Genomic DNA, 57,550 nt, shown 5'->3' with positions numbered 1-57,550 from the left:
CACGTTCACGCAGACCCCCGACATGCTCGAGGGTGCAACCGAGTGGATCGACGCCTACACCGAGAAGTTCGGCGCAGCGCCGGGACCCTACTCGACGCAGAGCTACGACGCCGTCCGCGTCGTCTCCCAGGCGATCGAGGACGCCGGCACCACCGAGGGCCCCGCGGTCATCGAGGCGCTCGGTGCCCTGGACGGCTTCGACATCTTCTCCGGCCCCCTCACCTTCACGGATGAGGGAACGCTGAGCGAGGGCGGCTTCGCCATCGTCACCGTCGGACCCGACGGCACCTTCATCCTCGAGGATGACCTGAAGAGCTAGTCAGCCACGGCGGGCGGGGAGGGAACTCCCCGCCCGCTTCTGCAGTCAGGAACCACTGTGATTCAACTCATCATCGACGGGCTCTTCGTCGGATCCTTCTACGCGCTCGTCGCACTCGGCTACAGCATGGTGTACGGCATCATCAAGCTGCTCAACTTCGCGCACGGCGACGTCTACATGGTCGGGGCGTTCGCCGGCCTCACCATCTTCTCGGCGTTCTCGGGCCTCGCGGGTGGCGGCATCCTGTCGATCCTGCTGGTCATGCTCCTCGCGATGATCTTCACGGGCATCCTCGGCGTGACCATCGAGCGGGTCGCCTACCGGCCGCTGCGTTCGAGCCCCAGGCTCGCGGTGCTCATCACCGCGGTCGGCATGTCCTTCATCCTCGAGTACGGAGTGCGCCAGATCTTCGGCCCGGACCCCAAGGTCTACCCGACGCGTCTCGAAGGGGAGACGCTCGACCTGCTCGGCGGCCGTATCACGATGCCGCAGATCGTCATGATGCTCGTCGCGGCGGCGCTCATGTTCGCGCTCAACACGTACATCATGCGCTCCCGAGACGGCCGCGCCATGCGGGCCATCGCGCTCGACCCCACGGCAGCGCAGCTCATGGGCGTCAACGTCAACAAGGTCATCTCGCGCACCTTCTTCATCGGCTCGGCCCTCGCGGGTGCGGCGGGCGTCATGGCTGGCGCCTACTACGGCACCATCGACTTCCTCGCCGGCTTCGTCATCGGGTTGAAGGCGTTCACGGCGGCCGTCATCGGCGGCATCGGCAGCCTCTACGGCGCCATGCTCGGCGGCCTCGTGCTCGGTCTGCTCGAGGCGTTCGGCACCCATTGGCTCGGCGGGGAGTGGCGTGACGTCTTCTCGTTCGCGTGCCTGATCCTCTTCCTGTCCTTCAGACCGACCGGCATCCTCGGTGCACGCGTCGTGGAACGGATGTGAACCCATGACCGACATCAGACTCCAGGCGCCTGCGCCCACCGTCGAGCGGCCCACGCCACGCAAGGGCATCCTGAACCCGAAGACGTTCATGAACCTGGTCGGCCTCGTGCTGTTCCTCTTCGCGTTCCTGCTGCCCTTCATCAACGCGACGCCGTACGTCATCTCCATCGGCACCTCCGCGATGATCTACATCATGCTCGCGATGGGCCTCAACATCGTCGTCGGCTACGCCGGTCTCCTCGACCTCGGCTACTACGCCTTCTTCGCCGTCGGTGCGTACACGGCCGGCGTCCTCAACACGCTGCTCGACATGCCGCTCATCGCGACGGTCCCGTTCGTGATCGTCGCGTGCATCCTCGCCGGTCTCATCATCGGCGGGCCGACGCTGCGACTGCGCAGCGACTATCTCGCGATCGTGACCCTCGGGTTCGGTGAGATCATCCGTCTCACCGCCAACAATCTCGAGGTCACGGGTGGCCCGTCCGGCATCTCCGGCATCGACACGTTCGAGTTCTTCGGCTGGTCGTTCGCGGATGGTCTCACGATCGGCGGCATCGAGTTCAACGGCAAGATCCTGCTCTACTTCCTCTGCGTCATCATCGCCGGTGGTGCCGCGATCATCGCCGCCTCGAGACTGGGCAAGGGCAAGATGGGTCGCGCCTGGCGCGCCATCAAGGATGACGAGGATGCGGCCGAGGCCATGGGTGTCAACACGTACACCACGAAGCTCGGCGCGTACGTGCTCGGCGCCGTCTTCGGCGGACTCGCGGGTGTGCTGATGGCAGCGCACCAGACGGCGATCAGTCCGACCTCGTTCGTGTTCCTCAACTCGGCCCTGCTGCTCATGGCGGTCGTGCTCGGCGGCATGGGCTCCATCCCGGGTGTCATCGTCGGCGCGCTGCTCGTGTCGCTGCTGCCCGAGATCCTGCGCGAGTTCTCCGACTGGCGCTTCCTGGTGTTCGGCGTGCTGCTGGTGATCATGATGATCTTCCGGCCGCAGGGCATCTGGCCGGCGACGGCGATCCTGCCGTTCCTCAAGTCGCGAGCCAAGGGCGAGGCGCCGTCTCCGAAGGACGGCTTCTCGGCCCATGAGGCGCCCGACGCCAACATCGACCTCTCGAAGGAGCAGGCATGAGCCAGGTTTCAGGCACGGGTGACGTGTACGGCACGGCGCCCATCGACGTGCCGAAGACGGAGTCGGTGACCGCGGTCGCCGAGGAGTTCAGGCGGGCGCATCAGGGTGAGCCGTTGCTCTCGGTCCGTGATTTGCGGCTGCAGTTCGGCGGTGTGAAGGCGGTCGACGGGACGTCGTTCGATGCGTACGCGGGTGAGATCATCTCGGTGATCGGGCCGAACGGGGCGGGCAAGACGAGTGCGTTCAACTGCATCACCGGCTTCTATCGGCCGACGTCGGGCTCGATCACCTTCGACGGCGAGAGCATCATGCGCAAGCAGCCGTCGACGATCACGCGCCTCGGGTTGAGCCGCACCTTCCAGAACGTCCGCATGTTCCGGGACATGTCGGTCATCGACAACGTGAAGACGGCCATGCACGCGCGCATCCGTCAGAACGTGTTCCAGACGATGCTGCACACGTTCGGCTACAAGAAGGTCGAGGCCCAGGCGCTCGAGGATGCGCGCGGCTGGCTCGACTTCGTCGGCTACTCGCTCGACGATGAGCTGCTCGCGTCGCAGCTGCCGTATGGCGAGCAGCGCCGCGTGGAGATCGCGCGGGCGCTCGCCACGCAGCCCAAGCTGCTGCTGCTCGATGAGCCTGCTGCTGGCCTCAACCACAACGAGAAGCAGGAGCTCATCGCGCTGATCCGCAAGATCAGGGATCTCGGCGTCGGAATCGTGCTCATCGAGCACGACATGGGTCTCGTGATGGAGATCTCGGAGCGCGTGATCGTGCTCAACTTCGGCCGAGAGATCGCCGATGGTCTGCCCGCGGACGTCAAGAACGACCCTCGGGTCATCGAGGCGTACCTCGGTGTCGAGGATCCCGAGGAGGATCCCGAGGACGAGCACGAGGGCGAGCCGGACGGCGGGCCCGAGAACCAGCGAGTGGACGAGGGGGACCGGTCATGAGCGTCGAGCTCGAGATCAAGGATGTGGATCTCTTCTACGGGCGCGTGCAAGCGCTTCGTGGTCTGTCGATCGAGGTCAACGAGGGCGAGGTCGTCTCGCTGCTCGGCAACAACGGTGCGGGCAAGACGAGCACGCTCACGATGCTCTCTGGACTGGCCAGGGCGAAGCGCGGAACGATCATGTGGCGCGGCAAGGACATCGCGAATGCGAAGCCGTGGGACCTCGTGCGCGACGGGCTCATCCACGTGCCTGAGGGCAGGCGCATCTTCTCGACGATGTCGGTGCACGAGAACCTCCTGCTCGGTGGCTACCAGGTGAAGGACCAGAAGGTCGTCGCTGAGCGTGTCGAGGAGTGCTACGAGCTCATGCCGCGGCTCCTCGAGCGACGCACTCAGCAGGGCGGCACCCTGTCGGGCGGTGAGCAGCAGATGGTGGCGATCGCGCGAGCGTATGTCGGCGGCCCGAAGCTGATGCTGCTCGACGAGCCGTCGATGGGGCTCGCCCCGCTGGTCGTGAAGCAGGTCATGGAGCTCATCGGGCGCATCAATGAGCGCGGTGCGACGGTGCTGCTCGTCGAGCAGAACGCCCGTGCCGCGCTCAAGGTGGCGCATCGTGCCTATGTCATCGAGCATGGCCGCGTGACGCTCTCGGGCCTCGCTGCCGACTTGGCGAAGGACAAGGCGGTCATCGAGGCGTACCTGGGCTGAGCGCGCTCGCGGGGCGGGTCGGCCCCGCTGGCCGGTCGTGGTTCTGCTGGCCGGTCGCGGATGGACGCCCCGCTGGCCCGTCCCGATTGCGGGGCGGGCCAGGCTTGCACCAGTTGATGGTGTGTGACATATTACTGACAGGAGGTGCGAGATGGGCAGGTACGACGTCGTGATCATCGGCGGTGGCATCATCGGAGCGGCCTGCGCTGCCGAGCTCGCCGGCCGTGGTCGGCGAGTCGCGCTCGTCGAACGCGGTCGCGTCGCGAGCGGCACAAGCGCTCACTGCGAAGGCAACCTGCTCGTCTCCGACAAGGGGCCAGGCGCCGAGCTCGAGCTCTCGAAGCTCGCCAACGCAGCCTGGTCGACGCTCGCCGGAACCTTCCGCGACGAGCTCGGCCACGATTTTCCCGACATCGAGTTCGAAGCCAAGGGCGGCCTCGTCGTCGCGACGACCGACGGGGGAGCGGCTGCCCTTCTGGACTTCGCGTCCACGCAGCGCGACGCGCAGGTCGCGGCGGAGCCCCTCACGCACGCCGAGGCTCGAGAGCTCGAGCCGTGGATCACCGAGCGGATGACCGCAGCCGTCTGGTATCCGGGCGACAGTCAGGTGCAGCCGACGATCGCGACCGAAGCGCTCGTCGCCCTCGCGAGGGCGCGCGGGGCGAGCATCCTCGAGCATCACGATGTGGTGGGCGCGATCCGTGAGAGGGACCGCCTCGTCGGCGTCCGCACCTCGGCCGGCGACGTCCGCGGCGCTGAGATCGTCGTGGCCGCCGGCCCGTGGTCCGGCGAGGTCTCCGCGACCCTCGGCGTGCCACTCCCCGTTCGTCCGCGCCGCGGAGTCGTCCTCGTCACGGCGAAGATGCCCCAGCGCGTCTTCCACAAGGTGTACGACGCGGACTACGTCGGTGCCGTCGGGTCCGGCGACGCGGGGCTCATGACCTCGAGCGTCGTCGAGTCGACTCCCGGTGGCACGGTGCTCATCGGCTCGAGTCGCGAGCAGGTCGGCTTCGACGATGCGTTCCGCGCGAACGTGCTCGGCCAGCTCGCCGTGAAGGCGATCTCGATCTTCCCCTTCCTCGCCCAGACGGCCGTCATCCGCAGCTACTCGGGCTTCCGCCCCTTCATGCCGGACCACCTGCCGCTCATCGGCCAGGATGCGCGCCTGCCTGGCCTCTGGCACGCCACCGGCCACGAGGGGGCCGGCATCGGCCTCTCACTGCCCACGGCGTCGCTGATCGGGGATCTCATGGACGGCAGATCGACGCAGATCGATGCAGCCCTGTTCTCACCGACCCGCGCGACGCTCGCCGGAGAACTGGAGGCGGTCGCATGAGCGAGCGCGCCGACAAGCCCGTGCGCATCACCGTCGACGGTGAGACAGTGGAAGGTCTCGAGGGGCAGAGCATCGCCGGCGTCCTGCTCGGCTCCGGTCGGGTCTCCTGGCGCGAGACCGCCGTCGCGGGAAAGCCGCGCGGCCTGTTCTGCGGCATCGGCGTGTGCTTCGACTGCCTCGTCACGGTGGACGGCGTGCCGGACGTCCGAGCGTGCCAGAGGCGCGCCTGCGAGGGGGATGAGGTGAGTTCTCAATGAGCTCGAGGCAGCCCAAGGAGTCGACGGAGCGCCACGTCGCCGTCGTCGGCGGGGGTCCCGCAGGTCTCGCGGCCGCACTGGCCGCAGCGGAGGCCGGGGCCCGCGTGACGCTCATCGAGTCGAGTCGGGAGCTCGGCGGCCAGTACTGGCGTCACCTGCCGAAGGAGCGCGATGGCGAGGGGCAGGCTGCGATGCACCACGGCTGGACGGCGTTCCTGGATCTCGACCGACGTGTCCGCTCGCACGCCCGGATCACCCTGCTCAGCGAGACGAGCGTGTGGGCCGTCGGGCTGCCCGCGCTGGAGCTGCTCACCGGCACGTCCGATGCGGCCGACCGCGTGCGCTCGACCCTCGAGCCCGATGCGGTTGTGGTCGCGACAGGTGCCCACGACCGCACCCTCCCGTTTCCCGGCTGGGACCTCCCCGGCGTCTACACCGGGGGTGCCGCTCAGGCCTTCGCGAAGAGCGAGCGCATCGCGGTCGGCGACACCGTCGTGGTCGCCGGCGCGGGTCCGTTCCTTCTCCCCGTCGCGGCCTCACTCGCCCAGGTCGGCTCCAAGGTCGTGGAGGTCGTCGAGGCCAACCGCATCCCCCGTCTCGCTTCGGGCTGGCTGCCCAAGCCGTGGCAGCTCGCGGGTGCCCCTGGCAAGGTGCAGGAGCTCTTCGGCTACGTCGCCGGTCAGCTGCGGCACCGCATTCCGTACCGAGTCGGCGAAGCTGTCGTCGAGGCGCACGGGGAGGGGCGCGTCGAGCGCGTCACGATCATGAGCGTCGACGCTCAGTGGCGGCCCATCGCCGGCAGTGAGCGAGAGGTCGCGTGCGACGCCGTCTGCGTGACGCACGGCTTCACCCCGCGGCTCGAGGTGGCGATCGCGGCTGGCTGCGCGCTCGACGACAGCCGGTTCGTGATCATCGACGAGTCCTGCGCCACGAGCACCTCCGACGTGTACGCGGCGGGCGAGGTGACGGGCATCGGCGGTGTCGACCTCTCCCTCGCCGAGGGGCGCGTGGCCGGGCACTGCGCGGCGGGTGGTGCGTCCAGCGACCCTCAGATCAGCGCAGCCCAGCGCAAGCGCGCCATCTTCGGGTCGTTCGCGGCGCGCATCGAGGCGGCGCACGGCGTGCGGCCGGGCTGGCAGGAGTGGCTGCGCGAGGACACCATCGTGTGCCGCTGCGAAGAGGTGACCGCCGGTCAGCTGCGGCGGAAGGCCGCCGCCACGCACTCGCACAGTCTGCGCTCCCAGAAGCTCTCCACTCGAGCCGGTCTCGGCATCTGCCAGGCCCGCATCTGCGGCCGCAGTGCCGAGGAGCTCATCGAGACGGTGATCGGGCGTGGTCTCGACGAGGGCATCGTCGACCGTCGACCCATCCAGACCCCCATCCGGCTCGCTGAGCTGGCAGGAACCTCAGAAGAACAGCATCCCCTGACAGGAAGGCAACACCCATGACCCAAGCAGCCTCAACCCACCTCGACCTCGGCGGAGTCGTCGTCGCGACGGCCCTTCCCTACAAGGAGGACGCCTCTGCTCCCGCCGGCCTGGCCGTCGACTTCGAGGCATACGCCGAGCACTGCAACTGGCTCATCGAGAACGGCTGCCGGGGTGTCGGCCCCAACGGCTCGCTCGGCGAGTACTCGTCCCTCACCGACGAGGAGCGCCGCAAGGTCGTGCAGGTCGCCGTCGAGGCTGTGGGCGACCGCGGCATCGTCGTCGCGGGCGTGCACGGTCCAGGGTGGCACCAGGCCCAGCACTGGGCTCAGCTCGCCAAGGAAGACGGCGCCCACGGCGTGCTCTGCCTCCCACCCACCATGTACCGGTCTGCGGACGCGGATGTCATCGAGCACTTCGCGAAGGTCGCCGAAGTGGGACTGCCCGTCATGATCTACAACAACCCGCTCGACACGAAGGTCGACCTCCGCCCGGAGCTCGTCGCGGAGATCGCGAAGATCGACGGCATCGTCGCCGTCAAGGAGTTCTCCGGCGACGTGCGGCGCGCGTTCGAGATCCAGGAGGCCTGCGAGGCGGCCGGTTCGACGATCGACGTCATCGCGGGCAGCGATGACGTGCTCTTCGAGCTCATGATCGACGGTGCCACCGGCTGGTTCGCCGGCTACCCGAACGTCTTCCCCGCCGAGGCCGTGGCGATCTACGACCACATGGCCGCGGGCCGCTACGTCGAGGCACGTGAGATCTACAAGAGCCTCATCGCTGCGTTCCGCTGGGACTCCCGCGTCGAGTTCGTGCAGGCCATCAAGCTCGGCATGGACATGGTGGGCCGCAACGGCGGGCCGTGCCGCCCGCCGCGCGCTGCGCTGACGCCGGAGATGGAGGCGCGCGTGCGAGCCGACACGCAGCGCGCCCTCGACGCGCTCGCCACCCTCAAGTAGGGTCGCAGCAGACACGGGGGTCGCTTTCCTGGCCTCTCTGCCGTCTGCTTGCGGGGGCTCTTCCCGCACCAATGCGACGCAATCCGGCAATAGCGCTGGTTGCGTCTGGCCCGCGGGGCGATCCCCCCTCATCTCGCTGGGCCGGCCGCCCGGGGCGTCCCCCCGCCCTGGGCGGCCCCTCACTTCCGATCACGAGGTCTTTTCTCATGCGAGCATCACGAGTCATCTCCGCCGTCGATTCCCACACCGAGGGCATGCCGACCAGGGTCGTCACGGGTGGGGTCGGGGTCATCCCCGGTGCCACGATGAACGAGAAGCGGCTGTACGTGCAGGAGCATCGCGACGACCTGCGGACGTTCCTGATGCGGGAGCCGCGCGGGCACTCGGCGATGAGCGGCAGCATCCTCCAGCCGTCCACGCGCCCGGATGCCGACTTCGGCGTCCTGTACATCGAGGTCTCCGGACTGCTGCCCATGTGCGGCCACGGGACGATCGGCACGGCGACGGTGCTGGTCGAGACGGGCATGGTGGAGGTCCACGAGCCGGAGACCGTCATCCGGCTCGATACCCCGGCGGGTCTCGTGATCGCGCGCGTCGAAGTGAGCGAGGGACGCGCTGTTAGCGTTACCATCGAGAATGTGCCCAGCTTCTGCGAACGCCTCGACGCCGTCGTCCCGGTGCCGGAACTCGGCATCGACGCGCTCCGCTACTCGCTCGCGTTCGGCGGCAACTACTACGCCATGGTCGACCTCGACGACGTCGATCTGCCCTTCGACCGAGCCCGGAAAGACGACATCATGCGCGCCGGTCTCGCGATCATGGACGCCATCAACACCCACGACGCGCCCAAGCATCCGACCATCGAGGGGGTCGACCACGTGCACCACGTCGAGTTCATCGCACCAGGCTCTACCGCCGCCCACTCGCGTCACGCGATGGCGATCTACCCTGGCTGGTTCGACCGCTCACCCTGCGGCACCGGCACCTCCGCCCGCATGGCGGAGCTGCACGCAAGAGGCGAGCTGCCGCTGCACACCGACTTCGTCAACGAGTCGTTCATCGGCACGAGTTTCACCGGGCAGCTCATCGACGAGGCCCAGGTCGGTGACCGGCCGGCCGTGATCCCGACCATCACCGGCCGCGCGTGGATCACCGGCATGGGCCAGTACATGCTCGACCCGACAGACCCCTTCCCGGCAGGATTCGAATTCTAGATTGGACTCATCGATGAGCACACCCACCCCGCATACCAGCGACGTCGAGCTCGAGCAGATCCTCGCGGCAGCCGCCGTGGCCGCCCCCCTCTGGGCAGCGACCCCACCGACCCAGCGCGCCACCGCCCTCATCGCGGTCGCCGACGCGCTCGACGCCGCGGCGGGGGAGCTCATCCCCATCGGCATGCGCGAGACCGGCCTCGCTCAGGCCCGCCTCACGGGCGAGCTGAAGCGCACGACCGTGCAGCTCCGCCTCTTCGCCGACGTCATCCGCGACGGCTCGTACCTCGACGTCCGACTCGATGAGGCCGACCCGGACTTCGTGCTCGGCCCGCGGCCCGACGTGCGGCGGATGCTCGTGCCGGTGGGAGTCGCCGTCAACTTCTCCGCGTCGAACTTCCCCTTCGCCTTCTCCGTGGCCGGTGGCGACTCCGCCGCCGCGCTCGCCGCGGGATGCGCGCTCATCGTGAAGGGCCACTCGGGGCACCCGGAGCTGTCCGTGGCCACGGCCCGCGTCGTCGAGGGCGCCCTCCGCGAGTCCGGAGCCCCCGATGGCGTCTTCGCGCTCGTGATCGGCCAGCAGGCCGGGGTCACCGTGCTCGAGGACAACCGCGTCGACGTCGGGACCTTCACCGGGTCGATCCGCGTTGGCCGCCTGCTCGCCGACAAGGCCGCGGCCCGCCCCCGCCCCATCCAGTTCTACGGCGAGCTCGGCAGCGTCAACCCCGTCTTCGTGACCGGTGCTGCGCTCGCGGAGCGCGGCGAGGAGATCGCTGCGGGCTACGCGGCCTCAGTCGCCGGTTCGGCAGGTCAGCTGTGCACGAAGCCCGGCTTCCTCTGGGTCCCCGCGACGGATGCGGCGGCCGAGCTGCAGCTGCACGTCTCGCAGGCGGCCGAGCAGGCCCCCGAGCACCGGCTCCTCAACCCGAGCATCGGCCGCGCGTACCTCGAACGTCGGGCGGCCGTGCTCGACGCGGACGGTGTGCGGGTCGTCGCCGAGGGCGCTGTGCGCAGCGATGACGACGGCAACGTGTGGGCGACGCCGACGATCGTGGCAGTGCCGGCGAGCAAGCTCGCCGCGGGTGACGAGACGCTGCTCGACGAGGTGTTCGGGCCGTTCTCGGTCATCGTCGAGTACGACGACGAGACGTCGCTGGCGCCGAGCCTCGAGGAGCTATATGTCGGCAACCTCACGGGCACGGTGCACGCCGCCGCCGGTGAGCAGTCGCCAGCGCTCTCCGCGCTCGTCGCGGGGCTCGCGAGGAAGACGGGACGAGTGCTCTTCGGCGGCTGGCCGACCGGCGTCGCCGTCACGCCCGCCATGCAGCACGGCGGGCCGTACCCGGCGACGTCGAACGACACCTCCACGTCGGTCGGCACCGCATCCATCTCCCGCTTCCTGCGCGGTGTCGCCTATCAGGGTGCGCCGCAGGAGGCTCTCCCGGAGCCGCTGCAGGACGCCAACCCGTGGGGTGTGCCGCAGCAGCGGGCCGCCGCGGGGCAGTCGGCCAGCTGGGGTTCTCAGGGCTGAGCCCTCGGGGGTGGCTGAGCTCTCGGGGTGTCCTTGGCGGCCAGGCGCGAACGCAGCGTCGGCGCCGAGGGCGCTGCGGCAGGTTCGCTGAGGCGGCCGCGCCTGCGCAGCTCGGGAACCACGTGCTCGACGAAGTCCTCGAGCGAGCCGGGTAGGAGGGCCGGGGTCACGACGAAGCCGTCAGCCGCCCCGGCATCCTGCCACTCGCACAGTTCGTCGGCGATGTCGGCGCCGCTGCCGAGCGGGGACGGCGTGAGCTGGTCGAACGACTGGCGCAGGGCGAGATCGCGGACGGTGAGGCCCTCCCTGGCGGAGACGGCCGCGAGCATGTCCTCGAAGCCATCGCTTCCCGTCGCGCCCCGGTGAGCGGCAAGGAAGCCCTCGGCGTCCCCGTCGAGTCGCAGCGTCGCGGCGTCCGCGTGCATGAGCCGCGCGAGCGAGCGCACTGCAGAGCCCTCGTCGATGTGCGCGAGGAGCGAGCTGCGGACGCCGACTGCATCGATACGCGTCGATCCAGCGATCGGCTGGATCGCAGCGCACACACGGAGCTCGTCCGGATCGCGTCCCGCGAGTCTGGCCCGCTCGCGAAGCTCGGTGCGCACCGCACGGTTGCCATCGATGCCGTCGGCCGCGACGAAGACCAGCTCCGCCCACCTCGCGGCGAACTGCATGCCGCGCGGCGAGGCTCCCGCCTGCATGAGCACCGGATGTCCCTGGGGGCTCCTCGGGAGGCTCAGCGGGCCGGGTGCCGCCGCACGTTCTCGCGGCGCCGGAGTGCGCGACACGAGGCTCGGATCGGCGAACACGCCGCTCCGGGCGTCCTGCACGAGCGCAGCCGGATCCCACGTGCCCATGAGCTCGAGCACCTGCGCCACGACACGGTCGGCGCGGTCGTAGCGCTGCACCTTCGGGGGGATGCGGTCGAGGCCGAGGTTGCGCGCCTCGGCATCCGTCGTCGAGGTCACGATGTTCCAGGCCACGCGCCCCGCGGAGAGGTGGTCGAGGCTCGAGAGCGTCCGCGCTATGGCGTACGGCGGCAGGAACGTGGTCGACACGGTCGCCCCGAGTCCGATGCTCCGAGTCGCCCCGATGACGGCGCTCAGCACAGTGATGGGGTCGAGCGTCACGGCCCCCTTGCCGCCGCTGGCGAGGGTCGTCGCCACGTCGCCCAGGGCGTCTTCCGGGATCGCGAGCGCGTCTGGCAGGAACATTAGGTCGAAGCCGCCGCCTTCGAGGAGTCGCGCGATGTCGATGTACGAGCTGGCGCTCAGCCAGTCGCCGTTCGAGTCCGGGTGTTGCCAGGCGGCGGCGTAGCGCTGGGTCGGCGGGTTGACCATCCCGACGAGCGTGAGCCGACGCGTGCTTGTCTCAGACAAGCGATAGCCCCGTTCCCGCGGCGATGCCGAGCGTGGCCGCGAGTGCGAACGCGCAGAGCACGACGATGGCGAGTGCCGCGTCGCGGGCGTCGAGCGCGACCGGGCGCCAGACGGTGCGGGGACCCGCTCCGAGGCCTCGCGACTCGAGAGCCTGGGCTATGCGCTCACCGGAGCGGATCGAGACGACGAGCAGTGAGAACGCGGCAGCGCCGAACGCGGTGACCCCGGTGCGCGGCGTGCCGTCTCGTCCGAGCGGCGCCCGGACGGCCTGCGCGGCGCGGATGCTCTGCCACTCGCTCGGCAGCAGCTGCAGGAGGCGGAATCCGGCGAGCAGGGCGTACGCGAAGCGGGGGCTGAGCCTGGCGTGCTGCGTGAGGCTCGTCATGAGGTCACGGGGCGGAGTGCTGGCGATGAATGCGATCGACAGCATGCCGATGACCGTCGTGCGCAGCGCCAGCGCGAACCCGATGGCGAGGCCCTCGCCGGTCACCCGAACCGGCAGGCCTTCGAGGATCTCGCTTCCTGGACGGCTGAGCGCGTTGACCAGGACCAGGCCGATCCCGAACGCGACGAAGGGGACGGACGCGGCGAGCAGTCTTCCCGGGGTGAGTCTCGTCGTGGTCAGCACGGCGATGATCGCGAGCACGGTCAGCACGCCAAGGGTGAGCGGATTCAGGATGAACAGCGTCGCGAGCGAGCAGGCGAACAGCACCGCGAGCTTGACGGTGGGGTTGCGGCGCTCGAGGGAGGGGCTCATGCCGCGACCTGTGTCGGGGCGCCGTCGAGTTCGCGCAGGATCGCGCGCGCCAGCTCGGCGGGGAAGCGACGCGCCTGGAGCCAGCTCAGCAGCGGCGTTCGCTCGAGGCCCGCTGCGGCGAGGAGGCTCGCGTCCTGGAGGAGCTGGAACGGCGTCGTCTCGGCGATGAGCCCGCCCTCGGCGAGGACCAGCACGCGGTCGGCGTACGTGCAGACGGCGCGCAGCTCGTGGCTGGAGAAGAGCACGCCGCAGCCGCTGCGCGCGGTGCGCTCGAGGGCGTGCATCGCGGCGATGCTCGAACGGCGGTCCAGGCCGAAGCTGGGCTCGTCGGCGAGGAGGAACGGCCGGTCGTGCGCGAGCATGGCGGCGATGCTCACCCGCCGCTGCTGCCCGCCCGAGAGGCGGAATGGGCTGTGGTCGAGGTGCGCCGAGAGGTCGAAGCGGGTGATCAGCTCGGCGACGCGCTCGGCGTCATCCGCTCCGAGGCCGTGCTCGATCTCGCGCCGCACGGTCGGCTGGGAGAACTGGTGCTCCGGGTTCTGGAAGATGAGGCCGGGGCGGGGGCCGTGCACCTGGCCCGAGCGGGGCCGCGCGAGACCCGCGAGCGTTCGCAGCAGGCTCGACTTCCCGCATCCGTTGCGGCCGAGGAGCGCCACGACCTCACCCGCTCTGAGCTGGAAGTTCAGGCCTCGGAGGACCGCTTCCGAGGTGTTCTTCGTGCGAGGGCGCTTCGGTGCCCCGCCAGCGACGACGTCGAGGTTATCGACGCTCAGGGCTTCCGCCTCGCGGGTCGGCCTCACGGGCGTCGCTCCGGCTGCGCCGGCTGCGGCGCGGGCGCCGAGCGCGGCGACCCGGTCTGCGACCTCGTCGTTCGCGAGTCCGCCCTCGAGGCCGGTGAGTGCGGCGAGTTCCGCGTCGAGCGGCAGCCAGCACCCCGCCTCCTGCAATGCCGCTGCGTGCTCGACCAGCACGCGCGCCGTCGGGCCGTCGTGGGCGACGACACCACCGCGCGCGACCACGATTGTTCGTCCCGGGAGGCCCGCGATGCCGCGCGCTCCCGCGTACTCGTCGAGCCGGTGCTCGACGAGCACGATCGTGGATGCTCGTGCAGAGGCCGCGTCGACCGCCTGTCGGACCGACGCGATTCCCGCAGGGTCGAGCATCGATGTGGGCTCGTCGAGCACCAGGACACGGGGCTCCGTGACGATGGCCGCGGCGAGGGCCACGCGCTGGGTCTCGCCGCCCGAGAGCGTCGCCGTGCGACGGTCGGCGAGCTTCCCCGCGCCGACGAGGTCGAGGGCCGCGCGCACTGCTGGCCCCATCGCCTCTGGCACCCAGGCGTGGTTCTCGAGCGGGAACGCGACCTCGTCGGCGACGTCGGGGAGGCACACCGAGGAGCTCGGGTTCTGCGCGACGACGGAGAGGTGCCGGGAGAGGCGCGGCACGTCCGACTCCTGCGTATCCACCCCGCAGATGCGGATGCGCCCGCTGACCTGGGCGGGGACGGTGTGGGGGATGACCCCGCTGAGCGCCTGCAGCAGCGTCGACTTCCCCGCCCCTGACGGCCCGATGACAAGCACGTGCTCGCCAGGTGCCACGCGCAGATCCACTGGCCCGAGACCATCTCCAGACGAGTGGATCGCCTCGAATCCGACCGCCTCGATGTCGGCGCTTGAGATATCGGTGCTCGAGATGTCGGCGCTCGAGCTGTCAGGCCGCACGGCGAGCGGCGAGCGGCTTCGAGTCCTGCACGATCGCGAAGTTGTCGAGAACTCCGGTGCGCACAAGCGAATCGACGATGAGCTTCGCGAGGAGGCCGCCGAGGATGATGCCAGAGGCGAGCTGGATGCCGAAGCGCAGGAACAGGATCTCCTGGCCGTACCAGCCTGAGCGGAACGCCGAGTAGAAGAACACGAGGCCAGCGCCGAGCGCGCCGGAGATCGCGTACCGCAGCCAGCCGTACTTCCGGTACCGGCCGAGCGCGAACGGCAGCTCGCTGCCGATGCCCTGGATGGCGGCGGCGACGAAGAGCAGGGGGCCGACGGCGGAGCCGAGGAACACGACCTCGATGACGGAGGCGAGCACCTCCGCGATGACGCCGACGAACGGCCGGCGGATGATGGCGATCGCGATGGGGGCGACGAGCAGCCAGCCGCCGAAGAGGAAGTGCTGGGCGAGGTCGCCAGCTGGCCCCATCGCGATGGAGAGCGCAGTCCACGCCTGCACGAGAGCCCAGTACAGGAAGCCGAAGACCGTGCCGAGCACGACCATGAGCACGATGTCTCGCAGCTTGAGGCTCATGCGCGGGCCTCGGCTGCCGAGTCGATTGCCGCTTCTGCCTGGCCGCTTGCGTGGCTGGGGCTGTTCAGCGAGATCGTGAGGTGACTCGTCACATGCTGCACGTGCGCCCCGACCCCCGCCCAAGCGACCGCGACCGTCTCGAGCACGCGCCCGAGGTCGCCGCTGAGCTTCGTCACGAAATGCTCGGAGGCCACGAACGTGCCGCTCGCCTTCGCCGTCTCGATGGCCGCGTAGATCTCGCGCATGTGGTCGGGCGTCCGCTCTGCCGAGCCCGCATCCTCGAGGGGGTAGAGCGCCCACTCCGCGCTCGCGAAGCTGCCAGACCTCCGCCCGCGGGGCGCATCCACTCGCCTGGGGCCGGCGCCTCCCGGCAGATCGCACACGGCCTCGCCGGGGCAGCCGCGAGACAGCAGCACCTGGATGGAGGCGTGCAGCCCCGTCGCCGCGATGTGCTGCGAGAGGTCGGTGAGCCAGCGCAGCAGCGACTGCTCGTCGCCGCCCGCGTAGGTGCTCACGTCGCCCGTCTCGAGCACGAGGCCGGAAGAGTCGGCGGCGTCGAGTGCGGCGAGGATCACGTCGACGTATCGGTCGGACATGACCGAGACGGTGACTCGTGCGCCCACCCCGAATGCGAGCGGGTCCTGGGTGATGGTTTCCATGTGCGTGCCTTCCGTCGGAGCGTGACGGCACGGGTGAGTTGACTCCCTTCGCTGGCATTACCCAGATCAGGTTCAACGGTCGGAGTTCGAGTACTCCCTCTCAGCCCGACTCATCGGGCTCCCGTGCACGGGCACACTGTAGCCCCGGCGCTTTCCGCGCCTAGCTCCCTGCGCTCGTGAAGACCACGTGATTGCCTTCCGGGTCGAGCACCTGGAGGATCTGGAAGTGAGTGGCGTCTTCGATTCCGCCGTGCTCGATCTTGGCCGCTTCGAGCCGTTCGGCGACACCGGCGAGGTCGTCCTCGGTGAACACCACCGTGGATCTGCCCGAGCGGCTCGAGTCAGCCCAGAGCTGCAGGCCGGCCTCGCTTGTGAAGTGCCACTCCAGAAGGCCCGGCATCGGATTCTCGTCGGGTCCGCGTCCGAAGAGCCTGCCGTAATATTCCGTAGCCTGAGCCAGGTCGGACACGGTGATCTGCGCAAGTACGCCCTTGATAGCCATGCCACGATGATGCTCGACTCCGGTGCGAGGAGCCTCCACGAACATGTCCCCACGTTGCGACGCGTAACGGGGCGCGTCAGGCGCCGTGGCCCCGCCATGAGGCGCCACCTAGCGTCAGACCATGACGAACCCACACCGAATCCACCTCGGCGTCGCACTCGATGGCGCCGGCATCCACCCGGCCGCCTGGCGGGAGCCGAGCGCCCGTCCGGACGAGCTCTTCACGCCCGACTACTGGGTGGGGCTCGTCCAGCTCGCCGAGCAGGGGCTCCTCGACTTCGCGACCATCGAGGACTCGTTGGCGCTGCAGTCGTCCGAGCGGCTGCACGACGACGACCGCACCGACGAGGTTTGGGGTCGACTGGATGCGCTGCTCATCGCCTCGCGGGTAGCTCCCGTGACCCACAGCATCGGTCTCATCCCGACGGTCACGACCACGCACACCGAGCCCTTCCACGTCTCCAAGGCTGTCGCGACGCTCGACTACACGAGCGAGGGCCGCGCCGGCTGGCAGGCTCGCCTCTCGATCGGGTCGGACCACACGCACTTCGGTCGCCGCGACCCGGCGGAGTTCCTCGAGACCCTCGAGCGTGCTTCGACCGCGGACATCGGGGACCTCTTCGCCGAGGCCAACGACTTCGTCGAGGTCGTGCGCAGGCTCTGGGACAGCTGGGAGGACGACGCGGAGATCCGCGACGCCTCCACGGACCGCTTCCTCGACGCAGCGAAGGTGCACCGCGTCGAGTTCGAGGGCAGATGGTTCAGCGTGCGAGGCCCGTCGATCACGCCGCGGCCGCCGCAGGGGCAGCCAGTGGTCGCCTCGCTCGGGCACGCCCAGGTGCCGTACGAGTTCGCCGCCGCGAGCTCCGATCTGCTCTTCGTCACCCCGTCGGATGTCGCCTCGGCCGTGAGCATCCTGTCGGAGGTGCGGGCCGCCGAGCAGAAGGTGGGACGTGCCGGCGAGCCGCTCTCCGTCTACGTCGACGTGGCGGTGTTCCTCGACGGGCCCGAGGAGACCGGGGCCGCTCGTCTCGCTCGCCTCGACGCGAAGGGCCGCACGCTCGGGCAGCCGCCCGCGGTGTTCGCCGGTTCGGCCTCCGAGCTCGTCGAGCACTTCGAGACGCTCTCGGCGCTCGGCTACGACGGCTTCCGCCTGCACCCGGGAGTCGTGACGGACGACCTGCCTCGCATCGTCGCCGACGTCGTTCCCCTCCTCCAGCAGAAGGGGCTCTTCCGGGAGCGCTACGAAGCGCGTTCCCTGCGCGGCCTCCTCGGCCTGCCGACCACCGTCCCGAACCGCTACGCCGCCGTCTAGGCCCGACTCGATCAGGAGATCATCGTGACCAAGAAGCAGATCATCCTCGCCGCCTACGTCGGCGGAGTCAACGAGCACACCCTCTGGGAGCACCCTGACGCCGGGAGCCAGATCGAGTTCTCGACGTTCAAGCACGCCGCCCAGAAGGCGGAGGCCGGGAAGTTCGACTACTTCTTCCTCGCCGAGGGTCTCGCGCTGCGCTCGCGGCGCGGCGAGATCTTCGACCACGACATCGCGGGTCGCCCCGATACCATTCCCGTGCTTGCCGCCATCGCCGCGGTCACCGAGCACATCGGGCTCGTGGGCACGATCAACGCCACCTTCAACGAGCCGTTCGAGCTCGCGCGCCAGTTCGCCAGCCTCGATCATCTGTCCGGCGGGCGTGCCGGCTGGAACGTGGTCACATCGTTCGACGCGTTCACCGGTGCCAACTTCCGACGCGGTGGCTTCCTCCCGCACGCCGAGCGCTACGAGCGGGCAGAGCAGACGGTCAACACGGTCCGGGAGCTGTGGGACTCCTGGTCGGCGGATGCGATCGTCGCGGACAAGGAGTCTGGCCAGTTCCTGGACTCCGCAGACGAGGGACGCTTCGACGTCTCGACCAGCCAGTTCGACATCAGCGGTCGTTTCACGGTTCCTCGCAGTCCGCAGGGGAGGCCCATCATCGTGCAGGCGGGCATCTCGCCGCAGGGTCGCGACTTCGCGGCCGCCAACGCCGACGTCATCTTCTCCCCGTACTCGCGCCTCGAGGAGGCACGAGACTTCTACGCCGACATCAAGGGTCGGGTCGAGGGCTTCGGCCGCAACCGGGACGACCTCAAGATCCTCCCGCAGTCGAGCTTCGTGCTCGGCGAGACCCGCGAGGAAGCGCAGGAGAAGGCGCGCTGGGTGACGGAGCAGCAGCTCAGCCCGCGCACCATCCAGGTGCGACTCGAGCAGGTCTGGAACCGGGACTTCTCGGAGATCGACTTCGATGGTCCGCTGCCCGACTTCGACCCGGATGGCGAGAGCGCGCCGATCATCGAGGGGCGCGCCTTCACCTATGGCGACCGCCTCGCGACCGTGCGCAGGTGGCGCGAGAAGGCGAGGGAGAACGGCTGGAGCATCCGCGAGTTCGCGCGCCAAGAGCTCGGCGGTGTGCGGTACGTCGGGACGGCGTCCCAGGTTGCCGAGGAGATCGACGACTTCGTGCAGTACGAGGGCTCGGACGGCCTGGTCATCGGCTCGCACCTCACCCCGGGCGGCATCGACGAGTTCGTGGATCACGTCGTGCCGATCCTCCAGGAGCGTGGATCGCTTCGCGAGGAGTACACGGGGGCGACGCTGCGGGACAACCTCGGCATCCCCGTGCCCGAGCGAGGAACGCGCGCGCCTTCGGCCTTCGCTCACTGACCCGGAACCGGGCGACCCGGAACTGGGCCGAGGCGCTGCGTTCGACTACGAGTTCGGGTAGGTCTCCCGGAGGATGCGCCCGAGGAGGGCGGCGATCGCGCCCGGCCCGGATCCCTCGGCGACGCGCTCGACGTCGGCGTTGTAGTTGGTGTTCGTGTTGATGTCGTACACCACCTGACGGCCGTCCTCGGTCTCGATGAACTCGATGCCGGCGATCTCGAGGCCGATGTCCTTCGTGAACGCGACGAGGCGCTCGACGAGCTCGTCGTGGCCCCCCTGTCGGAGCGAGAAGATCGAGGTGCCGGGCTCCGGCGCGAGCTCGGCACCTGGGGGCACGACCGGGCGCCCAGTGTCCGGGTCGATCGCGCAGGCATCCGCCGGGCAGAGCTGGAAACCGCCGTGAATGGTGTCTGCCGCGATCGAGTAGATGTGCTCGCCGCCGACGATCTCGACGCGGGTGATGAACCCGCCTGCCGGTCGCAGGTACTCCTGCAGGAGGGTGATGCCGTCGAGCGGCTCCTCGAACTCGGGGGAGTCGAGGTAGCTCTCGAAGTCGGCGAAGGCGTCGAAGCGGCGCACGCCGAGGCCCTTGCCGCCCTGGTTGTGCTTCGTGATGAAGGGCGTCGGGAACTCCCTCGCCGCGTCCCGCAGCCCCTGCTTGCCGATGACGGCGACCGTGCGGGGCGTGTCGATGCCGGCGCGGCGCAGCAGCGTCAGCTGGTCGACCTTGCTGACCTCGAGCTCGATGGCCCGCCGGCCGTTGACGGTGCGTCGGCCGGCAGCCTCCACCCAGTTGAGGACGGAGCGTGCGTAGTCCTTGGAGAGTGCATGGTCGCGGGTGTGCGACGAGGCGCTGATGCGCGACCAGAAGATGCCATCTGGCGGGAGCGCGTCGATGTCGAGCACGCCCTCGACGAGCCGCCACTCGACGACCGGGACACCGGCCGCCTCGAAGGCGGCCTGGAACGGCGGCCACCATTCGGGGTTCTCGTGCAGGGCGTAGACGACGGGGCCCGCGGCTGTTGGCTGGGAGGAGGGAAATGCGCTCATGAGAAGAACCCTTCGACATCGAGTGCGCCGCCGGCCGCGTCGAAGTCGGCGCGTGCGGCGGTACGGAGGTTGGAGTCGGCGAGGAAATCGGCGGCCACGAGGGCGAGGCCGGCGCTCGCATCGGCGATGGCCGTGCTCGCGGCGTCGCTGGTCGCGTATTCGGCGAACTCGCGCGTGTGCAGGCTCACATCCGGTGGGCTGATGGCGATGACGGGGTGGATGCCCGGCACGCGAACGCTCACGTTGCCGAAGTCGGTGGATGCTGCGAGGTGCGATGGCACGGACGCCTTCGTGAGGACGCGCCGGCCCTGCGCCTCCTGGTGCACCGCCCACCGCTCGGAGAGGGGCGTGTTGTAGCGCAGGGGCATCGTGAACGGCTGGGGGTCCCACTCGACCTCGACGCCAGTGCCGGTCGCGAGGGCGATGCCGTTGGCGATGTCCTCGAGGCGCAGGCTCAGCTCCTTCAGGGTCTCTGCCGCGTTCGAGCGGACGTAGTACTCGAGCTCCGCGAACTCCGGTACCACGTTGGGGCGCTGCCCGCCGTCGAGGATGACGCCGTGGATGCGGTCACCGGGGTAGAGATGCTGTCGGACCAGGCCCGTGGCCTGGTAGTTGAGGTTGGCGGCATCGAGCGCGTTCCGGCCCTGGAACGGCGAGGCTGAGGCGTGCGCCGGGACGCCGTAGTAGCGCACGCGCAGGATGCGTCGCCCGATGAATGGCTGGTCGGTGACGTCGTAGCCGAACGGGTGGATCATGATGGCGGCGTCGACGTCGTCGAATGCGCCGGCCCGCGCCATGATCTCCTTCCCGTTGCCGCCTTCTTCCGCGGGCGTGCCGTAGAGCACGATCCGGCCGGCGGGGAGCTCGCGGCGGCGGTTCGCCTCGACGAGCGAGAGGAAGGCGCCGACTGCGGAGGCGGCGATGATGTTGTGCCCGCAGCCATGCCCGACTCCTGGCAGGGCGTCGTACTCGGCGAGGATCGCGACCGTCGGCACATCCGACGAATCTGGCTTCGCTTCGCCCACAATGAGTTCCGCGACAAGCGCCGTGTCGAGCCCGAAGGCTCCGAGCTGTGCCGAGATGCCGTGCTCGGCGAGCAGCTCGGCGATGTCGGCGACGCTCCGCGTCTCCTCGAAGCCCTCCTCGGCGTACTCGAAGATGCGGTGGGAGAGCTCGACCAGCTCGGGCTGCAGGGAATCAGCGGCCGTGCGGATGGCCGACGCGTCCTCGGCGGCGGCTCCGTCGTGCGATGAGGTGATGCGCGGCGCGGCGGCCGCGGCGATGGCGGTCTCTGCGGCCACGAGGTCGAGGTAGGTGCTGCTGGGCGTCGTGGGGGATGCGCCCACCCGGATTCCGCGGGTTGCCCCTGTTGCTCGGGGTGCGCTGGTCGGGTCTGCTGCTTCGCTCACGTGGTGTGCTCCTTGCCGCCGGCGACCCCGGGTGGGCCGTCCGCTTCCATCGTGCCTCGATTCTCCGGGAGCGGGGTTGGCCGTGTCGGGGTCGCCGTCGTGGGCCGTAACGTGAATCTGGATTACAGTGGCAGTGTGATGTTCATCCTCGGTGCCGTGCTGCTCGGGCTCAGCCTCGCGCTCACGACCTGGGCGCACTTCCTCGTCGGCCGGGCGGGTGCCGGGCGCAGGCTGCCGATCTTCAAGGACCCGCCGGGGACGCCGAAGTTCGCGAGCTGGCTGCGCATGGGCGGGGCCCTCCTGGCCGTCGTCGCCGCCGGTCAGCTGTGGCACGTCATCGGGCTCTTCGCGATGCTTCCCGTCATTCTCGTTCTGTTCGTCCCGGGGCTCGTCATGCACACGCGGCACGAGCGCGCGCTTCGCCGCTGAGGTCCACGATCATCTTGCCCGTGTTGGCGCCGCGCATCATGTCGAGGAACGCCTGCACGGTGTTGCCCAGGCCGTCGACGACCGTCTCGTCGTAGGCGATCTCGCCCGCGCGGATCCACTCGACCATCCGCGGCTGGAACTCCCCGGCGAGGTGGCCGTGGCCTCCCACGGTGAAGCCCTCGAGTCGCAGGGCTCGCTTGATGAGGTTGGCCATGTTGTCCGGGCCCGCTGGCTTCTCGCGCTCGTTGTAGCTCGAGATGGCGCCGCAAAGCGCGGCGCGGCCGCCCCGGTTGAAGACGTCGAGGGCCGCCTCCAGGTGGTCGCCCCCCACGTTGTCGAAGTACACGTCGATACCGTCTGGCGCGGCCTCCGCGAGCTGCTCGCGCACGGGCCGCTCCTTGTAGTTGAAGGCGGCGTCGAAGCCGTACTTCTCCGTGAGGAGGGCTACCTTCTCGGCTGAGCCCGCGGAGCCGATGATGCGGCCGGCACCGAGCTTGCGGGCGATCTGTCCGACGGCGGTGCCGACGGCTCCGGCCGCGCCCGACACGAAGACCGTCTCGCCCTCCTTGAGCCCTGCGATGGCGGTCAGGCCGACGTAGGCGGTGAGGCCGGTCATGCCGAGCATGGAGAGGTAGAGCGACAGCGGGACACCGGGAATCTCGTCGACGACGCGGAACGATGTCGCGTCCTCCTGGACGATGTCGCGCCACCCGAAGGCGTGCAGCACGTGGGCCCCGACCGGCGCGTCGTCGCTGGTCGACTCGACCACGACTCCGACCGCGCCACCGGTGAGGGTCTCGCCCAGGGCGTAGGGGGCGACGTAGCTCGGCGCGTCGGTCATGCGACCGCGCATGTACGGATCGACCGATAGGAAGAGGTTCTCGACGCGCACCTGACCCGGTTGCAGGTCGCCGTACTCGACGGTGACCGTGCGGAAGTCCGTTTCCCTTGGCCACCCCTCCGGGCGGGAGACGAGCTGGATCTGCGTGCTGATGGCGGTAGAGGTCATCACGCCAGACAATCACAGCCTCCTGACCATGGGAGCCGGTTACTACGCTCGTAGTGGATGCACTACGCCCGTAGTTTCTGTGTCGAGATCTCTGCGTCTAGAGTTCGGGGGTGCCCTCCACGCGTGACCGTTCGCTGACCGCCGCCCTCGAGCTCCTCGCATCGGGTGGCATGCGGGCGCTCACGCACGCGCGGGTCGACGCGAAGGCGGGGCTCCCGCGGGGGTCGACCTCGAACCACTTCAGGACCCGTCAGGCGCTCATCGAGGGCGTCATCGGTCGCTTGGAGCGCAGTGACTACGCCGAGTGGCTGCTGAGCTACGAGTGGGGCGAGCCGAGCGTGGAGCGCTTCTGCGCGGCGATCGGCGCGGGGGTCGACGACATGACCGGCGCCGGCCGCACGCAGGCGCTCGCCAGGTACGCCCTGGTGCTCGAGGGGACGCACAACGCGGTGGTCGCCGAGGCGATCCGGGTGGGCCGCGATCGCCTACGGGGCTGGGCGGCGGGTGCCATCGCGGGCCTCGGCGTCGACGATGCCGAGGCCCGTGCGTCTGCGCTGTTCGCGTTCATCGATGGGGTCGTCCTGCATCGGCTCTCCCTGCCAGGGGAGGACCTCCCCGACGCGTCCGTCGACGTGCAGCCGACCGTGCGACGGATGCTCACTCAGCTTGACGTGGTGCCTTCCGCCTAGGGCTGGAGCTCTGCCGCCCAGGCTGAGGTCGCCGCGGCGATCTGCTGGCGCCCGTCCTCGTCGGGGATCGTCGCTGTTCCGTCGCCGGACTGCGGGCCGTAGTTGCCGAACATCGCGTGATTCGCACCCTCGATCTCCAGGGTCTCGGCGTCGGCGGGGAGCAGGCCGCGTGCGTCCGCTGCCTTCTGCGGGGTGCTGAGCCCGTCGGCGCTACCTGTGATGCTGAGGACGTCGAGCGACTCGTCGGCCGAGAGATCGTTGGCGCAGTAGCTGCCGAACAGCAGCAGGCCGGCGACCTCCGGAGATTCGGCGAGCTGGCAGGCGCGGACCCCGCCGAGGGAGTGCCCGCCGACGGACCAGGTGGTGACCTCGGGGGCGGCGGTCGCGTAGTCGTCGAGCGTGCGGGTGTCGAAGAAGGCGAGGTTGAGGAGCGGCTGCGGTATGACGACGGTCATGTTTTCGGCGGTGACCAGGCTCGAGAGCTTCGCGGCGTAGGCCGACGGCTCGACCTTGGCTCCGGGGATGAACACGAGTCCAGTGTCGCTTGGCTCCTCGCTCGGGGTCAGCACGAGGGAACCATCGACCTCGGTGACCGAGATGGCTGGGTCGTCGGTGACGGATGCGAGGGGTTCCGGTTCGGCTGCCATGACCCCGACGTTCGCCCAGATCAGGAATGCCGCGATGGCGATGACGAAGACCGCGGCGATGATGGAGAACGTCCAGATCAGCGCGCGTCGCAGCCGGCTGCGTCTGCGTCGCGGGGGCTGCTGGTTCGGGGGAGTTGCTGGCACCCGCCGAGGATATCGCTCAGCTGTGGGAGGGGTGCCCGATGAGGGCGGTGCGGCCGACGGGTTTCTCGAACGCGAAGACGGGGAGGTCGAACTCCGGGATGCGCCGTTCGCCACCTTCGAAGCCCGACGCCCGGTACAGGGCGACTGCTTCGGGCTGCCGGGAGCCGGTGGTGAGGAAGATGCGGGTGTAGCCGAGGTCGCCGGCTGCTGCGTCGAGTTCTCGCAGGACCTGCTGGGCGAGTCCGCGGCGTCGGTGCGTGTCGCGTGTCCACATGCGCTTGACCTCAGCGGTGGTGGAGTCGTATCGGCGGATGGCGCCGGCGGCGACGAGGAGGTCACCCTCGAGGATGCCGATGAAGGCGCCGTCGGGGGACGTGAAGTCGGTGACGGGGTACGCGGTGATGTCGTCTTTGTAGAACTCCCGGTACCTGGTTCGGTACTCCGCGTCGAGGATGTCGAGCACTTCCGAGACCTCGGCGGAGGCGATGTCGAGGTGGCGGACGGTGAGCGCGTTTGTCATGCGCACATGTTGCTCCGCCTCCGGGCGTCTCGCTCCTCGTCCGGCCCCCAGGTGACGCCGTGTTTCGCCCTGCGAAGCGAGGTGTCGCCTCGTGTGCCCGTCTTGCGCAGGTTGCTGTTCCTCCGGATCGGGGATTCCTACGCTGACGGGACGACCTATCCAACCGGTGCCGCACGAGAGGGCAGATCATGAGCATCACGCTCCGCATGACGCACGGCCGCTTGACCGACAAGCGCACGACGGGCGGACGCACGACCGACGTGCATGCGACCGATGGAGATGCGGCCGGCGGTGCCTTGTTCGTTGTTCGTCTGCAAGAGGTGCTCTCGCGGGTCTTCCTCTCGGAGCGCGCAGGGGTTGGGGAGCAGAGGCTTCTGCTCCGCGGCGTCGGTATCGAAGAGGTCTAGCTCGGGCGGCGAAGAGGTCTAGCTCGGCGAGGCCTCAGAACGGCGGAGGGTCGGTGCCCGCGTCGCGTTCTCGCCGGGCGCTGCTGCCCCGCTCGACGTCCGGCCCTGTGTCTGTGTCTGTGTCTGTGTCTGTGTCTGTGTCTGTGTCTGGTCCTGGTCCTGGTCCTGGTCCTGGTCCTGCCTCTGTCTCTGGCTCAGGCCCGGGCTCAGGTCCTGACCGTGCATCCGCCTCACTCGTTGCCTTCGGCGGGCTGGTGTTTCCGGCATCCGCCGACGGCACGAAGCGAACGCCTTGCTTGTCGGGTCTGTCTGTCAGGACTTTTCCGCTTGGTGTCGTCCACTGGAGGACCCCGCCTTCGAGCTGCAGAACCGACCACGGTGTTGCGTGCCTCATGACGTGGTGGAACACGCAGAGGTGCTCCAAGTTGTTCGTGCAGGTTGCACCGCCGTGCTGCCACTCATGGGTGTGGTCGATGTGGCACCCGCGTGCTGGGAGCCGGCAGCCTGGAAACCGGCAGTGCACGTCGCGCGCCGCGAGGAATCGCCGCATCGCCGCTGTTGGCTTGTAGGTGTCGACGGCCTGGACGGTGCCCGTGATCGGGTGGGTGAGAATTCTCGTGAACATGGGGGCGTTGGCCGCCAGGCGCTTGGCTTCGTCGAGTGGTACCGGTGTGAGGCCGTCGAGGAGGGCCGGAGGGTGTCCGGGGTCGCGTTCGTCGGCGAGCAGCGTGGTCGTGGGGATAACCAGATGCACCTTCGCCTGGACGCCGGATGCCAAGGGGGCGGAGGTCGGTTCGCTCGTGAGGAGCTGGTCGCAGATGAGGTCGGCGCTGACCTCGCCGAGGGTGCGATCGTCGCTGGCACCGTGCGGCAGTTCTTCCGTTGCTTGAGTCTTCTGTGCCCGTGATCGAGCTCGTAGGACAAGCGTCGCCTGCTTTCGGACTCTGTCCCGAACGGCGGTGAGGAGCAGGAGGGAACCGCCGACGTGGAGTACTCCGTGTCCGTCACCGGTGTCGGTCACGGACACGAAGCCCTTCATGCGTGTCACTCTGCGTCGCTCGGCGAGCGGAACCTGCGTGAGTTCCTCCGCGATGCGGGCGGTCAGCCGCTTCAGTGCCGCGTCCGTGAGGATCTGGGTGCTCACCTCGCGGAGTGCGAGGTCGACGTAGCGGGCACGCAGGGTGGTCTGCTCGGCTTCGACCTCGTGGGTGACGAGGAGCCCCGAGTTGACGATGGCATCGAGATGGCGACCGGAGATGCGCCCGTCGGCCACGGCGTCTACTGCGGCCGGAAATTCACGCACGGCGTTCCACGACCCGGCGAGCTGCCTCATGACGAAGCCATGCTTCGCCCGCACCTCGATCGAGATCTCTGCCGAGATCGACCGCACGTGCATGCCCATCTCGGGATGTCCTTCGGCGAGGTCGAGGAGGTAGCCGAAGTTGTACGCACGCGCTTCGAGCAGGATCTGCTCGGCGTCGATCGCACGTTTGGCGGATTCGATGCGGGAGGTCTCGGACAGGATGGCGGCGCGTTCAGCGGCGACCGAGGTCGGATCGTTGACATCGAAATGCCACCGCTCCTCGAACTCCGCTGCCACTAGGTACATGGCTCGATCGTAGCATTACTCGAATCTAGATTCGAGGAATTGTGGATAACATGCGAGACACGATCGCTGCGATCGACGCGTCCTCAGGCCTGCCTCAGGGCAGCTGCCTCGCGACGAAGCCGAGCGCGGCGGCCGTGTCGACGATCTCGGTGACGGATTCGCGGGGTACGACGACCAGCGGGTGGGCGTCGCTGTCCTCCTCGAGGAACACGAGTGCGAGCCCCGCGGGCGCGAGGAGCGCATCAGCCGTGGCGGCTGCCGTCGGCACGTCGCCGTCCACGTCGCCGACCTCGTCGGTGTCGAGGCCGAGGCGGACGATTCGCGGCACCCCGGCGAGGGCGTCTGCCAGCTCCATGCCCGTGTCCTCGGCGTGGAGGTAGGCCAGCGCTCCACAGTCGTCGAGCGCGTCGATGAGCGCGCCCCAGGCCTCATCTGCGCCGTCGTCCTCCTCGACGCCGCTCTCGTCTCGGTCGTCGCCGGACTGGTCCTTGCCCTTGTCGATGTCCTCGTCCTCGTCTCGAGAGTCACCCTCGAGAGCCTGCTGGACGCTCGGCCAGATCTCGGGGTCGTCGTCGATGAGCGTGCAGAGGCGTTCCCAGGCGGTGTAGTCAGTCACGGCCCCGAGGGTACCCGCCCGCCCAGGGCCGCGCGGCTGGCCTACGCTCCGGCGACTGCCGCGATGAGGGCATCCACGTCGTGCTCGGTGGTGTCCCAGGAGCAGAGGAAGCGGACGAGGCCGCGAGACGCGTCCCAGGTGTGGAATGCGTAGCTCTCGCTGACGCGCTCGGCGACCTCGCCGGGGAGGACGGCGAAGACGCCGTTCGCCTGGCGGGGCAGTGGCACGGAGCAGCCGTCGACGCCCTCGATGCCGGCGGCGAGGCGCGCGGCCATGGCGTTGGCGTGCTCCGCGTTCTCGCGCCACAGCTCGTCGCCGAACAGCGCGAGGAGCTGGGCGGAGATGAAGCGCATCTTCGACGACAGCTGCAGGTCGATCTTGCGGGCCTCTTCGGCGCCGTAGACGGCTTTCGGGTTGACGACGACAACCGCTTCGGCGGCAAGAGCGCCGTTCTTGGTGCCGCCCAGGCTGATGACGTCGGCCCCGGCCGCGCTGGAGACCTCGGCCAGCGTGCAGCCGAAGTGGGCGGCGGCGTTCGAGAGGCGTGCGCCGTCGACGTGCAGCCACATGCCGCTCGCGTGGGCGACGTCGGCGAGCGCCCTGACCTCATCTGGCGAGTAGGCGGTGCCGACCTCGGTCGCCTGGCTGATGCTCACGGCGAGGGGCGCGGCCCGGTGCACGTCGCGGCGCACGGCAGCGGCCCGCTCGATGTCCGCCGGAACGAGCTTGCCGTCCGCCGTCTCGACGGTGAGGAGCTTCACCCCGCCGACGCGTTCCGGGGCGGCATTCTCGTCGGTGTTGATGTGCGCGGACGCCGGGCACACGACGCCGCCCCAGCGCGGCACCATCGACTGCAGCGCGACGACGTTGGCACCTGAGCCGTTGAAGACCGGCAGGCCGATCGCCTCCGCGCCGAAGAGGTCCCTGCACAGCGCCTGGAACGCCGCCGAGTAGGGGTCGCCCCCGTAGGCGCCGACGTGCCCGCCGTTGGCGGTGACGAGTGCATCCAGCACCTGCGGGTGAGCGCCCGCGGCGTTGTCGCTCGTGAAGGTGCGGAGGTGGGGGTCGTGCAGCTGCGTGATCACCGATCCATTCTTCCGCACGCGCCACATCGATGAGAACTCATGGGTTCGCGTCTACGCTCTGAGCTATGAGCAACGCGGAGGCCAACCCCATCGAGGCACAGCTGCAGGCCGCCTACGAGACCGGGCAGGTGGTCGCCGGCATCGAGCTGCTCCTGCCGCGTGAGGTGCCGCTCGGAGGCCCGCGCGCGCTGCCTGTCCTGCGTTCGGTGCCCAACAAGTTTCGCCACTTCATCGGCGCCTGGTGCTTCATCGACCACTACGGCCCCGTGGACGTGCCGTCGGGTGTCGGCATGGATGTGCCCCCGCATCCGCACACCGGACTGCAGACCGTCAGCTGGCTGTTCTCCGGCGAGGTCGTGCACCGGGACTCCATCGGCAGTTTCCATGAGGTCGAGCCCGGCGGCGTCAACGTCATGACCGCCGGGAGTGGCATCGCCCACTCGGAGGTGTCCGCTGATCACCCTGATCGGGCCCCCGTGCTGCATGGCGTGCAGCTCTGGGTGGCCCTGCCGGCAGCGCAGCGGGACATCGCGCCCGCCTTCGTCGGCCTGGACCGGTGCCCATCGCTGCGACTGCCGTCTCCCACGACGGCAGGGGCTCCCGTCGAGGCGACCGTCTTCATGGGGGAGTTCGCGGGCCTCCGCTCGCCGGCCCCCAGCTTCTCGCCGCTTGTCGGCGTCGAGCTCGCCTTCTCCGGCTGCGCGGAGGCGCAGCTCGACCTCGAGCCGAGCTACGAGCACGGCATCCTCGCGTGCTCGCCCGGCATCACCGTCGACGACGTCGAGCTTCCCGTCGGGGCCGTCGGCTACCTGCCCGCCGGCACCGACCGTGCGATCGTGGGCGCGCGTGACGGCGGACGCGCGCTGCTGCTCGGTGGCACGCCATTCGAGGAGAAGATCGTCATGTTCTGGAACTTCGTCGGTTCCTCCCACGACGACGTCGCGGCAGCTCGCGACGAGTGGCAGCGGAGCAGGTCCAGCGCCGGCACCGATGCCCGCTTCGGCCGCGTCGACAGCCACGACGGCAGGACGCTCGCCGCCCCGGCGCTCCCGAACGTCCGGCTCAGTCCGCGCGGACGAACCCGCGAGGACTGAGCCGCCCCGGAGCGGCCCGCTACCGCTCGCGGTCCCCGGGGTCGATGATGGGGATGGCGTTCGTGAACACCGACGCCCGCTCCTGCGCCTGGACGCTGCCGGTGAAGAGCCCGGACCCACTGGCGCTGTCGTCGTCGCTCCTGGTGTCCTCCGCCTGCGAGGCGCGCGATGCGGCATCGCCCGGACCCTCCGACTCGGTGATGAGCACACGCTGCACGGGCAACGCCGACGGCATGGTGCGCTGCATCCACGTCACCATGGCCTCGCGCACGAAGCAGCGCAGGTCGAAGAGGGTGGGTGCATCCACGGCGGTGACGAGAATGCGGATGCGGACGAGCCCGCCGGTCGCCTCGGTCACCTGGAGGACCTGCGCCCGCCCATCCCAGAGGTCCGTCTGCGTGAGCACCTCGGCGAGGCGCTCTCGCATGAGCGCCGGGGAGACGCGCCAGTCGACGTCGAGCTCCACGGAGCCGAGGAGCTCGCTGCCCTGCCTGGTCCAGTTCTGGAAGGGCTGGGTCGTGAAGTAGGTGCACGGCAGCACGAGGCGGCGGTCGTCCCACAGGTCGACGACGACATAGCTCAGCGTGATCTCTCCGATGCGCCCCCACTCGTCTTCGACCACGACGACGTCGTCCACGCGCAGCGCCTCGCTGAACACGAGCTGGAGGCCCGCGAAGATGTTCGCGAGGACCGACTGGGCGGCGAGGCCGGCGACCACGGAGGCGATACCAGCTGAGGCGAGGAGGCTCGCCCCGACGGTCCGCACCGCAGGGAACGTGAGGAGTATCGCGCCCAGCGCGATGACGATGATCACCGCGACTGCGAGCCGCCGGAGGATGAGGGTCTGCGTGCGGATGCGCCGGGCCACGCGGTTGTCCGCCACGTCGATGCGGTTGCGTCCCAGCGTGATGTCCGTCGAGAAGGCGACGAGTCCCGCCATGAGCCAGGCGCCAGCGGCGATGATGAAGATCGTGAGCGCGTGGTAGATGAGGTCGCGCCAGGACCCGTCACCGTCGGACGGGAAGGCGACGGCGACTGCGGCCCAGAGCGCGATGATGAGCACGACGACGCGGAAGGGGCGCCGCGTGTGTCGCACGAGCGGCTCCGGCCAGCGAAGGCGCTTCGCGACGAGGCGGATGATGAGCGCGACGAGCGCGGTGAGCGTGACGGCCGCGACGACGGCGACGGCGATCGAGAGGGCGAAGTTCCACCAGGGATCGAGCACGTTCCTCCTCGGGAAGTGGAGGGCCCCTCCGTGCGGGAGCGGAGGGCTGGGGAAGCAACGCTAGTGAGCGAGCCTCCGTGCTGCCTGGCCTGCCCGCCAGTGCGCGCATCGCCGCACCGGGGTTCAGTCCCGCGATTTAGCCCCGTCGCTCGGCCTCCGAGCGCTCCCGCCACTGGATGAGGTACCGCCGGTCGAAGGAAGGCGCGCACCGGAGGCAGGAGACGAGCCTGCCGCGCGTCGGGCGGCGGAACCTCATGACCTCGTGACCATTCGGGCAGATCCCGACCCACTTCGCGAACTCGGTCGCCACCTCACCGTCGTGCGTGCGACCGCCGACGTAGCCGAGCTCGTCGGCGATGCGCTTCCATTCGGGGCCGTGCCCCGCCTTGTGCCCGGCAACGGCGTGGGCGACCTCGTGCAGCAGCGTCTGGTGCACCGTGTCGTCGTCGTAGCGGGCCGAGAGGTAGCGCGAGACGGTGATGCGCTTGTCTCGGAAGTTGCAGGCACCCGCGCGCTTCTTCGCGTGATCGAAGCCGAAGCTCCAGCTCTCGTCGAGGTGCATGCGGATGAGCGCTTCTGCCCAGACTCGCACCTTGGCCAGGTCGGCCACGGGCCCCGCCCCTAGGAGTCGATCGAGGTGATCGGCTCGCTCAGCTCCGAGGAGGGCTCCTCGTCGCCCTCGAGGATCGCGCGGGTGACGCGGATCGCGAACTTCGAGGACTGCAGCTGGTCGGCGGCGACGCCCCTGGCGAGGCGCAGCTCGTGCGCGCGCTCGAAGTCGACGAGCGCGTCGGTGTACTCGCGCTGCTCGAAGCGCACCTTGCCTCGATGCTGCAGGGCGAAGGCGGCGAGCTCGTCCCATTCATGGGTGAGGGCCTCGTCGACGCAGTTGTTCAGATCCTGCAGCGCGACGTCGTGCTTGCCCTGGAACTGCTGGACCTGCGCCTTGCGGATGCGAGCGGCGAGGGCGTCCTCGCGGGCGCCCGTGAACCGGGACTGCCGGTACGCGGTCTGCGCGGTGTCGAACGCCTCGTCGAGCCGGCCGAGCATGCGCAGCAGCGCGACCTTCTCGTTGAGCGCGGAGAGGGACCGAAGTACGGCGATCTCCGCCAGGCGAGCCTCCGCGGCGTCGATGTCGATGCGCTCGCGGAGGGTCTCCGGGTCGTAGCCGAGGATGATGGGAGCGTCTGACACCCCAGCAGGTTAGCCGCAGCCGCGACGGAATGGGTGCATCCCTCGCCGCGTTGTGGAGAGCCTGTCGGTCGGCTCCTGCTCTCGACTACCAGCCGCCCTGCCTGCGCTCGCGGAAGACGCTCTTCCCGGGCAGCGGAGACGCCGTCGCGGAGGCATCGCGCGCGGCTTCCGTGCCGCGCACGAATTCGCGAACCGCCTTCCCGCGCACCACGACGGCTGGCGGGAAGCCCGACGCGACGCGCCTCTCGAGGCCGGGCAGCGAGAGCGCTTCCGGCGAGCGGGAGGCGACCGCGGCGATGTTCCCGAAGCGGCGCCCCTTCAGCATGGCGGGGTCGCCGACGAGCGCGACCTCGCCGAATACCTCTATCAGGGTCGCGACCTCGGCCCGCGCGAAGGCGAGATCGTGGCCGTCGGCGATGTTGACGAGCACGATGCCGTCCGGGCGCAGGAACGGCTCGAGTTCGGCGAAGAACTCGACGCTCGTCACATGCGCCGGCGTCTGCGCGCCGGAGAAGATGTCGACGACGATCGCATCGACCGAGCCGAGGAGCCCTCGGGGGAGTCTGCCCAGCTGCTCTCGCGCATCCCCGTAGCGGATGCGGATGCTCGCGCCGGCGGGGAGCGGAACGACCTCGCGCACGAAGTCGACCAGGGACCGCTCGAGCTCGACGACCTGCTGCCTCGAGCGCGGCCGCGTGGCGTCGACGTAGCGCGGGATCGTGAGTGCTCCGGCACCGAGGTGGAGGGCGGTGATCGCCTCCGCTTCGGGGAAGGCGAGGTCGAGGACGTAGCCCATGTGCCTGATGTAGCCGAACGAGAGCTCCCTGGGGTCGAGCGGGTTGACCGCGGACTGCGGGGTGCCGTCGACGATGAGGGTCCACTCCTCCCCGTCACGCGAGAATCGGGCCTGAGCTCCGGAGTCGAGCGTCACGCTCGTCGCGGGGATTGCACTGCTTGGGGTCTTGCTGCTGGCTGGCGACACCTGGCAAGTCAAGCAGAGACACGCGGATTTCGAGCAAGGGTGACCTTGTTTGGAATCATTCAAAAGAACGGCCACGATGGTCTCATGACCACCAGCATCGAGCACGCGAGCAGAGAGCGACGGGACTCTGCGTTCTGGCAGTCCTCGCTGCGCCGGGCCGGTCTTCGCGTCACCCGTCAGCGGGTCGCGGTGCTCGAACTGCTCGACGCCAGCCCGCACTCGTCCGCGGAGCGGATCTTCGCCGCGGCGACTCCGCAGCGCGCCGAGCTCGGCTCGCTGACCCTGCAGGCCGTCTACGGAATCCTCGACGACCTCGGCCGCACCGGCCTCGTGCGCCGGTTCGACGCGCCGCGCACCGCGGCCCGGTTCGAGACCCGTATCGGCGACAACCACCATCACGCCGTCTGCGACGAGTGCGGCCGCATCGAGGACATCGACTGCGCCGTCGGCGAGGCGCCGTGCCTCGTTCCCGCTTCGCCGAGCGGCTTCGCGGTGCACACGGCGGAAGTCGTGTATCGGGGTGTCTGCGCCGACTGCGCGACGTCCTGACCTCAGATCCCCTTCCCAGTCCACAGCCCAGAGGAATCCGACAAGGAGCGTTTATGACTGAGTACATCGACCCGACAGTCCCATCGACCGAGACCAACGGCTCGCCCACCGAGAGCGACCGCAACTCCCTCAGCGCCGGGGCAGACGGCCCCCTGATGCTCCACGACGTGCGCCTCGTCGAGACGCTTGCGAGCTTCAACCGCGAGCGCACGCCGGAGCGCAACCCGCACGCCAAGGGCGCCGGCGCGTTCGGCACGTTCACGGCGACGGAGGACGTGTCGCAGTACACGCGCGCCGCCGTCTTCCAGCAGGGCGCCGAGAGCGAGACGCTCCTCCGCTTCTCGACCGTCGCCGGCGAGCAGGGCTCCCCTGACACGTGGCGAGACGTGCGTGGCTTCTCGCTTCGCTTCTACACGAGCGAGGGCAACCTCGACATCGTCGGTAACAACACGCCGGTCTTCTTCCTCCGCGACCCCATGAAGTTCCCGCACTTCATCCGCTCGCAGAAGCGCCTCCCAGATTCCGGACTGCGCGACAACAGCATGCAGTGGGACTTCTGGACCCTCAACCCGGAGACCGCCCACCAGGTGACCTACCTCATGGGCGACCGCGGACTCCCGCAGTCGTGGCGGCACATGAACGGCTACGGCTCGCACACCTACGCGTGGATCAACGCTGCAGGTGAGCGCTTCTGGGTGAAGTACCACTTCATCTCCGAGCAGGGCGTCGAGGTGCTGTCGAACGATGAGGCCGAGAAGCTCGCCGGCTCGGACGCCGAGTTCCACCGCCGTGACCTCTTCGACGCGATCGGCCGCAAGGACTTCCCACGCTGGAAGCTGAGCGTGCAGGTCATGCCCTTCGAGGACGCGAAGACGTACCGCATCAACCCGTTCGATCTCACGAAGGTGTGGCCGCACGCCGACTACCCGCTCATCCCGGTTGGAACGCTCGAGTTGAACCGCAACCCGGAGAACTTCTTCGCGCAGATCGAGCAGGCCGCGTTCTCCCCGTCGAACCAGGTGCCCGGAACCGGCATCTCGCCAGACAAGATGCTCCTCGGTCGCGTCTTCGCGTACCCGGACGCCCAGCGTGCGCGCATCGGCACCAACTACCAGCAGCTCGACGTCAACCGGCCGAAGAACTCGACGAATTCGTACACGTTCGACGGCAACATGACGGTGTCGCACTCCGGTGGGGCTCCCGTCTACGCGCCGAACTCGTTCGGGCGCCCCTACGCGGACCAGACGGGCCCGGTCGAGAACTCGTGGGAGACCGACGGCGACCTCGTCCGCAGCGCTTACACGCTCCGCCAGGACGACGACGATTTCTCGCAGGCCGGCACGCTCATCCGCGAGGTCTACTCGCCGGAGCAGCGCGACCGCCTCGTGGAGACCGTGGCAGGGGCCCTCGAGACGGTTGTCGAGCCCGTTCGCTCGAACGCCTTCCAGTACTGGACGAACATCGACGCGGAGACGGGTGCGCGCATCCGCGCCGCCGTCGAGGCGAACGCCGTGGACACCGACCCGGCACCCGTTGGCGTCGGCCACTAGGCGCCGACCTGCACCGAAAGGCGTGCCCCCTCGAGAGAGCATCTCGAGGGGGCACGCCTTTCTGGTGGGTCAGGGGCTCAGGAAGCTCGCCAGTATCCGCAGTTGCGGGACTCGAAGGTGCCGTCGGTCGCGGCGATCGTGACGACGATCTCGGTCTGCACCTTGTCGTAGGAGGACTCGATCCAGTCGCCCTTGTCGTCGTAGCGGAACCAGCGGCAGTTGTCGCTGGGCGACTCCGGCTTGTAGGTGCCCGGCTTGATCTCCTCGCCGACCTGCCAGACGCCGTCGTTGAAGCGCGTGCCGTCGTTGCCGGCAGTGACGTTGGCGTCGTAGGTGTTGAGCGAGGTCCTCGCGGCGTCGGCGTCTGGGTGCTCAGGGCAGAGGATGAGGGCGGATTCGAGCTGCGAGGCCTGCTCGTCGGTGGAGATGCCCGGTGAGATCGCGAAATAGAAGCCAGGGGTGGCGCACAGCGCGTACACGTCGGCGAGGCGCACGTCGTCTGGGGCGGCCTCCTTGTCGTCGTCCGTGGCCGCCTGCCCGAGGGCGTCGAGCGCCTTCTGCTCGGTCTCCGAGTAGGTGGTGCCGCCGTTCGACTTGCCGGTGCAGCGTGTGACATCGTCTCCGAGCGCCCAGATCTCGGAGAGGTCTGAGGGGGCCTCTGCGAAGTTGCGGGTGTCGGCCATGCGGCACGAGTAGGTGACGGCGAAGGCGCCGGTGTCGCCCGTTCCCGCCGGTTCTGTCTCCGTCGGCGCAGCCGTCGTAGTCCCGCTGGTGGCGCTCGAGGTCGTCTCGACTTCCGGAGCCTCGTCGCCGGACATCTGGTCGACGAGCGCGCATCCGGAGAGCAGGAACAGGACGGTGAGCGCGAGCGCCGACGAGCGCATGAGCTTCTTCACGGGGGTCTCCTTCGATGCGGGGCCTGGCATGTCCGAGCTCAGCCGGGGCGCTTCCTCGCGACCAGACGGAGTCGATCTGCTGGAAGACACGCTAACGGAACAGGGCCATGCGGCGTGCATGCGGGGGAGCACTCCCCGGATGCACGGCCGGTGTCTGCGCGTGTGCGTGCCTGGCGAGAAGCGCGGCGAGAGCACTTGGGGGCAGCGGCACGAATGCCTCTGCCCCCAGTGCGTCGAACGCGGTGCTCGCCGAACCGGTGCCGCTACGCGTCGCGGCGGCGGGCGAGCATCACGCCTCCGAGAGCGAGTGCTGCGATGGCGGTCAGCGTGATGACCACGAGGTGCTCTGCACCCGTCGTCGCGAGCGTCGTGCCCGTGCCGCCTGCCTCGCCGTCCGCGTCGCTTCCGCCGCTCGACGCGCCACCGGAGCCCGCGGTCGCGCCAGGCGCCGTCGTCGCGCTCGGGGCCGTCGTCGCGCTCGGAGCCTCCGTGCCGACAGGCGTCTCCGTGGATCCGGGCGTCTCCGTGGGGCCGGCAGTCTCGGTGGGGTCGGGCGTCGAGAGCGGGGCGCACGCGAGGGTGCCCTGCTTGAGGGCGTCCGACTTCACGCCGTCCTCGAGCCAGTACGCAGCGCGAGTGCCGTCGACGCAGGTCTCGTTCGCCGCGATCGCGAAGCCCTCGTTGTTGGCGTCCGGGAGGCCAGCAGGGCGTGCGACGTGCGTCACGGAGTAGCCGGCGGCGCCGTCTGCCGCGCCGAACTGGAAGAGCGCGCTCGTTCCGCCGCATCCGTTGTCGCACATGCCCCACAGGGTCTGCGTCGACTCGTCGTAGTCGAGGGCCATGACGCCGCCGAGGCCCGACTCCAGCGTCGCGATGCGCGCGGCGGTGCCGTCATCGGAGAGCGCGTAGGCGTACACGCCAGCGGTCTCCTCGACGGCGACGAAGAACAGTCCGTCGGCGCCCGGGGAGTTCGCGGAGTCGTACGGCGCCCCCGTCCGCTCATCGAGGAGGCGACCCTCGAGCTCGCTGTCCGCCACCCACTCGATGGCCTCGATGCCGGTGTTGGCTCCGACCTGGGGCAGGCTCGCGGTGAGGTCCCACTCGGCTGCCGCGACGATGGCGGGGCCGCTCGCGTCGCCGAGGTCGACCTTGAGGATCGTGTTCTTGTTCGTCGACTTGTCCGAGTTGTCGCGCTCCGAGCCGATGTAGACCGACTCGGGCTGCTCGGCCGAGACCGTCACGCCCTCGGCGTCCGGACCGGCAGCGGCCGGGTTGTCCGCATCCGCCTGGAAGCGAACCCGCTTGGGCTCATCCCAGCCGGCCGCCGGGGTGACGCTGCCGTCGAGCGCGACGTCGAAGCGGTACAGGCCGCCCGTGCCGTTGTCGACAGCCCAGAGCGTGCTGCCGTCTGCGGAGTACTGGTAGTCGAGGCCGGACATGTCCTCGCCGAGCGTGATGTCGCTCGCGATGGGGGTCACCTCGGGGGAGCCGGTCCAGGGCTCGGGCGCGGGAGCCGTGGGCCCGGGCGTCTCGACGGGCGCGTCGGAGCACGCGTTCAGCGCCCCCTTGGTCGAAGCCGTCGTCGCGCGGAAGTCGCCGTCGCCGTCGGCGCAGCGAGCCCAGCTCACCTCGGCGTGGTCGATCCAGGTGGTCGTGTCGACGATCGTTCCGGTGGGGTCGGCGAGCGTGGCGCTGTCCCCGCTGCCGAGCCCGAAGCCGAGGCGGCTCTCCTCGTAGACGTAGAACTCGCCGGGTGCGAGCACGGTGGATGCGGGAGCGGGCGAAGGCGTGTGGCCTGCGTTGTCGTCCACGATCGTCCAGCCGGAGATGTCCACCGTCTCCGTGCTGCGGTTGTAGACCTCGACCCAGTCTCCGGGGGTGCCGCCGTTCGACTCGACCTCGTTGATGACCACGGGGGAGGTGGGGGCGACGCCGGCGAAGAGGTTCTCGGCTCCCTTGGTGGGCTCCGAGGTCTCCGTGAAGGCGCCGGTGCCGTTCGGGGAGCGGCCGTAGCTGCTCGCCGCGTGCTGGGTCCAGGCGTGCTCGTCCACGAGCGTGGTCCCGTCCGGCGCGAAGAGCATGGCGCTGTCTCCGCCGCCCAGGCCGAAGGCGAAGTCGGCCTCCTCGATGACGAGGTAGTCGCCGGGCTGCAGGGTCGTGCCCTCCGCCAGCCCGTAGCGGTGCGTGGTGTCCTCCGGCGAGTTGTCGGTGAAGACGTAGCCGCTCAGATCGATGGCGCCGATGCCCGGGTTGAAGAGCTCGACCCAATCGCCCGGCTCACCGCCGGAGGATTCGACCTCGTTGATGACGACGCCGGTCGGGTGAGGTGCGGGGGAGGTGACCGCGTTCGCCGACATGGGAACTGCCAGGGCCGCACCTCCGCCGATGATGGCGGCGCCGAAGGCCGCCAGGGTGATTCGTTGTGCTTGCACGCACGCGCTCCTCTGCGCTCGGGAATGAGGCGAAGCGCGCTCGGGGCGAGCGCCTGCGCCTCGCCCATCGAAGCGGGAGCGGGTGCCGTAGCGGTAGCTGGTACCTGAACGGCAGGAGAACGCCGAAGCGCCGGCCTCCTTGCGGAGGTCGGCGCTTCGAGGCGGGGTGAGGCGCGGTCAGGCGGCTTCGTAGGTGAGGCAGTCAGCGGCATCGCTGCCCTGCGCGCCAACGCGGATCGCGGGAGCGGTGCACGTGAGGTCCTTGTTGAAGCGGCAGTCGGTTGACTGGCAGGCGCCGACGCCGGCGATGACCTTGTCGAGGCCGCCCTTGCGGTCGAGCGGGATGAACGTGGCGCAGCCCTCGTGGCCGTCGATGGTCACCGCGGGAGCGTGGCAGCCGTCGTGGTTGAACGAGCAGCCGGCAACTGAACAGGTGCTGACGTTGGGAAGATCGAGCAGTGTCATGGTGTGCCTCCGATGTTGGGTTGCTCCCACGGTAGGAGCCGGAGAGGCCGGTATTCAAGCCGACACTGGACTCCGTGGCACCTTTCTGATAAGGCCAGGGTCCCCTTGCTGAGCGGAGCCTTGCCTGCCTCGACCGGGTGAGTCGGGAGGCGAACGGACGTCGTCGAACAGCGCGTTATACCTGAGAATCCAGATTGAGGCAAGGTCGGGGTAGACATACCACCAAACGGCGCATACACTCGATGTTTGCGCTTCGTCTCACCATGCCTTCATATTGCGGTCGGCCTGGCAGTGCTTCTCTCACCGACTTCTTCGCGGGTCTTCCTCGACCGCGTCCGTTGGCGATGGGCACGCCTTGTACATCGTGAAACGTGGCGGAACCTCACCGACGACACTACTGGCATCTCGCGGAATCCGCGGGATCGTGGAGGGAACTTCCTTGGCTGCTGCGCGCAACGCATCTCCGACGCCTACGACCGGTCGGAATGCACGCCGACTCTCATTCGCGAAGATCAGCGACACACTCGATGTCCCAGATCTTCTCGCCCTGCAAACCGAATCCTTCGACTGGCTCGTCGGCAACGACGCCTGGAAGCAGCGCCTCGCTAAGGCGCAGGCTGAAGGCCGCACCGACGTCGCTCTCCGCTCAGGCCTCGACGAGATCTTCGAAGAGATCTCTCCCATCGAGGACCTCGGCGAGACGATGCAGCTGAGCTTCACCAACCCGTACCTCGAGCCCGAGAAGTACTCCCTCGAGGAGTGCAAGGAGCGCGGCAAGACGTACTCCGCGCCTCTCTACGTCGAGGCCGAGTTCATGAACCACCAGACGCTCGAGATCAAGACCCAGACGGTCTTCATGGGCGACTTCCCGCTCATGACGAGCAAGGGAACGTTCATCATCAACGGCACCGAGCGTGTCGTCGTCTCGCAGCTCGTCCGCAGCCCGGGCGTCTACTTCGAGCGCACCCCCGAGAAGACCAGCGACAAGGACGTCTTCTCGGCCCGCATCATCCCGAGCCGCGGAGCCTGGCTCGAGTTCGAGATCGACAAGCGCGACCAGGTCGCCGTTCGCATCGACCGCAAGCGCAAGCAGTCGGTCACCGTCTTCATGAAGGCCCTCGGCCTCACGACGGAAGAGATCCGCGAGCAGTTCGCCGGATACGAGTCCATCGAGCTCACGCTCGAGAAGGACGACATCCGCACCAAGGAAGATGCCCTCAAGGACATCTACCGCAAGCTGCGTCCGGGCGAGCAGGTCGCGACGGAAGCCGCGCGTGCGCTTCTCGACAACTTCTACTTCAACTCGAAGCGCTACGACCTCGCGAAGGTCGGTCGCTACAAGATCAACCGCAAGCTCGGCATCGAGTCCGCGATCAGCGAGTCGGTCCTGACCGTCGAGGACATCGTCTCGACGATCAAGTACCTCGTCGCGCTGCACGCCGGTGACGAGAAGTTCGATGGCAAGCGCGGCGGCGAGCCGGCAGACATCCGCCTCGACGTCGACGACATCGACCACTTCGGCAACCGTCGCATCCGCGCCGTCGGCGAGCTCATCCAGTCGCAGGTCCGCACGGGCCTCAGCCGCATGGAGCGCGTCGTCCGCGAGCGCATGACCACGCAGGAGATCGAGGCGATCACGCCGCAGACCCTGATCAACGTGCGCCCCGTCGTCGCCGCGATCAAGGAGTTCTTCGGAACGTCCCAGCTCTCGCAGTTCATGGACCAGAACAACCCGCTCGCGGGTCTCACGCACAAGCGTCGCCTCTCGGCCCTCGGGCCCGGCGGTCTGTCGCGTGAGCGTGCCGGTGTCGAGGTCCGTGACGTCCACCCGTCCCACTACGGACGCATGTGCCCCATCGAGACGCCTGAAGGCCCGAACATCGGCCTCATCGGCTCGCTCGCGACGTTCGCGCGCATCAACGCGTTCGGCTTCATCGAGACGCCGTACCGCCGTGTCGTCGAGACCAAGGTCACGGAGCAGGTCGACTACCTGACCGCATCCGAGGAAGACGAGTACGTCGTCGCGCAGGCCAACGCTCCCATCGGGGCAGACGGCCACTTCGTCGAGGACGAGGTCCTCGTCCGACGCAAGGGCGGAGAGGTCGAGCTCGTCCCAGCCGGCGAGGTCAACTACATGGACGTCTCGCCGCGCCAGATGGTGTCGGTCGCGACGAGCCTCATCCCGTTCCTCGAGCACGACGACGCGAACCGCGCGCTCATGGGCGCCAACATGCAGCGTCAGGCTGTCCCGCTCGTTCGCAGCGAGAGCCCTGTCGTCGGAACCGGTATGGAGGGCTTCGCGGCCATCGACGCCGGTGACGTCATCACGGCGAACCGCGCAGGTGTCGTGCAGTCGGTCTCGGCCGACCACGTCGTCCTGCAGCTCGACGAGGGTGGAACCGAGTCCTACTTCCTCCGCAAGTTCGACCGCTCGAACCACGGCACCTGCTACAACCACCGTGTTGTCGTCTCGGCCGGCGAGCGCGTCGAAGAGGGAATGGTCATCGCGGATGGACCCGCGACGGAGAACGGCGAGCTCGCGCTCGGCAAGAACCTCCTCGTCGGCTTCATGCCGTGGGAAGGCCACAACTTCGAAGACGCCATGATCCTCAGCCAGAACCTGGTGAAGAACGACACGCTCTCCTCGATCCACATCGAGGAGTACGAGGTCGACGCTCGCGACACCAAGCTCGGCAAGGAAGAGATCACCCGCGATCTGCCCAACGTCTCGCCCGAGCTCCTGAAGGACCTCGACGAGCGCGGCATCATCCGCATCGGTGCAGAGGTCCAGCCCGGTGACATCCTCGTCGGCAAGGTCACGCCGAAGGGCGAGACCGAGCTCAGCGCAGAAGAGCGACTCCTCCGCGCCATCTTCAACGAGAAGAGCCGCGAGGTGCGCGACACCTCGCTCAAGGTTCCTCACGGTGAGGCAGGCACGATCATCCAGGTGAAGGTCTTCGACTCCGAGGAGGGCGACGACGAGCTCGGCTCGGGCGTCAACCAGCGCGTTGTCGTGTACATCGCCCAGGAGCGCAAGATCACCGAGGGCGACAAGCTCGCTGGCCGCCACGGCAACAAGGGCGTCATCGCGAAGATCCTGCCGGAAGAGGACATGCCGTTCCTCGCCGATGGAACTCCGCTCGACATCGTGCTCAACCCGCTCGGCATCCCGAAGCGCATGAACTTCGGTCAGGTGCTCGAGACGCACCTCGGCTGGGTTGCGAAGACCGGCTGGAAGATCGAGGGCGAGCCCGAGTGGGCGAAGAACCTCGTCCCAGAGGCCTACGAGGGAACGCCGGGCGTCAAGCTCGCAACCCCCGTCTTCGACGGTGCGACCGAGGAAGAGCTCACGGGCCTCCTCGACTCGACGCTCAAGACGCGCGACGGCGACCGCCTGATCAACTCGACCGGAAAGACCGTCCTGTTCGACGGCCGCTCCGGAGAGCCCTTCCCAGACCCGATCTCCGTCGGCTACATGTACATCCTGAAGCTGCACCACCTCGTGGATGACAAGATCCACGCGCGTTCAACGGGTCCGTACTCGATGATCACGCAGCAGCCACTCGGTGGTAAGGCGCAGTTCGGTGGACAGCGCTTCGGTGAGATGGAGGTGTGGGCGCTCTACGCATACGGCGCCGCGTACACGCTCCAGGAGCTCCTCACCATCAAGTCCGACGACATCGTCGGACGCGTCAAGGCCTACGAGGCCATCGTCAAGGGCGAGAACATCCAGGAGCCGGGTATCCCCGAGTCCTTCAAGGTTCTCCTCAAGGAGATGCAGTCGCTGTGCCTGAACGTCGAGGTCCTCTCGGCCGACGGAACAGCACTGAGCCTCCGCGACAACGACGACGAGGCCTACCGGGCCGCCGAAGAACTCGGCATCAACATCTCCAGCCGCTTCGAGTCCTCGTCCGTCGACGAGATCTAAGCCTCCCCGACACGACGAAGACTCATTCTTCACAAGGAGACAACAGCATTGTTGGATGCAACCAAGTTTGATGAACTGCGCATCGGCCTAGCCACGGCAGATGACATTCGCAAGTGGTCGTACGGCGAGGTCAAGAAGCCCGAGACCATCAACTACCGCACGCTCAAGCCCGAGAAGGACGGCCTGTTCGGCGAGCAGATCTTCGGACCTTCCCGCGACTGGGAGTGCGCCTGCGGCAAGTACAAGCGCGTGCGCTTCAAGGGCATCGTCTGTGAGCGATGCGGCGTCGAGGTCACGAAGTCGGCTGTGCGCCGCGAGCGCATGGGCCACATCGAGCTCGCAGCGCCCGTCACGCACATCTGGTACTTCAAGGGCGTTCCGAGCCGTCTCGGATACCTCCTCGACATGGCGCCAAAGGACCTCGAGAAGGTCATCTACTTCGCCGCGTACATGGTCATCTCGGTCGACACCGAGGGTCGTCGCGACGACCTCAGCGGTCTCGAGAGCGAGATGCGTCTTGAGCTCAAGAGCCTCAACGACCAGAAGGATGCAGCCATCGCGGCTCGCATGCTTCGCCTCGAGGAGGAGCTCGGTGCTCTCGAGGCAGAGGGCGCCAAGGCGGACCAGCTTCGCAAGACGAAGGACGCCGGCGAGAAGGAGATGGGTCAGCTCCGCAAGGGGTTCGACGAGGACATCACCCGCGTCGAGCGCGTCTTCGAGTCGTTCAAGAACCTGAAGGTCGGTGAGCTCAAGCCCGAGGACACCGACTTCCATGAGCTCGTCGACCGCTACGGCGACTACTTCGAGGCCTTCATGGGCGCGGAGTCGATCCAGAAGCGCCTGCAGAACTTCGACCTCAAGGCCGAAGGCGAGCTCCTGCGCACGCAGATCGCAGAGGGCAAGGGTCAGAAGAAGATCCGCGCTATCAAGCGGCTCAAGGTCGTCTCGTCGTTCCTCGCGACGGGCAACAGCCCCGCCGCGATGGTGCTCGACGTCGTCCCGGTCATCCCGCCGGAGCTCCGCCCCATGGTGCAGCTCGACGGTGGTCGCTTCGCAACGAGCGACCTCAACGACCTCTACCGTCGTGTGATCAACCGCAACAACCGCCTCCGCCGCCTGCTCGACCTCGGTGCTCCCGAGATCATCGTGAACAACGAGAAGCGCATGCTCCAGGAGTCGGTCGACGCGCTGTTCGACAACGGCCGTCGTGGCCGCCCCGTCACAGGCACCGGCAACCGCGCTCTCAAGTCCCTCAGCGACATGCTGAAGGGCAAGCAGGGCCGCTTCCGTCAGAACCTCCTCGGCAAGCGAGTCGACTACTCGGGCCGTTCGGTCATCATCGTGGGCCCGCAGCTGCGCATGCACCAGTGCGGTCTCCCGAAGCAGATGGCGCTCGAGCTGTTCAAGCCGTACGTCATCAAGCGCCTGATCGACCTGCAGCACGCTTCCAACATCAAGGCAGCCAAGCGCGCCGTCGAGCGCGCGAAGCCCGAGGTGTGGGACGTCCTCGAAGAGGTCATCCGCGAGCGTCCCGTGCTGCTCAACCGCGCACCGACGCTGCACCGTCTGGGCATCCAGGCGTTCGAGCCGCTCCTCGTCGAGGGCAAGGCGATCCAGCTGCACCCGCTCGTCTGCGCGGCGTTCAACGCCGACTTCGACGGTGACCAGATGGCAGTCCACCTGCCCCTGTCGGTCGAGGCTCAGGCCGAAGCCCGCGTGCTCATGCTCGCGTCGAACAACATCCTCAAGCCGTCGGATGGCCGCCCCGTCACCCTGCCTTCGCAGGACATGGTCGCGGGTCTCTACCACCTGACGACGCTGCAGGACGATGTCGAGGGCGCTGGGCGAGTCTTCTCGTCCACGGCCGAGGCGATCATGGCGTTCGACCAGGGCTCGCTCGACCTCAACGCGCCCATCAGGCTGCGCCTCACGGGCATCACGTTCGAAGAGGGCAAGGCTCCAGAGGGCTACGTGCAGGGAGAGACCGCGCTCGTCGAGACGACGCTCGGCCGAGCTCGCTTCAACGAGCTGCTTCCTTCCGACTACCCCTACGTCGAGGACACGATGACCAAGGGACGTCTGTCCGGTGTCGTCAACTACCTCGCGGAGCGGTACTCGAAGGACGAGGTCGCAGAGACCCTCGACCGCATCAAGGACTCCGGCTTCTACTGGGCGACCCGCTCGGGCATCTCGATCGCGCTGAGCGACCTCGTGACGCCTGACTCGAAGCGCGAGATCGTCGAGCGCACCGAGGCCGAGGTCGCCGAGCTGCGCAACGAGTGGCAGGTCATGGGCGCGATCTCCGAGCAGGAGTACCGCGAAGAGGTCATCAAGAAGTGGGAAGCTGCAACCGCGCTCGTCGCCGACGAGATGCAGGCGGCCTTCCCGTCGACCAACTCCATCCACCGCATGGTCACGGCAGGTGCAAACGGAAACTGGCTGCAGGTTCGCCAGATCGCCGGTATGCGCGGCCTGGTCGCCAACCCGAAGGGTGAGACCATTCCTCGCCCGATCGTGCACTCGTACCGCGAGGGCCTGACGGTTGCCGAGTACTTCATCTCGACCCACGGTGCCCGCAAGGGTCTGGCCGACACGGCTCTCCGTACGGCCGACTCCGGCTACCTGACGCGTCGACTCGTCGACGTCTCGCAGGACGTCATCATCCGCGAGGACGACTGCGGCACCGCACGTGGTCTCGACATCCAGATCGCCCACATCACCGATGGCGGCGAGATCGTCGTCGACGACAACGTGGAGAACGCGGTCTACGCCCGCAGCATCTCGGTCGACGCAGTCGACGCCGACGGCAACGTCGTCGCAGCTGCGGGCACCGACATGGGCGACGTCGTCATCGACCAGCTCATGGATGCGGGCATCACCGAGGTCAAGATCCGCTCTGTCCTCACGTGCGAGTCCAGCGTCGGCGTCTGCGCGGCGTGCTACGGCCGCTCGCTCGCCACGGGCAACCTCGTCGACATCGGCGAGGCGGTCGGCATCATCGCGGCACAGTCCATCGGCGAGCCGGGCACCCAGCTCACGATGCGTACCTTCCACTCCGGTGGTGTGTCGAGCGCCGGTGACATCACGCAGGGTCTGCCGCGTGTCCAGGAGCTCTTCGAGGCCCGCACCCCGAAGGGCGCATCGCCGCTCGCCGAGGCCGCTGGTCGCATCGAGATCCAGGACACCGACAAGTCGCGCAAGATCGTCCTCATCCCGGACAACGGCGACGAGCCGCACATCTACCCGGTGCTGAAGCGCGCTGAGCTCCTCGTCGAGGATGGCCAGCACGTCGAGCACGGCCAGCAGCTGCACGAGGGTCCCATCGACCCGAAGGACGTGCTGCGCGTCAAGGGCGCTCGCGAGGTGCAGAAGTACCTCGTCAGCGGTGTGCAGGGCGTCTACCGTTCGCAGGGTGTGCCGATTCACGACAAGCACATCGAGGTCATCGTCCGTCAGATGCTCCGGAAGATCACGGTCATCGACCACGGCGAGACCGACATGCTGCCGGGTGAGCTGGCTGATGGACAGCGCTTCGCTTCCATCAACCGCGCAGCCGTCATGTCGGGCCGCAAGCCCGCGACCGGCCGTCAGGAAGTCATGGGAATCACGAAGGCGTCGCTTGCGACCGAGTCGTGGCTCTCGGCAGCTTCGTTCCAGGAGACGACACGCGTGCTCACGCAGGCCGCCATGGAAGCGACGACCGATCCGCTGGTGGGCCTGAAGGAGAACGTCATCATCGGACGCCTCATCCCGGCTGGTACTGGTCTCACCAAGTACCGCGAGATGTCGGTCGAGCCGACCGACGAGGCTCGCGCCGAGCGGTACCCGTTCGGTGCCGACGAGGGCAGCTTCGACGAGAACGACCTCACCTTCGTGGACTTCGAGGCCTTCTCGAGCGACGACTTCGGCGGATCCAACTTCAGCTAGTCACTCGCTCGCGTCCAACCGACGCAGCTCCAACACGAACGCCCCCACCCGTCTCGGGTGGGGGCGTTCGTGCGTCTGCGGCTTGTCACCGACCCGATGTGTGCGGACGGCCCTAACGTTGGCCTCATGAGTGACGACACGCGCGCGCCTCGCCAGCCCTTCGATGACGGCCCGCAGCCGGAGGCCGGCGGAGGGACGGGCGAGCTCCGAGAGCTTCCGGATGCCCAGGACCAGCTGGAGGCCGCGCTCGCGCGCAGTCGCGGCATCGGCGAGGACGGGGACGTGCGCTCTGGCGATGTGCTCGCGGGGGACGACCTCGCGTTCGATGGACGCGCTGAGGCACCGACCGATCCGGCGCTCGCCCCGCAGGACGACGTCGCGGTTGCATTCTCCGACCCGCTGGCAGCCGACGGCTCGCCGGCTGCCGAGGCGCCAGACCCCAACGCCACGGTCGGCCTGGACCGCGAGGAGCTCGCAGCTGTGCTCGGCCACCAGCCGGATCGTGATGCCACCGAGCCACCCGCTGCGGAGTTTCACGCCGTCCCCGAGCAGAGCGACCACGTCGACGTCGCCGTCCCGTCTCAGGATCTCGACCACGACATCTCTGAGTCGTCCGAGGCCGCCGATCCCGGCGAGGCCCGCCTCGACGGCAGCGAGGACCTCGTCGACTCCTACGACTCCGTTCCCGTCGTCGATCGAGTGGGCGCCGAAGAGGATGACGCGGCTGACTTCCCGGTCACGGAGCCCGTGCCCGCGCAGGAGCTCGCCGCCGACGCCATCGGCGCCGAATCCGTCGCCGCGATCACCGTCGACGCTGCCGGATCCGCAACCGCCCCCGACGACGAGCTCGACGCTCCTCGCAGGACCTTGGAGATCGACCGCACCGCAGCTCGTGTCGCAGCGGTGAGCGCCGCTGCGCCTGTCGCCGCGGCAGCGCTCGACGGCGAACGGGCAGTTGAGACGGATGCAGGCGATGCCGCGCAGGCGGAGGTCGTCGTCACGGAGACGGTGACCGAGCAGCTCGCCGATGACGGCGAGACGGTCGAAGCCGTCACCGTCACCGAGCGGGTCGACGTCCTCGAGGGACCCTCGGTCACGGACGCAGCTGTGCCCGCGGTGGCCGCAGAGAGTCCAGGAGGGCCCGCTGAGAGCGCTGGAGCCTCGGAGGCAGAGGTCTCCTCGGTCCACGCGGAGGACGACGCTACGCGCCCATCCGAGCACCTGCCCGACGACGAGCGCGACGACCAGGACGACGAGCGCCCCGCTGGAGCCGTCGCAACGTCGTCCTCGACCGACGATGCGACCTTCGCCCCGCTGCGTCTCTCCGCCCCCACGGACAGTGACGACCTCGCGCCCGTGAAGCCGAAGAAGCGCGGGAACCGGATGTTCGCCGTGTTCGTCGCGCTGGTCGCGGCCGTCGTGTTCGCCGCCCTGTACCTCCTCGCCTTCGCCCTGCTGCGGACGGCGTTCAACGCCGGCCTCGACCCGATCGGCGAGGCTTCCGAGTTCGCTATAACGGCGGCCTTCACGGTGCCGGTGACGGTCTTCGCCGCGTTCGGGGTCATCTGGGCGCTCATCGTGAATCGGGCCGGCTGGTGGGCGTACGTGCTCGGGGGCTTCCTCGCGGCCGCGCTTGTTGTCCTCGGCTACTACTTCGGTGCCGCGTTGCAGCAGCACCTCGCGGATGGGCTCCCGCTCGCGAGCATCCGGATCGACGAGGTGATCGCGAAGTTCGGCGCCTCCGAGCACCTGCTCACGGCTCTCGTCGCCGCGATCGCTGCCCGGGAGGCCTTCACGTGGGTCGGTGGCATCGCGGCGGCACGCGGACGCCGGGTATCCCGTGCGAACCGCAGGGCCAAGCTCAGCTACGAGAAGCGCATGGCAGAGCGCGCGGCCGAGACCGCCGAGGCGAATGGGTCGGCAGAGTGAGCGAAGCGACGCAGCTCCGACGACTGACGTTGCCGAGCGAGGAGTTCCCCGCCTTCCCGAGCGTGTCCCTCGACGTCCCTGCCGGCTGGGAGCCGCTCCAGTGGGCGGGGTCTGTGCTCGGCGCGCGCCATCTCGTGGCGACGAATGGATTCAACCCGAACGTGCTGGTCACGATCGAGCGGTGGCCGGGAACGATCTCGCCAGAGGACGCGCTCACCGTGCTCCGTCAGCGCATCACGCAGGGTGGTGGCAAGGAGCGCTCCGCCGAGACGCTCGACCAGCCTCAGCCCTCCCACTACGTCGAGTCCACGCAGCGCGACCCGAGGCTCGGCGGACTCGAGGTCCGTTCCAGGATGGTCATCCTGCACCGTGGGCCCGTCACCGAGATCGTGACGGCGGTCGGGACGAGCACCGCGGGACAGTCGGCGCACATCGGCAAGGACATCGCTCGCATCGTCCGCGGCCTGCAAGTCGAGGTCACGTCCTGAGGAAGGTGGCTGCGAGCTCATGATCGAACGCTTCGACGCCGAGCTGCCGCCAGATCCCGGCTCCTCATGGGGGAGAGCCGTGACGTGGGGTGCGGTCAGCGGCCTCGTGTTCGCCTCGCTGGTCATCGCCACGTGGGGATTCGTCTCCCTCGGCCTTGACCGAGACGTCATCGAGCTGCCAGGCGTCGGTGTCCTCGTGGCGCCCTTGGCCGTCGCGGCCGCAACGGGCGTGGTCGCCCTCTCCGCGGCGGTTGCGCTCCGGAGGAGGTTCCTCGGCAAGCCACGCTCGCTGTGGGTGTCGCTTCCTGGTGGCCTGCTGGCCTGGCTCGCGTTCGCGATCGTGGCTGGCATCGCCGTATCGAGCTCCCGGCCGGAGCCGGGGGAGTCCGATGCGCTCTCCACACTTCCGAGTCAGGTTGCCGTGGGTCTCTCCACGAGTCCGTTCGGGATCGCGATCGTGCCGCTCGCGATCATCGTGATCGTCGCCGTCCTCCTCTCGACGGCACGTCCGTCTGGACGCGATCGGGGTGTGGCTTGACCCTGCAAAACTGACGGGGTAGGATTTTTCGGTGCGCGCGCCCTGTCGCGCCCAAAACCGTGCGAACGTTGAAACTGCGTAAAACCGCAGCTCGACGCGCAACTGTAAGCAACGCCAGTCGCCTCGACTGCCACCGCTTCACCAACCAGCGATACCAGAGATTTTGTACCGCCGGTCGGTTATCAAGAGGCAAACAGTGCCTCGTAGGCACAGGAATCGTGCTTACCACGATCACGCAGTACAAAACCAAGGAGATTATTCGTGCCAACAATTCAGCAGTTGGTCCGCAAGGGCCGCCGCCCCAAGGCGTCGGCGTCCAAGACGCCAGCCCTGAAGGCCAACCCTCAGCAGCGCGGGGTTTGCACCCGCGTCTACACGACGACGCCTAAGAAGCCGAACTCGGCGCTCCGCAAGGTTGCCCGTGTCAAGCTGTCGAACGGCACCGAGGTGACCGCCTACATCCCAGGTGAGGGCCACAACCTCCAGGAGCACTCGATGGTGCTCGTCCGCGGCGGCCGTGTGAAGGACCTCCCGGGTGTGCGGTACAAGATCGTCCGCGGTGCACTTGACACCCAGGCAGTGAAGAACCGCAAGCAGGCTCGCAGCCGTTACGGCGCGAAGATGGAGAAGAAGTAATGCCACGTAAGGGTCCAGCCCCCAAGCGCCCCGTGGTCGCCGACCCCGTGTACGGCGCCCCCATCGTCAGCCAGCTCGTCAACAAGATTCTTCTTGATGGCAAGAAGGGCCTCGCCGAGCGCATCGTCTACGACGCACTCGAGGGTGTCGCTGCCAAGTCCGAGCTCGACGCGGTCGCGACCCTCAAGAAGGCGCTCGACAACGTGCGCCCCACGCTCGAGGTTCGCTCGCGCCGCGTCGGCGGCTCGACCTACCAGGTCCCGGTCGAGGTCAAGCCTCACCGCGCCAACACGCTCGCTCTCCGCTGGCTCACGAGCTACGCGAAGAACCGTCGCGAGAAGTCGATGACCGAGCGCCTCACGAACGAGATCCTCGACGCATCCAACGGCCTCGGCGCCGCGGTGAAGCGCCGTGAAGACACGCACAAGATGGCCGAGTCGAACAAGGCCTTCGCGCACTACCGCTGGTAATCCAGCAGCTGGTAGCCCTCACCACTCTCGCTTCAATCCTTTCGGAGGACACCCGTGGCACAGGACGTGCTTACTGACCTGAACAAGGTCCGCAACATCGGCATCATGGCGCACATCGATGCTGGCAAGACGACAACCACCGAGCGCATCCTGTTCTACACCGGTGTCAACCACAAGCTCGGCGAGACGCATGACGGCGCCTCGACGACGGACTGGATGGAGCAGGAGCAGGAGCGTGGCATCACGATCACCTCCGCTGCTGTGACGTCGTTCTGGAAGAAGAACCAGATCAACATCATCGACACGCCTGGTCACGTCGACTTCACCGTCGAGGTGGAGCGTTCGCTCCGCGTCCTCGACGGTGCCGTCGCCGTGTTCGATGGCAAGGAGGGCGTCGAGCCCCAGTCGGAGACCGTCTGGCGTCAGGCCGACAAGTACGACGTTCCGCGCATCTGCTTCGTCAACAAGATGGACAAGCTCGGCGCTGACTTCTACTTCACCGTCGACACCATCGTCAACCGCCTCGGCGCGAAGCCGCTCGTCATCCAGCTCCCCATCGGCGCTGAGAACGACTTCATCGGCGTCGTGGACCTGGTCGAGATGAACGCCAAGGTCTGGCCGAGCGACTCCAAGGGTGACACCACCCTTGGTGCTGCGTACGAGACCCAGGAGATCCCGGAAGACCTCAAGGAGCGCGCTGAGGAGTACCGCACGAAGCTGCTCGAGGCCGTCGCCGAGACCGACGACGCGCTCATGGAGCGCTTCTTCGCCGGCGAGGAGATCTCGATTCCTGAGATCAAGGCAGCCATCCGCAAGCTCACCGTCACGAGCGAGATGTACCCGGTGCTCTGCGGCTCCGCGTTCAAGAACCGCGGCGTCCAGCCGATGCTCGATGCGGTCGTCGACTACCTCCCGTCGCCGCTCGACGTTCCTGCCGTTGTCGGCATGAACCCGCGCGACGAGTCGGAGGAGCTCACGCGTCGTCCGAGCGCCGACGAGCCGTTCGCGGCTCTCGCGTTCAAGATCGCCGTGCACCCGTTCTTCGGTCGCCTCATCTACACGCGCGTCTACTCGGGACACGTCCCGTCCGGCGCGCAGGTCGTGAACTCCTCGAAGGGCAAGAAGGAGCGCATCGGGAAGATCTTCCAGATGCACGCCAACAAGGAGAACCCGGTCGAGTCGATGACCGCTGGACACATCTACGCCGTCATCGGCCTCAAGGACACCATGACCGGTGACACCCTGAGCGACCCTGACAAGCAGATCGTCCTCGAGTCGATGACCTTCCCGGACCCCGTCATCGAGGTCGCGATCGAGCCGAAGACCAAGGCCGACCAGGAGAAGCTCGGAACGGCTATCCAGAAGCTGGCCGAGGAAGACCCGACGTTCCGCGTCATGCTCGACCAGGAGACCGGTCAGACGGTCATCAAGGGCATGGGCGAGCTGCACCTCGACATCCTCGTCGACCGCATGAAGCGCGAGTTCAAGGTCGAGGCGAACGTGGGCAAGCCCCAGGTCGCCTACCGCGAGACGCTCACGAAGGTCGTCGAGAAGTTCGACTACACCCACAAGAAGCAGACGGGTGGCTCCGGCCAGTTCGCCAAGATCCAGATCAAGCTCGAGCCGCTTGAGATGGATGCGGAGAAGACCTACGAGTTCGTGAACGCCGTCACCGGTGGTCGCGTGCCTCGTGAGTACATCCCATCCGTGGATGCTGGCATCCAGGACGCCATGCAGGTCGGCGTCCTCGCCGGCTACCCGATGGTCGGCGTCAAGGCGTCGCTCCTCGATGGCGCTGCTCACGACGTCGACTCCTCGGAGATGGCGTTCAAGATCGCGGGCTCGATCGCGTTCAAGGAAGCAGCCCCCAAGGCCGGTCCTGTCATCCTCGAGCCGCTCATGTCGGTCGAGGTCCGTACTCCTGAGGAGTACATGGGCGACGTGATCGGCGACCTGAACTCCCGCCGCGGCCAGATCCAGTCGATGGAAGATGCCAGTGGCGTGAAGGTAGTGCGTGCACTCGTACCGCTGTCGGAGATGTTCGGATACATCGGTGACCTGCGCAGCAAGACCTCTGGTCGCGCTGTGTACTCGATGACGTTCGAAACCTACTCCGAGGTCCCCAAGGCCGTTGCCGAGGAGATCATCCAGAAGAACCGGGGCGAATAAGCCTCTACCGGCTCGGGTGACGCAGCGCGTCGCCCGAGCGGGTAACATTCATCACTGAAAACCCGGAAGTCCTTCTGCATCATTGGCGGATGGACACCAACGACGTCCTAGGAGGACCACAGTGGCCAAGGCCAAGTTCGAGCGGACCAAGCCGCACGTAAACATCGGAACGATCGGTCACGTCGACCACGGCAAGACCACGCTCACCGCAGCGATCTCGAAGGTGCTTGCTGACAAGTACCCTTCGGCGACCAACGTGCAGCGTGACTTCGCGTCGATCGACTCCGCTCCGGAAGAGCGTCAGCGCGGTATCACGATCAACATCTCCCACGTCGAGTACGAGACGCCCAAGCGTCACTACGCTCACGTCGATGCTCCGGGTCACGCCGACTACATCAAGAACATGATCACGGGCGCTGCGCAGATGGATGGCGCAATCCTCGTGGTCGCCGCAACCGACGGCCCCATGGCTCAGACGCGTGAGCACGTGCTGCTCGCGAAGCAGGTCGGCGTGCCGTACCTGGTCGTCGCGCTGAACAAGGCAGACATGGTTGACGACGAGGAGATCCTGGAGCTCGTCGAGCTCGAGGTTCGCGAGCTCCTCTCGAGCCAGGACTACCCCGGCGACGACGCTCCTGTCGTCCAGGTCTCCGGCCTCAAGGCGCTTGAGGGCGACGAGGCTTGGGCCGAGAAGATCGTCGAGCTCATGCAGGCTGTCGACGACAACGTGCCGGAGCCCGTCCGCGACAAGGACAAGCCGTTCCTCATGCCCGTCGAGGACGTCTTCACGATCACCGGTCGTGGAACCGTCGTCACGGGTCGCGCCGAGCGTGGCACGCTCGCCATCAACTCGGACGTCGAGATCGTCGGACTCCGTCCGACCGTCAAGACGACCGTCACGGGTATCGAGATGTTCCACAAGCAGCTCGACGAGGCGTGGGCCGGTGAGAACTGTGGTCTGCTCCTTCGTGGCACCAAGCGTGAAGACGTCGAGCGCGGTCAGGTCATCGTCGCTCCCGGTTCCGTCACGCCGCACACGAACTTCGAGGGAACTGCATACATCCTCTCGAAGGACGAGGGTGGCCGTCACAACCCGTTCTTCACGAACTACCGCCCGCAGTTCTACTTCCGCACCACGGACGTGACCGGCGTCATCACCCTGCCCGAGGGCAAGGAAATGATCATGCCCGGTGACACCACGGACATGACGGTCGAGCTCATCCAGCCGATCGCCATGGAAGAGGGCCTCGGCTTCGCAATCCGTGAGGGTGGCCGCACGGTCGGCGCCGGCACGGTGACGAAGATCAACAAGTAAGCTTCCAGCTCACTTCGCAGTGGGGTCGGACCTTCGGGTCCGGCCCCATTTCGTGTTTTCATCCGTTTTCACGGAGTCGAGATGCGAGCTACACTCGTCTCTCGTGTGCCGGGTCGAAGCCTGCCCCTTCCCTGGCGCTGATCGGTCACCTCCGCATCCCCAGCCGAGGGCCATCCATTGCCTCAGTGCAGTCAGGGAGCACGACGTATGTCCGTACGCGCAGAACGCCCGACGAGCGTGTCAGCTCGACCGGAGCCGAATCGCTACCGCTCGGACATCCAGGGTCTTCGGGCGATCGCCTCGCTGCTCGTCGCGTCGTTCCACATGTGGTTCGGCACGGTCTCTGGCGGTGTCGACCTGTTCTTCGTCCTCGGCGGCTTCCTGCTTGCGACGACGCTGGTCGGCGAGCTCGAGCGACGGGGGAGCATTCGCGCCTGGCAGTACGTCAGGCGCACGGCCACTCGGCTCTTCCCGATGGCCGGACTCGTACTGCTCGTCGTCTCGGTCGTGCTGCTGCTCACTGCGCCGGCGCTGTCGTTCCAGCGGAACGTCACCGACGTCTTCGCGGCCGCCACCTACTGGGAGAACTGGCGCCTGGCGGGGGACGCGACCGACTACATCGCGGCGGGACACGACAAGTCGGCCGTCCAGCACTTCTGGGCGATGTCCGTCCAAGGGCAGTCGACGCTCCTGCTCCTCGGATTCGTCCTCCTGCTCGGGCTCATCGCGAAGGTGGGGCGCTGGCCCGTCCGGCGCGTCGCCATCGTGGGCTTCGTCCTCCTCACCGCAGCCTCGTTCGCCTACGCGCTGAACGGCGTCGCCGTCGACCCCGTTCCCACGTACTACAGCACGTGGGCACGGCTCTGGGAGTTCGGCATCGGCGCCATCGCGGCGCTCGTCATCACGCGCATCCATCTCGCCAGGACCGTGCGGGCTGTGATCGGCACCGTCGGGCTCCTCCTGGTCCTCACCGCCGGGCTGCTGCCGAGTGCCTGGCCGTATCCGGGACTCATCGCCCTCTACCCGGTCGGCGGCGCCCTGCTCGTGCTCATCGCGGGTGCCTCGGGCGCCCCGACCGGGGGCAACCGGCTGCTCACCTGGAAGCCACTCGTCTGGCTCGGTGGGTTCTCCTATGGCCTCTACCTGTGGAGCTGGCCGATCCTCAAGCTCTTCGTGGACCTCTTCCCGGAGCGTGCGGAGCCCGTCTCCTTCTTCGATGGCGTGATCCTGCTCGCAGTCTCCATAGCGGTCGCCTGGGCGACGTCCCGCCTGCTCAAGATGGTCGGACGGGTGCGGAACCCGCTCGCGCAGGTCGACGCCTCCGCCCCGAGGTGGAAGCCGAACCCGAGGCTCATCACCTCGGTGACCGTGCCGCTCGTCGCCCTGATCGCCTTCGCCGGAGTGCAGGTGGCGCCACAGGTCCACGAGGACGCCATCGAGGCCATCGAGCTCGCACCGGCAGTGGACAACCTCGACGAGCTCTCCGCAGTGATCGCGGAGGCGACAGCTCAGCCGACCGTGCCGGATGGAACCCTCATCACGGGTGCAGAGGCACGCAGTGAGGAGTGGGAGCTCGACGACTGCGTCTCGGTTGCTTCGGAGGACGCCCTGGATCGTTGCGCCTACGGAAGCTCCGACGCCGACCGCGAGGTGTGGCTCGTGGGAGATTCGCAGGCCGTGACCTGGGCTCCTGGCTTCCGAGAGGCGCTCGGGGAGGACACCCGGCTGCAGCTCATGGGACTCTCGATGTGCCCGTTCACCTCCGGTGCCGCGCTCGACAGCATCGACCACTACCGCGAGACCTGCGAGGGGCACAACCAGTGGGTCGTCGACCTCGCAGCCGAGCGCCTTCCCGACCTCGTGGTGATCTCCTATGGTGCGTGGTGGGTGGGCGAGGGATACGAGCACCTCAGCGATGACATCGGCGCGGACCTCGGGCGGGGCTCGAGCGAGTACGTCCGCGAACTGACCGAGCTCGGCGTCGATGTCGTCTGGCTCGACTCGGTCCCTCCCACGCAGGACCTGGACGAGTGCATGGAGGCGTCTACGCCAGCGGAGGCTGCCGACTCCTGCGAGACGCCGTTCGGAGCTGAGCGTCAGCTGCGCGCCGACCAGCTCGCAGAGATCATGGGGGAGTCGGGCGCAACGGTCGTCCCCACGGCCTCCTGGTTCTGCGACGGAGTGCTCGGCGTCTGCCCGAGCGTCGTCGCCGGGATGCCGGTGCACAGCGACCCGACCCACATCGGGCGGCAGTACTCGCTCTACCTCTCGAAGGTCATCGGCGACCGCGTTCTCGCGCCGAAGGGGTTCTGACTCGCGGATTCGAAATCCGCGACACGCCCGGGTTGCAAGAACAGGCCTGTCCGGTCTAAACTCGGTGAGTTCAGTATTTCGGGGCACGGCGCTAGTCGTGTGTTCGAATCACTGCCCGGAGTGTGCATAAGCGCCCCGCGTCGCAAGACGCCTGGTGTGCAGCTTAGGCCGCCGGCAGCAGAGCAAAGCTCCGGCCAAAGGAAGACACCTCACCGAGGTCGAATCCGGAAGGCCGTCCATCAGCTTGAGTACACTCCTGTGCTCCGAGCAGGTGAACTTGACAGAAAAACAGTGGTGCGAATCCCGGCGTGAAGACGCCACGGGGTTGCATGCGAAGCCGCAATGGCGGCACGTCATTGAGAGAGAGAGTCAACCATGGCGGGACAGAAGATCCGCATTCGACTGAAGTCGTATGACCACGAGGTCATCGACAGCTCGGCGCGCAAGATCGTCGACACCGTAACCCGTGCTGGCGCCTCCGTCATCGGTCCGGTGCCCCTGCCTACCGAGAAGAACGTGATCGCTGTGATCCGTAGCCCTCACAAGTACAAGGACAGCCGCGAGCACTTCGAGATGCGCACCCACAAGCGTCTGATCGACATTGTCGACCCGACGCCGAAGGCCGTCGACTCGCTCATGCGCCTCGACCTTCCGGCCGATGTCAACATCGAGATCAAGCTCTAGGGAAACACATGTCTACCGCTACCAAGACGTTCAAGGGTCTGCTGGGCACGAAGCTCGGCATGAC

52 protein-coding genes and 1 riboswitch (2 of these 53 running past the window's edge) are annotated in these 57,550 nt (G+C 68.1%); of the genes, 31 read left to right on the top strand and 21 right to left on the bottom strand.

Going from position 1 to position 57,550, the window contains the following annotated elements:
* The 11 genes from C5E10_RS12440 to C5E10_RS12390 all read left to right on the top strand — a co-directional run.
* Positions 1-319 carry the final stretch of a branched-chain amino acid ABC transporter substrate-binding protein gene (locus C5E10_RS12440; protein ID WP_104331878.1) on the top strand. Its footprint begins 881 nt before the window's first position, so only the last 319 of its 1,200 coding nucleotides appear in the window; its start codon lies beyond the left edge, outside the window; it ends in the stop codon at positions 317-319.
* 57 nt (positions 320-376) lie between these two features.
* The gene (locus C5E10_RS12435) at positions 377-1,267 is read left to right on the top strand and encodes a branched-chain amino acid ABC transporter permease (RefSeq protein ID WP_104242764.1); all 891 of its coding nucleotides are present in this window, start codon (positions 377-379) and stop codon (positions 1,265-1,267) included.
* Positions 1,268-1,271: 4 nt separating this feature from the next.
* Positions 1,272-2,402 (top strand): branched-chain amino acid ABC transporter permease, encoded by a 1,131-nt coding sequence (locus C5E10_RS12430; protein WP_104242762.1) that lies wholly within the window; start codon positions 1,272-1,274, stop codon positions 2,400-2,402.
* On the top strand, positions 2,399-3,355 hold the full coding sequence (locus C5E10_RS12425) for an ABC transporter ATP-binding protein (RefSeq protein ID WP_104331877.1): 957 nt from the start codon (positions 2,399-2,401) through the stop codon (positions 3,353-3,355). Before C5E10_RS12430 ends, C5E10_RS12425 begins: the two co-directional genes overlap by 4 nt.
* Positions 3,352-4,062, top strand: a complete 711-nt coding sequence (locus tag C5E10_RS12420) for an ABC transporter ATP-binding protein (protein ID WP_104331876.1) — start codon at positions 3,352-3,354, stop codon at positions 4,060-4,062. The genes C5E10_RS12425 and C5E10_RS12420 overlap by 4 nt, the downstream gene beginning before the upstream one ends.
* 151 nt (positions 4,063-4,213) lie before the next feature.
* The gene (locus C5E10_RS12415) at positions 4,214-5,398 is read left to right on the top strand and encodes an FAD-binding oxidoreductase (RefSeq protein ID WP_104331875.1); all 1,185 of its coding nucleotides are present in this window, start codon (positions 4,214-4,216) and stop codon (positions 5,396-5,398) included.
* A complete protein-coding gene (locus C5E10_RS12410; protein ID WP_104242754.1) occupies positions 5,395-5,655 on the top strand; it encodes a (2Fe-2S)-binding protein in 261 nt (86 codons plus the stop codon). The genes C5E10_RS12415 and C5E10_RS12410 overlap by 4 nt, the downstream gene beginning before the upstream one ends.
* Positions 5,652-7,103 carry an FAD-dependent oxidoreductase gene (locus tag C5E10_RS12405; protein ID WP_104331874.1) on the top strand — a complete coding sequence of 484 codons (1,452 nt, stop codon included), beginning with the start codon at positions 5,652-5,654 and terminating at the stop codon, positions 7,101-7,103. Before C5E10_RS12410 ends, C5E10_RS12405 begins: the two co-directional genes overlap by 4 nt.
* Complete coding sequence (locus tag C5E10_RS12400) at positions 7,100-8,041, top strand: dihydrodipicolinate synthase family protein (RefSeq protein ID WP_104331873.1); 942 nt, start codon at positions 7,100-7,102, stop codon at positions 8,039-8,041. The genes C5E10_RS12405 and C5E10_RS12400 overlap by 4 nt, the downstream gene beginning before the upstream one ends.
* Positions 8,042-8,247: 206 nt before the next feature.
* A complete protein-coding gene (locus C5E10_RS12395) occupies positions 8,248-9,255 on the top strand; it encodes a proline racemase family protein (RefSeq protein WP_104331872.1) in 1,008 nt (335 codons plus the stop codon).
* A 13-nt stretch (positions 9,256-9,268) separates the two neighbouring features.
* Entirely contained in the window at positions 9,269-10,786 is a 1,518-nt protein-coding gene (locus C5E10_RS12390; protein ID WP_104331905.1) for an aldehyde dehydrogenase family protein, read from the top strand.
* On the opposite strand, the gene C5E10_RS12385 is transcribed toward C5E10_RS12390, so the two are convergent.
* From C5E10_RS12385 to C5E10_RS12360, 6 genes are all read right to left on the bottom strand, one after another.
* A complete protein-coding gene (locus C5E10_RS12385; RefSeq protein ID WP_258071110.1) occupies positions 10,777-12,162 on the bottom strand; it encodes an NtaA/DmoA family FMN-dependent monooxygenase in 1,386 nt (461 codons plus the stop codon). The two genes, C5E10_RS12390 and C5E10_RS12385, sit on opposite strands and share 10 nt — an antisense overlap.
* Positions 12,155-12,919, bottom strand: a complete 765-nt coding sequence (locus C5E10_RS12380; protein WP_104331870.1) for an energy-coupling factor transporter transmembrane protein EcfT — start codon at positions 12,917-12,919, stop codon at positions 12,155-12,157. The genes C5E10_RS12385 and C5E10_RS12380 overlap by 8 nt, the downstream gene beginning before the upstream one ends.
* Positions 12,916-14,640 (bottom strand): ABC transporter ATP-binding protein, encoded by a 1,725-nt coding sequence (locus tag C5E10_RS12375; protein ID WP_146080261.1) that lies wholly within the window; start codon positions 14,638-14,640, stop codon positions 12,916-12,918. Before C5E10_RS12375 ends, C5E10_RS12380 begins: the two co-directional genes overlap by 4 nt.
* The gene (locus C5E10_RS12370) at positions 14,630-15,220 is read right to left on the bottom strand and encodes an ECF transporter S component (RefSeq protein WP_104331868.1); all 591 of its coding nucleotides are present in this window, start codon (positions 15,218-15,220) and stop codon (positions 14,630-14,632) included. The genes C5E10_RS12375 and C5E10_RS12370 overlap by 11 nt, the downstream gene beginning before the upstream one ends.
* Positions 15,217-15,879 carry a YkoF family thiamine/hydroxymethylpyrimidine-binding protein gene (locus C5E10_RS12365; RefSeq protein ID WP_104331867.1) on the bottom strand — a complete coding sequence of 221 codons (663 nt, stop codon included), beginning with the start codon at positions 15,877-15,879 and terminating at the stop codon, positions 15,217-15,219. The genes C5E10_RS12370 and C5E10_RS12365 overlap by 4 nt, the downstream gene beginning before the upstream one ends.
* A gap of 25 nt (positions 15,880-15,904) precedes the next feature.
* Positions 15,905-16,014, bottom strand: a riboswitch (TPP riboswitch).
* A 25-nt stretch (positions 16,015-16,039) separates the two neighbouring features.
* Positions 16,040-16,381 carry a VOC family protein gene (locus tag C5E10_RS12360; protein WP_104331904.1) on the bottom strand — a complete coding sequence of 114 codons (342 nt, stop codon included), beginning with the start codon at positions 16,379-16,381 and terminating at the stop codon, positions 16,040-16,042.
* A gap of 121 nt (positions 16,382-16,502) precedes the next feature.
* Between C5E10_RS12360 and C5E10_RS12355 the strand changes: the two genes are divergently transcribed.
* Together C5E10_RS12355 and C5E10_RS12350 are read left to right on the top strand one after the other, a co-directional pair.
* Complete coding sequence (locus C5E10_RS12355; RefSeq protein ID WP_104331866.1) at positions 16,503-17,696, top strand: LLM class flavin-dependent oxidoreductase; 1,194 nt, start codon at positions 16,503-16,505, stop codon at positions 17,694-17,696.
* Positions 17,697-17,720: 24 nt separating this feature from the next.
* Positions 17,721-19,088, top strand: a complete 1,368-nt coding sequence (locus C5E10_RS12350; RefSeq protein ID WP_308471715.1) for an NtaA/DmoA family FMN-dependent monooxygenase — start codon at positions 17,721-17,723, stop codon at positions 19,086-19,088.
* A 45-nt stretch (positions 19,089-19,133) separates the two neighbouring features.
* On the opposite strand, the gene C5E10_RS12345 is transcribed toward C5E10_RS12350, so the two are convergent.
* Together C5E10_RS12345 and C5E10_RS12340 are read right to left on the bottom strand one after the other, a co-directional pair.
* Entirely contained in the window at positions 19,134-20,138 is a 1,005-nt protein-coding gene (locus tag C5E10_RS12345) for a RimK family alpha-L-glutamate ligase (RefSeq protein ID WP_104331864.1), read from the bottom strand.
* Complete coding sequence (locus C5E10_RS12340) at positions 20,135-21,547, bottom strand: M20 family metallopeptidase (protein ID WP_258071109.1); 1,413 nt, start codon at positions 21,545-21,547, stop codon at positions 20,135-20,137. Before C5E10_RS12340 ends, C5E10_RS12345 begins: the two co-directional genes overlap by 4 nt.
* A gap of 135 nt (positions 21,548-21,682) precedes the next feature.
* On the opposite strand from C5E10_RS12340, the gene C5E10_RS12335 reads away from it, so the two are divergent.
* On the top strand, positions 21,683-21,976 hold the full coding sequence (locus tag C5E10_RS12335) for a hypothetical protein (RefSeq protein ID WP_146080260.1): 294 nt from the start codon (positions 21,683-21,685) through the stop codon (positions 21,974-21,976).
* Here the strand turns inward: C5E10_RS12335 and C5E10_RS12330 are convergent.
* Positions 21,939-22,985, bottom strand: coding sequence for an NADP-dependent oxidoreductase (locus C5E10_RS12330; protein ID WP_104331862.1), 1,047 nt, complete (start codon positions 22,983-22,985; stop codon positions 21,939-21,941). The genes C5E10_RS12335 and C5E10_RS12330 overlap by 38 nt on opposite strands.
* 110 nt (positions 22,986-23,095) lie before the next feature.
* Here C5E10_RS12330 and C5E10_RS19190 point away from each other — a divergent pair, with 110 nt between their 5' ends.
* Positions 23,096-23,674, top strand: coding sequence for a TetR/AcrR family transcriptional regulator (locus C5E10_RS19190; protein ID WP_181062752.1), 579 nt, complete (start codon positions 23,096-23,098; stop codon positions 23,672-23,674).
* Here C5E10_RS19190 and C5E10_RS12320 read toward each other — a convergent pair.
* Entirely contained in the window at positions 23,671-24,465 is a 795-nt protein-coding gene (locus tag C5E10_RS12320) for an alpha/beta hydrolase (protein ID WP_258071108.1), read from the bottom strand. The genes C5E10_RS19190 and C5E10_RS12320 overlap by 4 nt on opposite strands.
* Positions 24,466-24,481: 16 nt before the next feature.
* Positions 24,482-24,985, bottom strand: coding sequence for a GNAT family N-acetyltransferase (locus C5E10_RS12315; protein WP_104331861.1), 504 nt, complete (start codon positions 24,983-24,985; stop codon positions 24,482-24,484).
* Positions 24,986-25,173: 188 nt separating this feature from the next.
* On the opposite strand from C5E10_RS12315, the gene C5E10_RS12310 reads away from it, so the two are divergent.
* Positions 25,174-25,392 carry a hypothetical protein gene (locus C5E10_RS12310; protein WP_104331860.1) on the top strand — a complete coding sequence of 73 codons (219 nt, stop codon included), beginning with the start codon at positions 25,174-25,176 and terminating at the stop codon, positions 25,390-25,392.
* A 34-nt stretch (positions 25,393-25,426) separates the two neighbouring features.
* Here C5E10_RS12310 and C5E10_RS12305 read toward each other — a convergent pair whose 3' ends face one another.
* The 3 genes from C5E10_RS12305 to C5E10_RS12295 all read right to left on the bottom strand — a co-directional run bounded on the left by C5E10_RS12305 (position 25,427) and on the right by C5E10_RS12295 (position 28,699).
* Entirely contained in the window at positions 25,427-27,001 is a 1,575-nt protein-coding gene (locus C5E10_RS12305; protein WP_104331859.1) for an HNH endonuclease signature motif containing protein, read from the bottom strand.
* Between the two features lie 94 nt (positions 27,002-27,095).
* Positions 27,096-27,617, bottom strand: a complete 522-nt coding sequence (locus tag C5E10_RS12300; protein ID WP_104331858.1) for a hypothetical protein — start codon at positions 27,615-27,617, stop codon at positions 27,096-27,098.
* Between the two features lie 41 nt (positions 27,618-27,658).
* Entirely contained in the window at positions 27,659-28,699 is a 1,041-nt protein-coding gene (locus tag C5E10_RS12295) for a beta-eliminating lyase-related protein (RefSeq protein ID WP_258071113.1), read from the bottom strand.
* A gap of 68 nt (positions 28,700-28,767) precedes the next feature.
* Here C5E10_RS12295 and C5E10_RS12290 point away from each other — a divergent pair, with 68 nt between their 5' ends.
* Positions 28,768-29,796, top strand: coding sequence for a pirin family protein (locus C5E10_RS12290; RefSeq protein ID WP_104331856.1), 1,029 nt, complete (start codon positions 28,768-28,770; stop codon positions 29,794-29,796).
* Positions 29,797-29,815: 19 nt separating this feature from the next.
* Here C5E10_RS12290 and C5E10_RS12285 read toward each other — a convergent pair whose 3' ends face one another.
* The 4 genes from C5E10_RS12285 to C5E10_RS12270 all read right to left on the bottom strand — a co-directional run bounded on the left by C5E10_RS12285 (position 29,816) and on the right by C5E10_RS12270 (position 33,197).
* Complete coding sequence (locus C5E10_RS12285) at positions 29,816-31,021, bottom strand: mechanosensitive ion channel family protein (RefSeq protein ID WP_104331855.1); 1,206 nt, start codon at positions 31,019-31,021, stop codon at positions 29,816-29,818.
* A 136-nt stretch (positions 31,022-31,157) separates the two neighbouring features.
* A complete protein-coding gene (locus tag C5E10_RS12280; RefSeq protein WP_104331854.1) occupies positions 31,158-31,631 on the bottom strand; it encodes a SprT-like domain-containing protein in 474 nt (157 codons plus the stop codon).
* An 11-nt stretch (positions 31,632-31,642) separates the two neighbouring features.
* Positions 31,643-32,215, bottom strand: a complete 573-nt coding sequence (locus C5E10_RS12275; protein ID WP_104242710.1) for a hypothetical protein — start codon at positions 32,213-32,215, stop codon at positions 31,643-31,645.
* An 85-nt stretch (positions 32,216-32,300) separates the two neighbouring features.
* Entirely contained in the window at positions 32,301-33,197 is an 897-nt protein-coding gene (locus C5E10_RS12270; RefSeq protein ID WP_258063889.1) for a spermidine synthase, read from the bottom strand.
* A gap of 84 nt (positions 33,198-33,281) precedes the next feature.
* On the opposite strand from C5E10_RS12270, the gene C5E10_RS12265 reads away from it, so the two are divergent.
* Positions 33,282-33,746, top strand: a complete 465-nt coding sequence (locus C5E10_RS12265; protein ID WP_104331853.1) for a Fur family transcriptional regulator — start codon at positions 33,282-33,284, stop codon at positions 33,744-33,746.
* 53 nt (positions 33,747-33,799) lie between these two features.
* Entirely contained in the window at positions 33,800-35,296 is a 1,497-nt protein-coding gene (locus tag C5E10_RS12260) for a catalase (RefSeq protein WP_104331852.1), read from the top strand.
* A 77-nt stretch (positions 35,297-35,373) separates the two neighbouring features.
* Here the strand turns inward: C5E10_RS12260 and C5E10_RS12255 are convergent, their stop codons facing one another.
* The 3 genes from C5E10_RS12255 to C5E10_RS12245 all read right to left on the bottom strand — a co-directional run bounded on the left by C5E10_RS12255 (position 35,374) and on the right by C5E10_RS12245 (position 39,089).
* Positions 35,374-36,192, bottom strand: a complete 819-nt coding sequence (locus C5E10_RS12255; RefSeq protein WP_146080259.1) for a hypothetical protein — start codon at positions 36,190-36,192, stop codon at positions 35,374-35,376.
* A 263-nt stretch (positions 36,193-36,455) separates the two neighbouring features.
* Positions 36,456-38,624, bottom strand: a complete 2,169-nt coding sequence (locus C5E10_RS12250; protein WP_104331850.1) for a lamin tail domain-containing protein — start codon at positions 38,622-38,624, stop codon at positions 36,456-36,458.
* Between the two features lie 177 nt (positions 38,625-38,801).
* On the bottom strand, positions 38,802-39,089 hold the full coding sequence (locus tag C5E10_RS12245) for a DUF1540 domain-containing protein (protein WP_104242700.1): 288 nt from the start codon (positions 39,087-39,089) through the stop codon (positions 38,802-38,804).
* Between the two features lie 439 nt (positions 39,090-39,528).
* Here C5E10_RS12245 and C5E10_RS12240 point away from each other — a divergent pair, with 439 nt between their 5' ends.
* The 12 genes from C5E10_RS12240 to rplC all read left to right on the top strand — a co-directional run.
* Positions 39,529-43,017, top strand: coding sequence for a DNA-directed RNA polymerase subunit beta (locus C5E10_RS12240; protein ID WP_104331849.1), 3,489 nt, complete (start codon positions 39,529-39,531; stop codon positions 43,015-43,017).
* Positions 43,018-43,065: 48 nt separating this feature from the next.
* Complete coding sequence (locus C5E10_RS12235) at positions 43,066-46,944, top strand: DNA-directed RNA polymerase subunit beta' (protein ID WP_104242696.1); 3,879 nt, start codon at positions 43,066-43,068, stop codon at positions 46,942-46,944.
* Between the two features lie 126 nt (positions 46,945-47,070).
* Entirely contained in the window at positions 47,071-48,873 is a 1,803-nt protein-coding gene (locus C5E10_RS12230) for a hypothetical protein (protein WP_104331848.1), read from the top strand.
* Complete coding sequence (locus C5E10_RS12225; protein WP_104331847.1) at positions 48,870-49,361, top strand: hypothetical protein; 492 nt, start codon at positions 48,870-48,872, stop codon at positions 49,359-49,361. The genes C5E10_RS12230 and C5E10_RS12225 overlap by 4 nt, the downstream gene beginning before the upstream one ends.
* Before the next feature lie 19 nt (positions 49,362-49,380).
* The gene (locus C5E10_RS12220) at positions 49,381-49,899 is read left to right on the top strand and encodes a hypothetical protein (RefSeq protein WP_104331846.1); all 519 of its coding nucleotides are present in this window, start codon (positions 49,381-49,383) and stop codon (positions 49,897-49,899) included.
* Between the two features lie 261 nt (positions 49,900-50,160).
* The gene (gene rpsL, locus C5E10_RS12215) at positions 50,161-50,535 is read left to right on the top strand and encodes a 30S ribosomal protein S12 (protein WP_068479306.1); all 375 of its coding nucleotides are present in this window, start codon (positions 50,161-50,163) and stop codon (positions 50,533-50,535) included.
* Positions 50,535-51,005, top strand: coding sequence for a 30S ribosomal protein S7 (rpsG, locus tag C5E10_RS12210; RefSeq protein WP_068479304.1), 471 nt, complete (start codon positions 50,535-50,537; stop codon positions 51,003-51,005). Before rpsL ends, rpsG begins: the two co-directional genes overlap by 1 nt.
* A 54-nt stretch (positions 51,006-51,059) precedes the next feature.
* On the top strand, positions 51,060-53,174 hold the full coding sequence (gene fusA, locus C5E10_RS12205) for an elongation factor G (RefSeq protein WP_104331845.1): 2,115 nt from the start codon (positions 51,060-51,062) through the stop codon (positions 53,172-53,174).
* A 121-nt stretch (positions 53,175-53,295) separates the two neighbouring features.
* The gene (gene tuf / locus C5E10_RS12200) at positions 53,296-54,489 is read left to right on the top strand and encodes an elongation factor Tu (protein WP_104242686.1); all 1,194 of its coding nucleotides are present in this window, start codon (positions 53,296-53,298) and stop codon (positions 54,487-54,489) included.
* A gap of 207 nt (positions 54,490-54,696) precedes the next feature.
* The gene (locus C5E10_RS12195) at positions 54,697-56,802 is read left to right on the top strand and encodes an acyltransferase family protein (RefSeq protein WP_104331844.1); all 2,106 of its coding nucleotides are present in this window, start codon (positions 54,697-54,699) and stop codon (positions 56,800-56,802) included.
* A gap of 375 nt (positions 56,803-57,177) precedes the next feature.
* The gene (rpsJ, locus tag C5E10_RS12190; RefSeq protein ID WP_068479296.1) at positions 57,178-57,486 is read left to right on the top strand and encodes a 30S ribosomal protein S10; all 309 of its coding nucleotides are present in this window, start codon (positions 57,178-57,180) and stop codon (positions 57,484-57,486) included.
* A gap of 8 nt (positions 57,487-57,494) precedes the next feature.
* A protein-coding gene (gene rplC / locus C5E10_RS12185; RefSeq protein WP_104242682.1) for a 50S ribosomal protein L3 crosses the window boundary here: on the top strand, positions 57,495-57,550 show its beginning. 598 nt of this gene lie beyond the right edge of the window; the window shows 56 of its 654 coding nt (coding positions 1-56); the start codon lies at positions 57,495-57,497; the stop codon falls past the right edge of the window.

Origin of the sequence: Pseudoclavibacter sp. RFBG4, from assembly GCF_002931515.1 — a bacterium.
GTDB lineage: Bacteria > Actinomycetota > Actinomycetes > Actinomycetales > Microbacteriaceae > Pseudoclavibacter.
Note: the sequence above shows the minus strand (reverse complement) of the source record. Positions and strands in the feature narration are given on the sequence as shown.

Bases quoted from the DNA above. Each gene is read 5' to 3' on its own strand.
- C5E10_RS12430 (WP_104242762.1), top strand. From the start codon at position 1,272: ATGACCGACATCAGACTCCAGGCGCCTGCGCCCACCGTCGAGCGGCCC.
- C5E10_RS12425 (WP_104331877.1), top strand. From the start codon at position 2,399: ATGAGCCAGGTTTCAGGCACGGGTGACGTGTACGGCACGGCGCCCATC.
- C5E10_RS12420 (WP_104331876.1), top strand. From the start codon at position 3,352: ATGAGCGTCGAGCTCGAGATCAAGGATGTGGATCTCTTCTACGGGCGC.
- C5E10_RS12415 (WP_104331875.1), top strand. From the start codon at position 4,214: ATGGGCAGGTACGACGTCGTGATCATCGGCGGTGGCATCATCGGAGCG.
- C5E10_RS12410 (WP_104242754.1), top strand. From the start codon at position 5,395: ATGAGCGAGCGCGCCGACAAGCCCGTGCGCATCACCGTCGACGGTGAG.
- C5E10_RS12405 (WP_104331874.1), top strand. From the start codon at position 5,652: ATGAGCTCGAGGCAGCCCAAGGAGTCGACGGAGCGCCACGTCGCCGTC.
- C5E10_RS12400 (WP_104331873.1), top strand. From the start codon at position 7,100: ATGACCCAAGCAGCCTCAACCCACCTCGACCTCGGCGGAGTCGTCGTC.
- C5E10_RS12395 (WP_104331872.1), top strand. From the start codon at position 8,248: ATGCGAGCATCACGAGTCATCTCCGCCGTCGATTCCCACACCGAGGGC.
- C5E10_RS12390 (WP_104331905.1), top strand. From the start codon at position 9,269: ATGAGCACACCCACCCCGCATACCAGCGACGTCGAGCTCGAGCAGATC.
- C5E10_RS12380 (WP_104331870.1), bottom strand. From the start codon at position 12,919: ATGAGCCCCTCCCTCGAGCGCCGCAACCCCACCGTCAAGCTCGCGGTG.
- C5E10_RS12370 (WP_104331868.1), bottom strand. From the start codon at position 15,220: ATGAGCCTCAAGCTGCGAGACATCGTGCTCATGGTCGTGCTCGGCACG.
- C5E10_RS12365 (WP_104331867.1), bottom strand. From the start codon at position 15,879: ATGGAAACCATCACCCAGGACCCGCTCGCATTCGGGGTGGGCGCACGA.
- C5E10_RS12360 (WP_104331904.1), bottom strand. From the start codon at position 16,381: ATGGCTATCAAGGGCGTACTTGCGCAGATCACCGTGTCCGACCTGGCT.
- C5E10_RS12355 (WP_104331866.1), top strand. From the start codon at position 16,503: ATGACGAACCCACACCGAATCCACCTCGGCGTCGCACTCGATGGCGCC.
- C5E10_RS12345 (WP_104331864.1), bottom strand. From the start codon at position 20,138: ATGAGCGCATTTCCCTCCTCCCAGCCAACAGCCGCGGGCCCCGTCGTC.
- C5E10_RS12330 (WP_104331862.1), bottom strand. From the start codon at position 22,985: ATGACCTCTACCGCCATCAGCACGCAGATCCAGCTCGTCTCCCGCCCG.
- C5E10_RS12315 (WP_104331861.1), bottom strand. From the start codon at position 24,985: ATGACAAACGCGCTCACCGTCCGCCACCTCGACATCGCCTCCGCCGAG.
- C5E10_RS12310 (WP_104331860.1), top strand. From the start codon at position 25,174: ATGAGCATCACGCTCCGCATGACGCACGGCCGCTTGACCGACAAGCGC.
- C5E10_RS12305 (WP_104331859.1), bottom strand. From the start codon at position 27,001: ATGTACCTAGTGGCAGCGGAGTTCGAGGAGCGGTGGCATTTCGATGTC.
- C5E10_RS12290 (WP_104331856.1), top strand. From the start codon at position 28,768: ATGAGCAACGCGGAGGCCAACCCCATCGAGGCACAGCTGCAGGCCGCC.
- C5E10_RS12265 (WP_104331853.1), top strand. From the start codon at position 33,282: ATGACCACCAGCATCGAGCACGCGAGCAGAGAGCGACGGGACTCTGCG.
- C5E10_RS12260 (WP_104331852.1), top strand. From the start codon at position 33,800: ATGACTGAGTACATCGACCCGACAGTCCCATCGACCGAGACCAACGGC.
- C5E10_RS12245 (WP_104242700.1), bottom strand. From the start codon at position 39,089: ATGACACTGCTCGATCTTCCCAACGTCAGCACCTGTTCAGTTGCCGGC.
- C5E10_RS12230 (WP_104331848.1), top strand. From the start codon at position 47,071: ATGAGTGACGACACGCGCGCGCCTCGCCAGCCCTTCGATGACGGCCCG.
- C5E10_RS12220 (WP_104331846.1), top strand. From the start codon at position 49,381: ATGATCGAACGCTTCGACGCCGAGCTGCCGCCAGATCCCGGCTCCTCA.
- rpsG (WP_068479304.1), top strand. From the start codon at position 50,535: ATGCCACGTAAGGGTCCAGCCCCCAAGCGCCCCGTGGTCGCCGACCCC.
- C5E10_RS12195 (WP_104331844.1), top strand. From the start codon at position 54,697: ATGTCCGTACGCGCAGAACGCCCGACGAGCGTGTCAGCTCGACCGGAG.
- rpsJ (WP_068479296.1), top strand. From the start codon at position 57,178: ATGGCGGGACAGAAGATCCGCATTCGACTGAAGTCGTATGACCACGAG.